Here is a 56,475-nt window from a genome sequence, read left to right on the forward strand (position 1 = left end):
TCTGTGGAACTGCGGTTCCCGCGCGGCTCGGCTGGAGCCTGCTGCGGGCGATCCCGATGGCGCCGGCCCCTCCTTTCCTCGACATCACTTCCGATACTGCGTGTTTCCTGTGTTCTATTGCCCCCGGCGACCCGTTGGCCGCCGGGGGGACCGGCGGCCGGAGCCCCTTCCACTGCATTGGCCCCGACCCGCCCGGTCCGTTCCATCCAGCCCTGCCGGCAGTTCGTCCACTGCCGCTTCTCTTGGACTCGTCTCTCTTCGATGACAGTTACAGTACCCGCCTCGACCAAGAATATCTACCTCGTTCACTACAGAGTTTCCTAGATCACACGCCCCAGGTTTCCCTCGCCGCCCACGTCGGCGGACGGAGATCCAGCACGCGCCCAAGAGCGGCCGCGACCGGCGCGGCATGGCCGGGGATGCGGCGCCGGACCCACGCCACACTCCGCCGATTAGGCGAGACGAGACGGTTCGTTTTGACAAGAGAGCGGGGTGGAGGCATGATCGGGAGGGCGAGACGGGGCGTCTCGCTTCGTGGGGAGAGGAGCGGGTCGTGGCCGATGGTCGGGTTTGGTTCATCACCGGGGCTTCGAGGGGGCTGGGCCGGGGGTTCGCCGAGGCGGCGCTCGAGCGCGGGGAGCGTGTCGTGGCGGCGGCGCGCGATGTGGGCCCGCTCGACGATCTGGCCGCCGCCCACCCGGATCGCCTCGTCCGGCTGACGCTGGACGTGCGCGACCCCGCGGCCGTCCGGACGGTCGTGGACCGTGCGGCGGCGGCGTTCGGGCGGCTCGACGTCGTGGTGAACAACGCCGGGACGGTGCTGCTCGGGATGGTGGAGGAGGCGACCGAGGAGCAGATCCGCGCCCAGTTCGACGTCAACTTCTTCGGCGCCGTCTGGGTGACGCAGGCCGTGGTGCCGCACCTGCGGGCGCAGGGATCGGGGCACATCCTGCAGGTCACCACGATGGGGACGGGCGGCGGGGTCGCGTCGGTCGGCTTCTACGCGGCGAGCAAGAGCGCGCTCGACTCGTTGGGCCAGGCGCTCGCGATGGAGCTGGCGCCGTTCGGCATCAAGGTGACGATCGTGCAGCCCGGCGGGTACGGGACCGACCTGTTCACGCGGGGGAGCACGCAGGCCGCGCCGATGCCGGAGTACGAGGCGCTGCGCGGGCGGCTGGCCGAGATGTGGGCCGATGAGGTCCTCCCGGACCCGCGCACCGCGGCGCCGGTCGTCATGGAACTGGTCGACCTGGACGAGCCGCCGCTGCGGCTGATCGTCGGGTCCGCCTCGTACGACATGGTCCGGCAGATGAACGACGCCCGCACCGAGGAGTACCGGGCCTGGGAGCACCTCAGCCGCCGGGCCCCGGGGTGATCCCGCCCGCCGCCCGATCGGGCGGCGGGCGGGGGCCGGTCAGGAGGCGTCGTACTCGGCGACGACGTCCAGCACCCAGGTGACGCCGAAGCGGTCCTTGAGCATCCCGTAGAGGGGGGCCCACTGCGCCGGGCCGAGCGGCTGCACGACGGTCGCGCCGTCGGCGAGCTTCTTCCAGTACGCGGTGATCTCTCCGGCGTCGTCGCCGCGGACGGAGACGAAGAACGCGTTCTCGCCCCGGTTCCACGGCAGGGCGGACGGCACGTCGTAGGCCATCACCCGGAAGCCGTTTCCGGCGTCCACCTGGCCCCACATGACGTTGTCCGCGTCGGCCTCGTCCTGGACGTTCCCGGCGTCCTTGTACGTGACGGCGGCGAGGTCGCCACCGAACACGGACCGGTAGAAGGCGAGGGCCTCGCGGGCGTCGCCGCGGAAGTTCAGGTGGGTCACTGCCTTGACGGGCATGTTCGGCTCCTTGCTCGTGGGTTCGGGGCCCACGGTGGCAGGAGATGCGGACAGATCGTGACCGCTACTCCGCTGCCCGCGGCCGAATCTCGGTCAGGTGGCGAGGCCGCGGCGGTAGGCGTAGACGACGGCCTGCACCCGGTCGCGGAGGTCGAGCTTGGTGAGGATGCGGGAGACGTACGTCTTGACGGTCTCCTGGCTGATCACGAGCGTCGCGGCGATCTCGCTGTTGGAGCGGCCGTCGGCGATGAGGCGCAGCACCTCGAGTTCGCGGGGGGTCAGCGGGACGTCGTCCGGCGCGCCCTCGGCGGGACGGATGCGGGCGGCGTACCGGCCGACGAGCCGGCGCGTCACCTCGGGCGCGAGTAGGGCCGAGCCCGTCGCGACGGTGCGGATGCCGTGCAGGAGCTGCGCGGGCGGGGCGTCCTTGAGCAGGAAGCCGCTCGCCCCCGCGCGCAGCGCCTCGTAGACGTACTCGTCGAGGTTGAACGTCGTCACGACGAGGACCTTCACGGGGTTCGCGACGCCCGCGCCCGCGAGCAGGCGGGTCGCCTCGATGCCGTCGAGGACGGGCATCCGGACGTCCATGACGACCATGTCCGGGTTCAGTTCGCGGGCGAGGTCGACGGCGGCGCGGCCGTCGCCGCACTCGCCGACGACCTCGAGGTCGGGCTGCGCGTCGATGATCGTGGCGAACCCGGTGCGAATCAGCGCCTGGTCGTCGCAGACCAGGACCCGGACGGGCGCGGTCACGCGGGACTCCCGGCGGGGATGCGGGCGCGGACGTCGAAGCCGCCGTCGGGGCGCGGGCCCGCGCTGAACTCGCCGCCGAGGCCGTCGACCCGTTCGCGGAGCCCCGCGAGGCCCCGTCCGCTGCCGCCGGGGGACGCGGTCGCCGTGCCGGGGCCGTCGGTGCCGACCTCCACGAGGATCTCCTTCTCGCCGTAGCGGACGTTGACCACGGTGGGGTTGCCGTGGGCGTACTTGAGGGCGTTCGTCAGGGATTCCTGGACGACGCGGTAGACGGTGAAGTCGGTGCCTCCGGCGGCCGGTGCGCCCTCCTCGGTGAACTCGACCGGCTGCCCGGCCCGGCGCGTCTGCTCGACGAGCGTGCGGAGTTCGCCGACGGCGGGTTTGGGCGTGCGGGGCTCGTCGTGGTCGGGGTCGAGGAGGTCGAGCAGGTGCCGCAGGTCGGCGATGGCCCGGCGGCCGGTGTCGGTGACGGCGCCGAGCGTCTCGTCGAGGCGGTCGGGGGCGGCGGTGAGGTACCGGGCGGCCTCGGCCTGGACGACCATCGCGGTGACGTGGTGGGTGACGACGTCGTGGAGTTCGCGGGCGATGCGGGTGCGTTCGGCGGCGCGGGTGGCGGCGGCGACGTGCCCGCGGCGCTCGGCCTCGACGGTGCGGGTGTAGCGCAGCCAGGTCCCGATGCCCCAGGCGAGGCACGCCGCGAGGTAGAAGGTCGCGAACCCGGTGGCGCCCTCGGCCGAGCCGAGGCGGTGGAGCGCGATCGCGAGCGGCACGTACGCGGCGGTGAGGAGGAGGGCGGCCGCGCGCCGGTGGCGTTCCAGGTGGGCGCCTGCGCTGAGCAGCGCGATGGCCAGGCCGGTGCCCGCGAACGTGTGGTAGCCGGAGAGCTGGTCGACGGCGAAGCCGATCGCCGTCAGGACGAGGCAGGCGGCCGTCCACCGGCGGCGCACGACGAGCGGGAGGCTCTGGAGGGCGATCGCGACGATCGCGAGGGCGTCGAAGGGCCGGTCCGGCAGCTCGCCGACCTGCGTTCCCTGGCCCTGGAACGGCGGGAGGAGGGACCCGACGGCCAGGAACAGCGCCAGCGGGGCGTCCCGCACCGTGACGTCCAGTCGCCGCCACAGGTCGGGGGCCCCGCGGAGCTCGATCATCACGGGGCGAGCGTAGCGGGAGCGGCGGCCCGGTCGCGGCGGCGTCGCGGAACCACGTGGCCGCGCCGGTGGGCCAGCCACAGGAACGCGACGGTGAGGGCCGTGCCCGCCAGCACCGCGTACCCGCTGGCCTCCGGCCCGAACTCGCCGCCGCTGAGCAGGACCGGCCCGGACGTCGCGCCGTCCAGCAGGCCCTCGGACTCGCCGTTGCCGGACACCTGGGCGCCGAAGACGCCGCCCAGGGCGAAGTTCCACGCGAAGTGCAGGCCGATCGGCACCCACAGGGTGCGGGTGGCGGCGTAGGCGGCGGCGAGCATACCGCCTGCCTCGACGGCGATGGCGAGCGCGCCCCACAGGTTCGCGTCCGGGTTGGCGAGGTGCGCCAGGCCGAACACCAGGCCGGTGAGGGTCAGCGCCAGGTAGGTGCCGATGTGCTCCTCGACGATCCGGAACAGGACGCCGCGGAAGAGCACCTCCTCGGTCACCGCGGCGGCGGCCATGAAGCCGAGGATGCCCAGGGCGCCGGTCACCGAGCCGAAGCCGTCGACCCGGTAGCCGCCGAGGAGGGCGATGTTGACGATGACCGCGGCGAACATCGCGGTGCCGATGAGCATGCCCCGTCCGGTCGCGGCGACGGCGCCGCGCGCGGCCGTCTCGACGGGCGCGCGGTGCTCGGTCCGCCGCACGATCCAGGCGTACGCGGGGACGGTGAGGGCGGCCGTCGCGAGGCCGACGAGCAGGGTGAGGAACCAGTTGTCCTGGACGGCGCCGGCGGCCGTGGTCCCGGCGAACGCGACCGCCGCGACGGTCGCGAACTGCTTCACCAGTCGCATGATGCCCCTTTCGGAGATGCCGCGGCCGGTGCGCCGCGTGCGAGGTCGACGCTATGGATCCGGGGGGTCGCGCATCTTCCCCGCGGGGTGGACATTCGCGGGTAGCTCGCACGGGGGACGGCGGCGCGGGCTCGCGGCGATCTCTCGCGGCGGACGGAAGCGTTCGAGCGGGACGGTTCGGGGCATTCGTCCTGGGTAGGGCGTCGCGCACACGGGACGGCGAGCATCGGGGGGCGCCGTGCGGCAACGGTGGCGGAGGCGGGTGCGGTCGGCGCGCTGGCCCGCCGGGATGGGGATCGCGGCGTGGCGGTGGATGCGGCGGTCGCGGCGGGTGCGGCGCGGCGGGATCCGCACGGACGCGGTCGCGGACGTCGAACGGCTGCCGCACCGGGGCGGCGGCGGGGTGCAGGAGTCGCGGCAGGGGTCCGGGCCCGCGTTCCAGCGGCGGTACACGGTGCGGATCTCCGGCAGCCCGCTGAGCGCGGAGGAGCTGATCGCGCGTCTGGGCGACGACCTCAACGCGGCGTCGCCCGTGGAGGTCGCCGTGTTCGACAAGACGGCGGGGGCGGAGGGGACGGTCGAGGTGGGCGACGAGTACGTCGTCCACATGCCGGGCCCGTGGAACTGCCCGGTGCGCGTGGTGGACCGGACGCCCGAGTCGTTCCGGTTCGTGACGCTGCGCGGGCACCTGGAGGCCGGGGAGATCGAGTTCCGGGCGGCGGAGACGGCGGACGGCCTCGTGTTCACGATCGAGTCGTGGGCGCGCAGCGGCGACCGGCTCGCGAGCGTCCTCTACAGCGGGCTGCGCATCGCGAAGGAGATGCAGCTCCACATGTGGACGCACTTCTGCGAGCGGGTCGCCGAACTGGCCGGCGGTTCGGTCAGGGGCGAGATCGAGGTCAGCACGGAGCGGACGGACGTGCGCGGGACCGGGCGCGTCACCGGCGCGGTCGCCGGGGCGGCCGCGAAGGGCTTCGCGCTGGCGGCGCGGCTGCGCGACGGGCGGCCGCTGCACCCCGAGGGGCTCGTCTTCGACGCCGCGATCGTCCTGCACGGGGGGTCGCGGGAATGGTGCGTCCCGTTCCTGGACGACCGGGCCGTGCTGCACGGGACGGCGCGGCTGTCGCGCGCGGCCGGGCTGCCGGACGCGTTCCCGGACGTCCTCGGGCTGGCGCTGCGCTGGCCGCAGGGGGACGGCGACGCGGACCTGCTGCTGGCGACGACCGGGCACGGCCGGCTGGGCCGCCACCTGCTGCGGCCCGCGATCCGCTGGACCCCCGGGTTCTACGGGTCGCTGCTCGCGTACCGGGCGGGCGACCGGTGCGTGCTGCTGGGCGCGGCCGCGCGGGGTCCCCGGATCCGCCCGGCCGGCCTCGCGGGCCTCGCGCGCGCCGTGGACGCGCGTCCGCTGCTGTTCGACCTGGTGGTGGCGACCGAGTTCGGCCCGTGGGAGCGGTTCGGCGAGCTGCGGCTCACCGGACCGGCGCGGACGGACGGGCGGGCGCCGATCAGGTTCGATCCCGCGCGGCGGCCCGTCCGGGGACTGCCCCCGGCGGGTCTGCTGCAGCGGATGCGCGGCCCCGCGTACGCGGCCGTCCAGGACGTCGCGCGCCGCCGCGCCGGTGGCGCCGCGCGCGCCCCTTCCGAGCCCGGACCGCGCCGCCGACCCGAGAAGGCACGCCGATGACGGACGACGTCCCCCCACGCGAGCGGCAGTACGCCGATCTGCGGCGCCGCGCGCCCAACTTCGACCCGGACGCGCCGCGCACCGGGCGCGGCTGGCATGTGGACGATCTCCGCCGGGCGCTGCCGCTGGAACCGCCCGGCCCGCCGGTCGCCGGGGGGAGCTGGGAGGTCGCCCGGGGGCTCGTCCGCGACTACGCGTACGCCGACCCGGCGATCGTCCGGCTCGTGCAGGGCGCGGGCCCGCCCGAGCCCGGCCGGAACATGCTGCTGGAGGGGCGGTTCTGCGGGTTGCGTTTCCATCTCGCGGTCCGTGTCGGGGACGTCGTCGACCGCGTCGTCGAGGTCGACGGGCGGCGGGCGCGGGTGTGGGGCTGGAACTACCTGACGCTGGAGGGGCACCTGGAGCGCGGCCGGATGGACCAGGAGGTCCGCAAGTGGCTCGACACGGGCGAGGTCGAGTTCCGCATCCACGCCGTGTCGCGGCGGGGGCCGATCCCGAACCCGGTCGTCCGGCTCGGGTTCATGCTGTTCGGCCGCCGCACGCAGCTCAAGTTCTACCGGCGGGCGTGCCGCCGCATGGAGCGGCTGACGGCCGCCGGGCTCGCCGAGCGCCGGCGGGCCCCCGTCCGGCGCGCCGGATGAGGGCCCGCCCAGGCACGGCGGTACCGGGTCAGCAGGTCTTCTGGTACTCCATGCCGTCGTACTTGCCCACGTATTTCTTCCATTCGTCGCGGGTCAACTGGTCGGTCTCCTCGCAGAGGGACTTCTTCAGGTCGCCGGGGTCGACGACGTGGGTGACGAGCGCGGCGTCGTCCTGGCCGACGCTGTAGACGCGCTTGCCGTCCGGGCTGAACGCGAGCGCCTGGATCACCGTGTCGGTGCTCGTCGTGTGCCCGGTGAGGGCGAGGCCGAGGGCGCGCCCGGTCTCCACGTCCCAGATGTTGATGTTGCCCTTCGATGTCGTGGTGGCGGCGAGGCGCCCGTCCGGGGAGATCGCCGTGATCGGGGTCTTGCCTGCGGGGAGCCGGATCGGGTTCCCCTCCGGTTTGAGCGTCCGCACGTCCCAGAAGATCAGGGACCGCTGGTCGCCCACGCCCTCGACGGTGGCGAGGACGCCCTGGGGGCTGAGCGCCTGGGCGGTGCGGCCCGCCGCCGACGCGCCGAGTTCGCCCGGCGGGACGGCCGTCCGCCCGGACGGGAACTCGACGACCCCGAGGTCGGGCGCGGAGACCACACGGCGTCCGTCCTCGCTCCACACGATCCGCGCGTCGGGTTCGCTCGTGCCCGAGTCCGGCTTCCCCGAGCGGGCCTCGCCGAGGGGCCGTCCGCTGGAGTTGTCGTAGAACCTCAGCAGGCTCGGCTTGCTCGACACCAGAACCGCGAGCGCCTTGCCGTCCGGCGCGAACGCGGGCGGGGGGCGCAGGCTCGTGGCGGGGGTCCCGGTGTCGATGCGGGTGCGGACGGTGCCGCGCCGCACGTCCCAGACCTCGATCGCGCTGTCCTCCCCGGCGAGGGCGAGCAGGGCGCCGTCCCGCGACAGCACCATGTTCCGCTCGGCGGGTTTCCGGGTGTCGATCACCGTGCGGCGCTCGCCGGTCGCGGTGTCCCGGATCTGGACGACGCCCGGCCGCACCCGCACGGCCAGCGTCGTCCCGTCGCCGCTGATCGCCGAGTCGACGCTCAGCTCCGAGAACCGGAGCCGGTGGGTGAACCCGGACACGTCGATCGAGCGGATGCGGTCCTGGTGGTCGACGCAGCGCAGGGTCGTCCCCTGGCGGTCGAACCGGGTGCCGTTGCACATCGCGTCGGGGACGTAGTGCAGGTAGGGGCCCTCGTTGGTGCCGGGCTCGGTGCTCCACATCGTCATCCCGGTGGCGATGAAGCGGCCGTCCGGGCTGAAGTCCAGGCTCGTGCCGTCGAAGTCCGTCGGCACGGAGAGGGACGTGCGGATCTCGCGGGTCCTCGCGTCCAGGACGACGATCTGGTCGGGGCCCTCGGGGAGCCCGGCGCGGGTGGCGAGGAGGCGGCCGTCCGGGCTGAACGTCGTGCCCAGGTACTGGTTCGCGTCAACGAACGGGTACTGGTTCGGGGCGTTGTGGCGGCCGCCGACCTCCTTGCCGGTGGTCAGGTCCCACCAGGCGAGGCGCATCTTCTTCTCGCCGGTCTCCAGCGGCATGACGAGGTACCGCCCGTCCGGGGACATCGCGGGCCCGTGGACGGTGTACTTCGCCTCGACCCCGAACAGTTCCCGGCCGGTGGCGGCGTCCAGCACCGAGACGCGGCCGTCGAGCGTCTTGATGAGCTTCTCGCCCGCGGGGCCGAGGAACAGCCCGGCGCCCATGGTGTGCTTGTGCGGCAGGGGGCTGGGCGTTCCCTTGGCGAGATCCCAGAAGGTCATCGTCCCGTCGTTCTGGAGCGTGAACAGGCGGGTGCCGTCCAGGGTGACGTCCATGCCCGTGAGGGGCGCGCCGGCGGCGGTGAGCGTGCGGCTCTTCCTGGTATCCGCGTCGGCGACGACGATCGTGCGGCTGTCCCGCTTCCAGAACACGTTCGGGCCGCCGCCCGCCGGATACACCTGGTTCCAGGAGCCGTCCACGCCGGACGGCCGCCAGATGTCCTTCTCCCACTGCGAGGACACGGCGAGGAGGGCGTCGTGCGTCTCCGGCGTGTCACCGGCGAGGGACGCGCCGGCGACCGCGAGGCGGCGGGCGAGCGCGGGGTCGGCGCGGCGGAGCTGGACGGCCTGCGCCGCGAGCTGCATGCCCACGGCCGTGTCGCGCTGCGCGGACACGGTCTCGTTGGCGGTGCTGAGCCGGTAGCTCTGCGCGCCCGCCGCGCCGCCGCTGATCACGGCGACCAGCAGCAGGGCGCCGAGGGCCGCGGTGACGACCGTCCTGGTGCGGGCGCGGCGGCGGGTCTGCGCGACCGACGCCTCCAGGTAGGCGCGCTCGGCGACGTTGAGGGTGAGCCTGCGGCGGCCGGTGGACGCCCAGTCGCGCGCCTCGTCCAGGCGGGAGCCCTGCAGCAGGTCGGCGGGCCTGCGGCCGCCGGCGTGCCAGCGGCGGGCGGCGTCGGCGAGGGCGTGGTGCCTGTCGAGGCCGTGCCGTTCGGCGTCCACCCAGTCGCGCATACGGGGCCACGCGCGCAGCAGGGCGGGGGTGCCGATGCCGACCGTGCCGTCCTCCGCGCGGCGGAGCAGCCCGGCCTCCCCGAACGCGTTCAGGACGCGGTAGACGGTGTCCTGGTCGGTCTCGCCGTCGGTGAAGTCGCCGATCGGGACGGTGCGCAGGACGTCGTCCGCGTCCGGGCGCGCGGACACCATGCGGAGCAGGATGCGCGGGACGGCGTCCTGCGTGCGGCGGTCGAGCGCCGCGTACGTCCGCTCGGCGAGGTCGGCGAGGGACGGCGGCAGCGTCATCGACGGCTGCGCGCTCTGCGCCGCGGCCCGCTCGCCCGCCTGGAGGGGGTCGCTCGAGTCGCCGTCGATGAGGCCGATGAGCAGCTCTTCCGGGGACGGCCGCGCCTCCGGGTCCCGGTTCAGCGCGGCGTCGACGAGCCCGCGCAGCGGCTCGGCGAGCATCCCGGTGTCGAGGTCGCGGGTGGTGATCTGGTGCATGAGGACGGGCAGCGACCCGCCGTCGAACGGCGGCGCGCCGGTCGCGGCGAACAGGACGATCGCGCCCCACGCCCACACGTCCACCGCCGGGGTGGCGCGCTCCCCCCGGAACAGTTCGGGCGCCATCCAGCGCGGCGTGCCCTTGAGCTGCCCGGTGGCGCTGCGCGACATCTCCTCGGTCTTGGCGATGCCGAAGTCGATGACGCGCGGGCCGTCCGGGCCGAGCAGGACGTTCGCCGGCTTCAGGTCGCGGTGGACCACGCCCGCGCGGTGGATGGACGACACCGCGGTCGCGATGCCGATCGCGAGCCGGTGCAGTTCGTCCGGCCCGTAGGCGCCGTTGCGGTCGACCCAGGCCTGCAGGTCGGGGCCGGGGACGTACTCGCTGACGACGTACGGCGGCAGGTGGTCGAGGTCGGCCGCGATGATCCGGGCGGTGCAGAAGGACGCGACGCGCTGCAGCGTCGCGACCTCCTTGCGCAGCCCGTCGCGGTACGCCTCGGTGACGGCGTCCGGATGCAGCGCCTTGACCGCGACGCGGGCGCCCCGGTCGTCGTAGCCCTCGTAGACGACGCCCTGGCCGCCGGCGCCGAGCCGCGCCGCGAGCCAGTAGCCGCCGAGCCGGCGGGGGTCTCGGTCCAGCAGTGGGACGGTCATGCTTTCCTTCTCCGCCGATCACAGGTCAAAAGAACATCTTTGTCTATCGCCTGGGTACGACGGGAGGGGCACGGGCGAAGTTCGGTGAACTTCTGTGAAACGGAGCGCACGCGGGCGCGGCGGCGGGGTCAGACCTTGCCCACGCCCGCACCCGCCATGACCGTGGCCTTCACGGACGCGGCGGACTCGGGCGTGTAACGGTACGGGATCGCCGCGACGGCCCACGGGTTGCGGTCGACCGGCCTTCCGGAGCCGACGAGGCGGTTGTTCAGGATCCGGAAGTTCCCCTCGCCGGACGACCCCTCCCGGACCGACGTCGGCTCCTCGACGTTCTCGAAGTGGTTGGCCTCGACGAGGACGCCCGCGCCCTCGGTGGACGCGACGCCGTAGCCGCCGATGTCGCGGTAGTAGTTGTTCAGCACGTGCACCGGGTTGGCGAACCGCACGCGGGGATGCCGCTGGTTCGTCCCGTCGAACCAGTTGTGGACGTAGGTGACGCGCAGGCGGCCGCGGTCCTCGGCGCCGTTGTCGTCGCTGTGCCCGAGCAGCGCCGTCTTGTCGTGGTCGTGGTACCGGTTCCACGAGACCGTGACGTAGTCGGAGCCGCGTTTGACGTCGGTGAGGCCGTCCGCGGCGCCCGACAGGTCGTTGTGGTCGATCCACACGTTCGTCGAGCGCTCCACGTTGATCGCGTCGTCGGACGCGCCGCTGAACGTGAGGTTCCGGATGACGACGTTGCGGGCCCCGGACACGTTCAGCCCGCCCCCGGTGATCCGGCCGGACGCGCCGACGCCCACGATCGTCTTGTCCGAGCCGACGCGCTGCATGCCCGGGACCCGGACGGTGCCGGTGATCCGGATGACGTACGGGACGCGCGCGGTCGCGTACGCGGCGAGCTGCGCGGCGGTCGACGCCGTCACGGTGGCGCCCGCCGCGCCGCCGGTCGTCCCGCCGTTCATGCTCGCGAAGCCGACCGGTCCCGCCGAGGCCGAGGCCGGGGCCGGGGCGGCGGCCGTCCGGGTCCGGACGGCCGTACGCGGGTCGTCGGCGGCCGTGGGGGCGACGACCGCTCCGGCGGCGGCCGCCGCCGCGGCGAGCGTCCCGACGAGCAAGGATTTCTTGATCACGGGGGCCTCCTGTTTCCGTGCACGGAAAGGTCGGCCCGAAAGTACGCCGGGCCCCCGACCCGGCCTTTCGCCGCGGCGATGAAATGACGCGCGAATCGTGCGCGGCTCGTGACTACTCGGCCGGAGGCTTCGTGTGGCGTTCCTTGAGCAGCGCCTTGTGGATCTTGCCGACGGGGGTCAGCGGGACCTCGGGGGTGACGACGAACCGGCGGGGCACCTTGTAGTCGGCGAGCCGCTCCCGGCAGTACGCGGCGAGCTCGTCCGCCGTGGGCGGTTCGCCGTCCGGGCGGGGCACCACGTAGCAGCAGCCGACCTCGCCCAGAACCTCGTCGGGGACGCCGAACCCGGCGACCATCGCGACCTTCGGGTGCGCGGCGAGCACGTTCTCGATCTCCACCGGGTACACGTTGAAGCCGCCCTGGATGTACATCTCCTTCTTCCGGCCGCGCAGCACCACGTGCCCGTCCGGTTCCAGCAGCGCCATGTCGCCGGTCGCCAGCCAGCCGCCCGGCAGGAACGCCTCCGCGGTCTCCTCCGGCATGTCCCAGTAGCCGGCGGCGACGCAGCCGCCCCGGATCTGCAGCTCGCCGGTCTCCCCCGCCGGGAGGGCGGCCCCGTCCGCGCCGACCGTCCGGGCCTCGAACCCGCCGATCGGGACGCCGAGGGTGCGCGCGACCGTCCCGGGGTCGTCGTCCGGCCGGGACAGCACGCACGCGCCCGACGACTCCGACAGGCCGTACAGCCCGTACAGCGACGCGCCGGGGAAGGCGCGGCGGATCGCCTCGCCCAGCGCGGGGTCCACGTTGGAGCCGCCCGCGACGCAGGTCCGGACGGACGACACGTCCCGCTCGGGGAGGCTCTCGTGGCCGAGCATCAGCGTGAACATCGTCGGGACCGCGCTCAGCAGCGTCACCCGATGGCGTTCGACGGCGCGCAGCGCGCCGTCCGGGCTGAACGCCGGCAGCAGCGCGACCGCCGCGCCCGCGACCAGCGACGCCATGATCGTGCAGGTGATGCCGCCGACGTGGTTGAACGGCAGGTGGCCGAGCAGGACGTCCCGGTCGTCCATGCCGAGGTGCGCGGCCTGCGCGGACGCGGAGGCGAGCAGGCCGCCGTGCGTGATGACCGCGCCCTTCGGGCGCCCGGTCGTGCCCGACGTGTAGAGGATCAGCAGCGGATCGTCCGGGGCGGCGGCGCCGCGCGCCGCCGCGAGCGCCGCCGGGTCGGGCGGCGCCGCGACCAGGTCGCCGAACGATGAGCTGCCGGGGAAGCCGGTGCCGAAGAAGACGAAGTCGCGGACGCCGGGGATCTTCGGCCGGAACCCGTCGAAGAACCCGGCGAAGTCGAACCCGGCGGCGGCGTCGACGCCGACGACCGTCCGGGCACCGCTCTGCCCGAGCATGTACGCCAGCTCGGCCTCCCGGTAGCGGACGCTGAGCGGGACCACGACCGCGCCGATGCGGGCCGCGCCGAAGAAGACGGCGAGCCACTGCGGGGTGTTGAGCCCGAGCAGCCCGATACGGTCGCCGCGGCCGACGCCGCGGGCCAGCAGCCCGGACGCGGCCCGGTCGGCGAGCTCGTCGAAGGCGGGGTAGGTGATGGTGTCGTCGCCGTCGTACAGGAACGGCCCGCCCCTGGCCGCCGCGTCCCGCAGCGCGTCCCCGACCGTCGTCGCCTGCATACGTCCTCCTCGCTCGGTGGACCCTCTAGGGTTTGCGTCCGACCCCCGCGTAGAACCACGTCTGCCGGGCCTGGTCCGGGTCGACCGGGTGGTCGGGCCGCCACAGCGGCGCCCACACCAGTCCCGGCTCGACGGGTTCGAACTCCCCGAACAGGGCGGTGACCTGCTCGAGGGTGCGGGGCGTTCCGGGAGCGGACGTGCGGTTGTAGACCTCGACGACCTTGGCGACGACGTCGGGGACGCCGTCGGCGGAGGCGTGGGTCATGACGAGGTGGCTGCCGGGGGCGAGCGCCGAGCGGAGCTCGGCCATGATGCCGGGCGGGTCGTCCTCGTCGGGGACGAAGTGCAGGGTCGCCACGAGCAGCAGCGCGACCGGGCGGGAGAGGTCGAGGAGGTCCAGCTCCGGATGCTCGAGGATCTCGCGCGGCCGCCGCACGTCCGCCTCGATCATCCGGGTGACGTGCGACCCGGCGAGCAGCGCGCGGCCGTGCGCGACGACCTGCGGGTCGTAGTCGACGTAGACGACCCGGGCGGCGGGGTTCACCGACTGGGCGATCTCGTGGACGTTCTGCTGGGTGGGCAGGCCGGTGCCGATGTCGAGGAACTGGTCGACGCCAAGCTCGGCGAGATACCGCACCGCTCGTCCCAGAAAGGCGCGGTTCTCCCTGATCAGGACCGGGAGCGTGGGATCGGCCGCGATCGCCTCCTCGGCGCGGACGCGGTCGGCCGTGTAATGGTCCTTGCCGCCCAGGTAGTAGTCATACATCCGCGCAATGTTCGGCACATTCGGGTTGAACCCACCCGTCTGCCGCTGTTCCGGCACCTTTTCTCCTCACCAGCCACCCTCGACCCACAAGCTAGTACGAATCCGCGCCTATGGGTGTTTCGCCGGACCCGGCGTGTTCGTTCGGTGCGGAGAAAATCGGCCCGGCGGGACAACCTCCGGCGGCGTCGCGTGTCTCTGGCTACGTGATCGAGATCCTCTCCGGCGACCGGGCCGGCCCGGTGCCCGCCGCCGACGCCGACGCGTCGTTCGACGAACTGTTCAGCGCCCACTACCGGCCGCTGGTGCGGCTCGCCGGGCTGCTGGGCGCGGACGACCCCGAGGACGTCGCCCAGGACGCGTTCGCCCGCTACTACCGGAAACGGCGGCGGCTGCGCGACGGCGGCGCGGCCCGCGCGTACCTGCGCTCCACGGTGATCAACCTGACCCGCAACCGGCACCGGCACCTGCGGCTCGCCCGGCTGCGGCTGGCCGCGCACCGGCGGGACGCCCCGGCGGTCGACGAGCCCGCCGACGCGGGCGTCCTCGCGCGGGAGCGGCACCGGGAACTGCTGGCGGCGCTGGCCGCACTGCCCGACCGGCAGCGCGAGGTGCTCGTCCTGCGCTACTGGCTGGACCTCTCGGAGCGGGACATCGCCGAGGCCATGCGCATCTCGGTCGGCACCGTCAAGTCGCACGCCCACCGCGGCGTCGCCGCGCTGCAGCGAGCCCTCGAGGAGAAGGCATGAGCACGATCGAAGAGCGGCTCCGCGAGGCGCTGCACGACAAGGCCCGGGATTACGAGGCGCATCCGCAGGCCCGGGCGCGGATCCGGCGGCGGGTGCGGCGGCGGCGGGCCCGGCTCGCCGCGGCGGGCGGCGCACTGGCCGCGATCGCCGTCGCGGGCGCGTCCGTCCCGGCCGTGCTCGACCGGGGCGCGGACGACCGGGAGGCCGCGGCTCGCCCGTCCGGCGACACGGCGTACCAGGGGCCCCGGACGATCCGCGAGCTGTATCCGCCGACCAGCGAGATGGTGCGGAGCGAACCGATCGGCGGGCGCGCGAAGCCGACGGACGTGTGGTTCTCCGACCTGAACGGGACGCCCGCCCTGTGCTGGTCGTGGACGGGGGAGCCGGTCGAAGGCGGCTGCGCGTCCCCCCTGTCCCCGCGCGCCGAGGACGATTTCACCGCCCGGTTCGGTGAGGATCTCGGCGGGCCGCCGATCGGCGGCCAGATGGCGCTCGGCGTCGCGGGCCCGGACGTGGCGTCGGTCACCGCCGTGCTCGGGGACGGGCGGGAGGTGACCGGGCGGCTCTTGCACGGCGAGGGATTCCGCTATCCGGTCTGGCAGGTGGGCGGCACGCACACCGTCGAGTCCGTCACCCTGAAGGACGCGGGCGGCCGCGCGCTCGGGACGGTCGAGCAGCCGGACGCCGACACCGGACGCGGCTGCGCGTTGCCGGAACGTCCGCCGGGGGCGGCGGTGGACCTTCCCGGCTCGGACCTGGCGGCCCACTGGGACGGGTCGTGCCTCGGCTTCTGGGCCGGCGGGAAGGCGGTCAAGGGCTTCGAGCCGGACGGTCCGCTCGCCGAGGCGGCCCGGCGGGACGGCGGGCGGCGGTGGGCCGAGGGCTACGAGAGGTGGGCCGAGGGGCGCCGGTGGTGGGGCATCGCCGGTCCCGAGACGCGGCGCGTCGAGTTCGAACTGCACAGCGGCGTGCGGGTCGAGGCCCGCACGGTCGTCCCGGACTGGAACCAGCGGGTGGCGCTGTTCGGCGGCGCCGTCCCGCCGGAGCACGGGCCCGAGGGCACCCTGACCGGGTACGGCGCGGACGGTACCGCGCTCTGGCACCGCAACTACTTCTGAACCGGCCGTGCCCCGGGCGCCGTCAGGCGTCCGGGGCGGGCCGCCACAGCGACCGCACCCAGCGGGCGGGGCGGCGGCGCTCCAGCGCCTCGACATGCCACGGAGCGACGTCCGAGATCACCCGATTTAATGGCGGGCATGCGGGACGACGAGGTGGCGACGTGCCTGCGCGTCCTCGCCGAACTGGCGGACGCGCCCGACGGCGACCCGGATCTCGAACGGGTGCGGGCGGCGGTGTCCGCGTTCGTCCGGCGGACGCGGGGGCGGGAGCGCGCGGCGCAGCGGCGGCGGCGCGCGGCGGCGGACGCCGAGATCCTGGCCGGAACGGCGACCGGGGCACCGGACCGGGTACCGGGCGCCCCCGTCGAGCCGCCGGGCAGGGCGGCGGAACGGCGCCCGGGCGAGGCGACGGGCGGGGCGGGCGAGGGCGCTGCGTCCCCGGCCCGGTTGGGCGGGTTGCAGACGTGCTACGTCTGCAAGGCGCACTACCGGGAGCCGGACGGCTTCTACCACCGGTTGTGTCCGCTGTGCGCCGGGGAGCACCGGGCGCGGCGGGACGCGCGGGCGGACCTGGCCGGGCGGCGCGCGATCGTCACCGGAGGGCGGGTCAAGGCCGGGTTCGAGCTCGTGCTGAAGCTCCTGCGGGACGGCGCGGCGGTGACGGCCCTCACCCGGTTCCCGGCGGACGCCCGGCGACGGTTCGCGGCCGTGCCCGATCGGGACGCGTGGTGGGACCGGCTCACGGTCGTCGGGATGGACCTGCGGGACGTCCCGGCGCTCGTCCGCTGGTGCGACGGGCTGGTCGCGGCGGGCGAACCGCTGGACGTCCTGGTGAACCTGGCGGCGCAGACGCTGCGGCACCCGCCGGAGTCGTACGCGGAGCTGCTCGCGGTCGAGGAGCGGGCGGCGCTGCCGCCGGGGCCGGCCGGGCCTCCGGCGGCACCGGCTTCGGGGACCGTGGACGTCGCGGGGCTGCTGCCGGACCCGTCGCCGGTGAACTCGTGGACGCGGCTGGTGCACGAGATCGACCCCGTGGAGCTCATCGAGGTGCAGCTCGTCAACGTGACGGCGCCGTTCTTGCTGCTCGGGCGGCTGCGTCCGCTGCTGGAGGCGTCGCCGCGCCCGCGCCGGTACGTGGTGAACGTGTCGGCGGCGGAGGGGCGGTTCGGCCGGTACTACAGGGGCGCGGAGCATCCGCACACGAACATGGCCAAGGCGGCGCTGAACATGCTGACGCTGACGACGGCGCCCGAGCTGGCGGAGCGCGGCGTGTACGTGACGAGCGTCGATCCGGGATGGTTCACCGACCAGCGGCCGGAGCCGGACCGGGCGCGGCGGGCCGCCGCCGGGTTCCGCCCGCCGCTGGACGTCGTGGACGCGGCGGCCCGCGTGTACGACCCGATCGTGCGGGGCGAGCGCGACGGGGAGCCGCCGCACGGCGTCCTGCTGAAGGACTACCGGGTCGTCAGCTGGTGACGTCCCCGGCGGCCGCCAGCAGTTCGGGGAGGGTGCCGACGAAGCCGTCCTCCAGCAGCCGGAGCGCGGCGGGCCACGCTTCCGGACGGCCGCCGAGGTGCACGTCGACGTGTTCGGCGAGGCGGCGCAGGACGCGCGGGTCGGGGGCGGCGCCGGCGGCGGGGGCGAGGAGCGCGTCGACGTTCGCGGCGGCGATGACCTCGTCGGCGGTCGTGCCGCCGGGCCGCGCGAACAGCCGGGCGGCGGCGGAACCGTAGATCAGTGCGGGGTCCCAGTGCGCGGCCGGGCCGGGACGGCGGAGGCGGCGGGTCCGGCCGTGCCCGGTCTCGTCGACGAACGCCGGGACGAGCGGGACGTCCCCGGCGAGACCGAGGAGCGCGCGGATCCGGGCGGTGCCCCGCATTCCGGGCAGCCACAGCGACTCGGCGACGACCCGCAGCACGTCCTCCGGGACGGTCTCGACGACGAACTCGGGCGTGAGCGTGCCGGCGGCCAGGCCGTTCCCGACGACCTTGAGGATCACGTCCGCGCCCGGCACGGGCCCGCGCCCGCACAGGTCGGCGAGCACCTCGGGCGCCGGGTCGGCCAGGAAGACGGCGAGGTCCGGGTGGTCGGCGACCAGCAGCCGCTCCAGTTCGAGCGGCATGTCGGTGCGTTTCGCCATGAACCGGGCCGCGCGGAGCGGGAACGGCCCCTCGGCGGCGCGCCGGCGCGGCTCGTCCGCGAGGACGTCGGCCCAGCCGACGCGGGGGATGCCCGGGTGGCGGCGGTCCACGACCGTCCGGACGGCCGGACGGCCCGCGCAGGCGGGCGCGTCGGCGATCTCGGCGACCGTCCGGAGGAACTCGGCGCGGCGCACCCGCCCGGACAGCTCGCGCAGCGCCCGCTCGCCCTCCTCGCCGCGCAGCGCGGCCTGCGCGTAGGCGAGGACGCTCGGTTCCGTCCCGTGCGGCCCCCACCGGTACGCGGGGAGCCGGTCCTGCTCGACGAGTTCGCGGATCTCGTGGTGGCGGCGGGCGTCCAGCAGGGTCCGGCAGGCCTGGACGGCGCCGTGCGGGTCGGCGCCCGCGCCGAGGAAGCGCAGCGCGGCCCCGGCCAGGCCGGGTTCGGCCGTGTAGAGCAGGGCGTGGTCGAACGCCTCCGGGACCTTCGCGGACGGCAGTGCCTCCCGCAGCCCGATGGGCAGCGGGCGCGGCGTGACCCCGTCGTGGCGGGACGTCTGGTGCGCGAGCTGGCGGCGCAGGTTGCGCGGCAGCGGGGTGAGCGCGACGTCGGCGCTCACGAACGCCTCGGCGACCTCGGGGCTGTCGAGGTCGAGGAGCCGGCCGAGCAGCGACGGCGGGTCGCCGACCGTGAGGGCGTGCGTGACGAGCGCGTCGATGTCGCCCGGACGTCCGCGCCGCAGCAGGGCTTCGAGGACGGCGCGGTTGGGCGTCCCGTGGCTCCGCACCGCGCGCTCGGCGCGGCCCTCGGGAAGGCGGTCGAGGAGTTCGTCCAGCTCGCCCGGCGTCGCGAACCGCAGCAGGCCGGCCGTGCAGCGGACGATGTCGCGGGCGCGTGTCCTCTTACCGTGCGGGCTCATAGCGCGTCACGGTAGCCAATTTCGTGATCAAACGGCGCGCGCGCCGTCCTCGTCCGTCGAGGGCGCGGTGCCGGTGCCGCCCAGGGCGGCGGAGACGTCGCCCGCCTTCCGGACGGCGAGGACCGTGAGACCCGCCGTCGCCGCGGCCATCACCGGCCACAGCCCGGGGATGAGCCACACGGACCATCCCCCGGCCGCCACCAGGATCCCGAGGGCGAGCGAGCCCGCCGCCTGGGCGCCGGTGAACCAGAGGAGGCCGGTCAGCGCCCGGGGCGGCTCCTCATCGGCGCGGCGCCGCAGCCGCCACCCGCTCGCCGCGATCACCAGCAGGCCGGTGGGGCCGAGGACGACCACGGTCCCCATGGCCGCCTCCGCGAACCCGCCGGGGTTCGCCTCCGTCTCCTGCACGCCGCCCGGCGCGGCGATCTCCACGACCTCGCCGCGCCAGATCGTGCCGACGACCGTGTCGCCGTCGTCCAGGTCGTCCAGCAGGGGCTCGTTGCTCTTGAACTCGGTCGGCCGCTCGCGGCCCGAGCGGTCGGTGAGCGTCGCCGTGATCTCGCTGTGCCTGCCCGCGTACAGCCGGATCGCGGAGATCGTGAACTCCTGCTTCCAGCGGCAGTCGGCGGGTTCCCGCGGCGCGGCCGGGCAGGCCGCCGCGGAGTCGAACGCGCGCTGCTCGGCGAGCCGCCCCGGCAGGCCGGCCAGCGCCGCCAAGGCGGCGCCGAGCACGCACACGACCCCGAAGACGAGCCAGCCCACCGCGACGGTGACGGTCGTCCGGGAGTTTCGGGCATTCATAACCGGAATAGTGCCATGTCACCCGCCCTCGTCGGCCGCCAACGCCGATGCGGCGATCCCCACCCGGTTCCACGCGTTGATCGCGGCGATCGTCCACATCAGGTGCGCCAGCCGCGCGTCGTCGAAGTGGTCGCGCGCGGCGTCGAGCACCCGCTGCGGGACGCCCTCGCCGATCGCCGTCATCGCCTCCGTGAGGGCGAGCGCCGCGCGCTCCGCGTGGCTGAACAGCGGGCTGCCGCGCCAGGACGCGAGCGCCCGCAGGCGGCGCTCGTCCTCGCCGAACCGGCGCGCGGCGTCGGTGTGCATCGCCAGGCACATCCCGCAGCCGTTGAGCTGGGACGCGCGGATCCGGACGAGCTCGGCGAGCGACGGGTCGAGCCCGGCGCCCGCGGCGGCGTCGAACGCGGCCATCGCGGCGTGCGCGTCGGGTGCGGCGGCGCGGACGTCGAACCGCCGCCCGTCCCGCGCGTCCCCGGGGTGCGCGTTCCCGTACTGCGTGTCCCCGTACTGCGCGTCCCCGTACTGCGTGTGCGTCGTCATCGGTCCTCCCGTGGGCGTCGGCCCTGGACGGAGTACATGGTGTAGGAGCGGGCCCGGAAGCCCGGGTCGCCGAGCAGCTCCCGGACGTCGTCGAGCTGCCCGGGCGTCATGCCCTCGCGGACCAGCCCGTCGTGCAGGTGCCGCGCGTGGTGCGCGAGGAGCCGCAGGCCCGGCGACCCCGCGTCCCACGGCTCGGCGCGGGAGCGGGCGACGACCCCGGTGAGCCCCGCCGCGACCATCGCGCGCACCACCTGCCGTCCCCACGCGACGTCGATCCCGGCCCGGGCCATCAGCCGGTTCTTCGCCGCGGTGAACGTCTCGTACAGTTCCCGCGCGGCCGGGCTCGGGACGCGCAGCGCGGGCGCGGCCGACGCGTCGAACTCGTCGAGCTGCAGGACGCCGCCCGGCTTGAGCGCGCGGACGAGCCGGGCGAGCACCCGGTCGCGGTCGGGCAGCAGCCGCAGGACGAGCCGGGCGTGCACGAGGTCGTACTCGCCGTCCGGCAGCGGGTCGCGGGCGATGTCGTGCCGCGTCACCCGCGGACCCGCGGCCCGCGGGTCGGGCCGGACGTCCGTCGCGACCACGCGCCCGCCCGGCGCGACCCGCCGGTCCAGCCACGCGGCGACGCTCCCGTCGCCCGCGCCGACCTCCAGGCACCGCCAGCCCGGCCCGACGCCCGTCCGGGCGAGGTTCTCCACGGTCATCGGGTCGTACGCCTCGCCCAGCAGGCGGTGCCGCTCGCGGGCGTCCTCGTCCCGGTCGCCGAAGGTGGCCGTGCTCACCGGCCGCTCCCCGCGTCGGCGGGCACGGCGCGCTCGGCGGCGAGCCGCGCGAGCGTCGCGGCGCACACCTTCCCGGTGGGCCCGAGCGGCAGTTCGTCCAGCACGAGGAACCGTTCCGGGAGCCGCCGCTTGTCGAGGCCGCGTTCACGCAGGTGGTCCAGCATCGCGGCGGGCGTCGGCGGCGGCGTCCCGCGCGGCGGCGCGACGCACGCGCACATGCGCTCGCCGAGGTCGCGGTCCCGGACGGGCACGCAGTGCACGTCCGCGACGCCCGGGTGGGTGCTCAGTTCCCGCTCCACGTCCGCCGGGGACAGGCCGACGCCGCCGCGGATCACGACGCGTTTCAGCCGGTCGAGCACCCAGAGCGTCCCGTCCGGGTCGAGGCGGCCGAGGTCGCCGCTGCGCACCCACCCGCCGGGGGCGCGGTGCCGCGCGTCCAGCTCGGGGGCGGCGACGTAGCACAGCGGCGTCATCGGGCCGAGCGCCCAGATCTCGCCCGCCTCGCCCGGCGGCAGCGGCCGCCCCCGCGGGTCGCGGACGCTGATCTCCGCGACGTCCGGGTCGGGGACGCCCGCGAGGCCCGGCCGCCACCCGCCCGGGTCGCGGCCGGTGTGGCAGTTGACGCCGTCGCTCGACCCGTAGATGTTGACGGGCGCGGTCCCGAACCGGCGCGCGCACGCCTCCACGACGTGCCCGTGCACCGGGCCCGCGCTGGACACGACCGCGCGCAGCGACGACACGTCCGCCTCGACGTCCGCCTCGGTCATCCGCCACAGCATCGTCGGGACGCCGAACAGGTGCGTCGGCCGGTGCCGTTCGACGGCGCGCAGCGCCGCCGCCGCGTCGAACCGGGGCAGCAGGACGAGCGTGCCGCCGAGCCGCGCGAGGATCACCGACGTCCCGAGCGACCCGTACGCGGACGCCAGCGACACCAGCAGCAGCGCCCGCATCGGCGCGCCGCCGCCGAGCGCCGCGACGTAGTTGCCGCGCCCGCCCGCCATCGCGTTGTGCGAGTACGCGACCATCTTCGGCGCCGACTCCGACCCCGACGACACGAGCAGCCGCGCGGGTGCCTCGGGGTCCGGCCGCGCGGGCCGCCAGGCCCGGACGTCCGCCGCGCCCGCGTCGTCGAGCAACCGCGCGCCGTCGCCGGACCCGTCGATCCGGCGGTGCGGCGTCCACACCCGGGTGCCGGACGGGACGTCGACCGCGTCGATCATTCCGGGCACGGTGACGAGCGCGGCCGCGCGCGACAGCTCGAGCAGCCGCGCGACGTCGCGCGGCCCCCGCGTGTGCGGGATCGCCAGCGCGACCGCCCCGATCGCCGCGACCGCCAGCTCGGCGACGACCGCGTCCCGCCCGTTCGGCAGCAGCACGGCGATGATGTCGGCGGCCCCGTGCCCGCCCGCGGCGAGCGCCGCGGCGGCCCGCCGCACGCGCCCGTCCAGCTCGGCGTAGCTCAGCGCGCCCGCGTCGTCGACGACCGCGTCCCGCCCGGGCGCGTCCCGCACCCTTTCGCGGAACAGCTCGTACAGATCCCGCCCGGGACACGCGCCCCGCGCGACCCATTCCGCCCGCAACCCGGCGGGCACGAGGTCGGCGATCACGATGCCGTTCCCCGACCTCCACACACCGGACGCGGAAGCCGCCGCACCCGCATGTCCCCCGCCGGCCGCCCGGGACGCGGGAGGCGAGCCGAGCGCGGTGGCTCCAGGCGCCGCGGCCGTCTGGTGGGCGGCGACCGACCCGGGAGCGCCGGCCGCCCCGGGTCCGGTGGCCGCATCCGGAGGAGCGGACGAGCCGGGAGCCGGGGGCGAGGGTGGGCCGGTTTCCGGCGCGGGTTCGTCGGGTGCTTCCGGCGCGGCGGGTTCGGGGGTGGCGGGGAGTCGGGCGGGGGTCATGGGCGGAGCTCCCTGGTGTGGTCGAAGGTCCATGGGGCGCGGCTGTAGGAGGCGGTGCCGTCGCTCTCGAAGAGAGCCGCGTAGGCCGGGTCGGCGGCCATCGCGGCGAGGTCGGAGACGACGGGAGCGCGCGGGGCGTCGTCCACAGGGCTGTGGACGACGACGCGGAGCAGGCGCGCGGCGTCGATCAGCGCCGTCCCGGCGCGGACGCCCGCGCCGGTGCGGGCGCGGGCGAGCAGGGCGGCGACGGCGCCTTCGGCGGCGATGAGGCCGCCGAGGACGTCCGTGATCGTCAGCAGCGTCGGGCCGGACACGAGGGACGCGACGCCCGAGTGGGCCTGCACGAGGTAGTCGGTGCCCATCGGCTGCGGCGCGGGGAGGGCGTCGGCCCAGCCGCCGGCGTGCGCGTACACGAGGGACGGGCGGACGGCCGCGAGGTCGGCGGCGTCGAGGCGGAAGCGGGCGGCGCGGCCGGGCGGCCAGTTCTGCAGGAACACGTCGGCGGACGCGGCGAGCCGCAGGGCCGTGTCCCGCCCGGCCTCCGTCTTGAGGTCGGCCTCGACGGCGGACTTGCCGCGGTTGAGGGCGCGGAAGCGGGCCGAGCAGCCGCCGGACATGGGCGGGACGCCGCGCAGCGGGTCGCCGCCGGGCGGTTCGAGCCGGACGACGCCGGCGCCGAGGAGGCCGAGGGCGTGCCCGGCGAGGGGGCCCTGCACCCGGTTCGTCGACTCGACGACGCGCAGACCCGCGAGGGGGCCGCGCCCGGGCGGCGGGGGTTCGGGCGGCAAGGGTTCGGGCGGTGCGGCGGGCGGCGTGAGGGCGCGCAGCCGCCACGGGGAGGCCGGGGCGGGCGGCGGCGGCACGGTCGCCGCGCGGACCGGCAGGACGCTGACGCCCGCGGCGTCGGCGGCGTCGCGGACGGCGCGGAAGTCGTGCTCGCCCGCGGCCTTCCCCAGATCCGGGGGGAGCGTGCAGGTCGCGGTGGCGAAGCGCTGCTGGAACGGGGGCCAGCCGTGGACGATCGCGGCCCGGCCGGCGCCGAGCGCCGACCAGAACCACAGCCAGCGTTCGGCGTCGAAGGTCTCGACTTCGAACAGGACGCCGTCGGACGAGCGGAACGGCGGCGTCCGTTCGGCGTCGCCGGACGGCTCGGCGGGACGGTCCGCGCCGGGTTCGGCGGTCGCGACCGCGACGTACTGGGTGAGGGCGAACGCCGCGGCCTGCGCGACGGACGTGGCCGCGGCGACGTCCGTCCGGCCGTGCAGGGCGGCGAGCGCGGCGGCGGTGAACGCCTGCGCGGCGAGGACGCCCGCGCAGACGGACGCGAAGTCGACGGGCAGGACGCGGGGGCCGCCGGTGGCGCGCCCGTGGACCTGCATGACGCCGCAGGCGGCCTGCACGTCGCGCTCGCCGCGCATCGGCACGGCGACGGGACCGGACCAGCCGATCCGGCATTCGGGGAGCGCGCCGCCGAACGGGGTGCGGACGGCGGTGAGGCGTCCGGCGGGGGCGTCCGGCGGGGCGGCCGGGCCGCGCTCGACCGTGCAGCCGAGCGCGCGCAGCCGGGCCGCCGCGACGCGCAGCGGGAGCGTGTCGCCGGACGCGCGGACGGTCGTCCCGGCGAGGGGGCGCGTCACGTCCATCGGCCCGTCCCGTAGGTCTCGGGGGCGAGGCCGAGCCGTTCGCGCAGCGCCGCGCGCCGCACCTTGCCGGTGCCGGTGCGCGGTATCTCGTCCCAGGTGAGGACGACCGGTTCGGCGAGTTCCGGCAGGTCGGCGGTCGCGTCGCGCCAGGCCTCCGGGTCGAGTGCGCCGTGCTCGGTGACGGCGACGGGCAGCGACGGGCGGCCGGGGACGCTGAGGACGACGCACTCGACGACGCCGGGCAGCCGGTCCTCGATGACGTCCTCGAGTTCGGCGGCGCCGTTGCCCTCGGGGACGGCGTCGGCCTCCCGGTCGAGCAGGAGCAGCCGCCCGTCGCGGGTGCGGACCCCGATGTCGCCGGTCATGAACCAGCGGCCCGCGCGCTTGCGCTCGAACCGGGACCGTTCGGCGACGTACCCGTCGGCGAGCGCCCGGGTGGCGCAGACGACGAGGCCGGGGGTGCCGCGCGGGACGGGCCGCAGGGTGGCGCGGTCGAGGACGCGCAGCCGGGTGCGGCCGGGGACGGGACGGCCGAGGTCGCGGGTGGTCGGGTGCCGTTCGCGTTCGGCGGCGAGGGCGCGGCGGGTGAGGAACCGGAAGGTGAGCGGGCCGGTCTCGCTCTGCCCCCAGCCCTGCAGCCACACGGGGCGCGGGTGCCGGGTGGCGGCGAGGAACGTCCGGACGGTCGGGGGGTGCACGGCGTCGAACGTGCTGATGAAGAGCCGAACGCGGTCGAACGGGTGGTCGTCGCCGGCCCGGGCCCGGGACCGCCAGCGGACGAACGTGGCGGGCTGGGCCTCGACGACGGTGGGCCGGTGCCGGTCCAGCAGGGGCCCGGCCTCGTCCCAGCGGGAGCCGGGGATCGCGAGCAGCGCGCGGGGGCCGTGGGTGAGCGCGACGGCCGTCCAGGCGAGGGCGCGGCCGTGCACGAACGAGAACGATCCGGCGACGACGTCGTCGGGGCGGGCGGACAGCAGCGGCCAGCGGTGCGCCTCGAACCCGGCGAGGCGGCGCAGCAGCGTGCGGGTGGTGTGCGCGACGAGCTTCGGGACGCCGGTGGTGCCGGACGTGTGCACGATCGCCAGCGGGCGGTCGACCGGCGGGCGGTACGGGGCCGGGGCGGTCGCGCCGCGCACGTCGTCGAGGGTGAGCGCGCCGGGGGCCCGCCCGTCGAGGACGAGCGTCCGGGCGGCGCGGGACTCGGGGGCGCGGCCCGCCGTCCAGCTCGCGGCGAGCCGCGCCGCGTCGGTGACGAGCAGCGCCGGGTCGAGCCGTCCGAGCAGGGTGTCGAGGACGTCGGCGTCCAGGTGGGCGGACAGCGGCGCGGGGACGGCGCCGATGCGGGCGGCGGCGCAGCACAGCAGCACCGTGTCCCAGTGGTCGCGCTTGGCGATCGCGATCCGGTCGCCGCGCCCGGCGCCGGCGGCGGCGAGCCACCCGGCGGCGTCCCGGACGAGCCCGGCGAGGGCGGGCAGCGCGTGGACGGTGCCGAGGCCGGGCGCGATGTCGAGCGGGCGGCTGAGGTGCACGGTCGTCGGGCGGCCCCGGTCGGCGACGTCGTCGAACAGGGTGCCCAGCTCGATGCGGCGGGCGAACGGGGTCATCGGCTCACCTCCGGGAGACGGTCGGGTGCCGGGGCGCCGCGGCCGCCGTCGAGGTGCGCGGCGACACGCGCGGCGGCCGTCCCGCCGGACGCGACGGCGCCCTCGCTGCACGGCCGCAGCACCGTCCAGTCGCCCGCGTACTCGACGGCCGCGACGGGGCGGCGCGCGAACGCGGCGCGCAGCCCCAGCGCGCGCGGCGTCGCCTCCGGCAGCCCGTACCGGAACCGCGACACCCGGACGTGCTCGACGTGCCGGGACACGCCGGGCACGAGCCGTTCGGCGCGGGCCAGCAGCCGGTTCGCCACCGCGTCGTCGGGCGCGCCGACGAGTTCGGCGGTGCCGCGCGGCGAGGTGATGAGCGACAGCAGCCCGCGCCCGCCGGGCGCCCGCCCGGGATGCTTGTGGTGGTCGGCGGTGACGGCGCCGAGCAGCGGGTCCTCGGCGTCGGGGACGAGCGTGGCGAACCGGGGGCGGGTGCCGCGCGGCGCGAGCGGACGGTCCAGGACGAGGCTGACGCGGAGCATCGGCGCGTACCCGCAGGCCAGCAGGTAGTCGCGGGCCGCGGGCGGGGCGTCGGGGTGCAGCCGGGCCGCGACGGGCGCGGGCACGGCCAGCACCGCCGCGCGGGCCGTCACGGTCCCGCGCGGCGACTCGACGCGGACCGCGCCGGGCCCGCCGGTCACGCGCGTGACCGGATGGTCGGCGACGACGTCGAGGCGGGCCGCGAGCGCCCGGGCGAGGGCGTCCATCCCGTCGCGGTAGGTGCGCCAGCCGCCGGAGCCGCCGGACGACGCCAGGTGCGCGGCGAACGGGGCGGCGGCGGAGCGTTCGGGGTCCCAGCCGAAGAACCCGGCGACCAGCGGATGCACGAGGTATTCGCGCAGGTCGGGGTGGTACGGCCGGACGAGTTCGGCGATCGTCGCGGCGCCGAGCGAGGTGTGCTCGGGGCGCTGCGGGTCGAGGTCGCCGAGCCGGGCGAGCCGCGCCTGGAGCCGCACCAGGTCGAGGCGCGCCCGCAGCGGCAGGCCCGCGCCGGTCAGCAGCCCGAGGGGGCGGCCGACGTGCGGGCGGGCGCGGCCGCCGCGCCACACGGCGAGCGCGTCGGGGACCCGCGGGACGGCGCCCGGGTCGGCGTCGAGGCCGAGCGCGGAGATCAGCCGCCACGTCGCCGGGTACGCGGGGTGTTCGGGGAACATCTCGGCGCCGATGTCGATCAGGCAGCCGTGCTCGCGGACCGTCCGCATGCGTCCCCCGACGGCGCCGGCGGCCTCGAACACCCGGACCGTCCGGCCCGCCTCGGCGAGCGCGTGCGCGGCGGCCAGCCCGGCGGGGCCCGCGCCGACGACGGCGACGTCGAGGTCGGTCGTGCCGCGGTCGGTCGTGCCGCGGTCGGTCATGACGCGACCCCGGTGGCCACCAGGTTCGCCGCCACCAGCAGGACCACGGTGACGCGGTGGGCGTGGATCGCGATGCGGCGGGCCCGCAGGATGTCGCCGCGGAACCCGATCACGAGGTGCGCGAGGCGCATCGCGACGACGGGCAGGAGCACGGCCGGGAACCACCACGGCGCCGCCCCGGCCGCCGCCGAACCCGCGATCAGCAGCACCTGCGCGGCGGTCATCGCGGCGACGAACACGCGGTGCGTCCGCGCGGACACGAGCGTCGCGACGGTGATGCGGCCCGCGTCCCGGTCGCCGTCCGCGTCGTTCGTGTTCGAGTAGAGCCCGAACAGCATCGGCCCCGCGCCGAACACGATCGCCTGCACGATCACGAACCCGGACGCCGCGCCCGTCAGCAGCGCGTACGGGACGAGCGTCCAGCCGATCCCGAGCCCGATCAGGAAGATCTCCTGGAAGCCGCGGTAGCTGAGCTTCAACCCCCACGAGTACTGCACGGACGCGGCGACGCACACCGCCGCCAGCACGATCGCCCACAGCGGCCGGTGCGGGGCCGCCGCGACGCTCGCCGCCCACAGCACCGCGCCGGCGACCGTCGCCGACCACGCGAACCGCAGCGCCTGCACCTCGGTGAGCGTCCCCGCCACCAGCGGCTTGCGGTGCAGGCGGCGCCGCGCGGCGTCCGAGCCGTAGTTCGCGGCGTCGCTGCCGTCGCGGAACCCGGTGATGTCGTCGAAGCCGACCATGGCGGCCACGACGACGATCTCCGCGATCAGCACGAGGCCGAGCAGCCCGAACGTCCCGCCGTCCCAGCGGACGGCCGGGGCGAGCAGCGCCCACACCAGCAGCAGGCCGAGGTAGTAGTCGTAGATGTCGAGCTTGGCCAGGCGCGCGTAGGCGGCGAGGCCGCCGGCCCGGGACGCGCCCGGCCCGGCGAGGGTCGTCGTCTGGTGCGTCATCACCGCTCCCGGTTCGGGTGGGGGTCGGGGTGGGCGTCCGCGAACGCGCAGACGGCGTCCGCGATGTGCTCCACCTGGGCGTCGGTCAGGTGCGGGTACAGCGGCAGGGAGATGTTGCGGCGGGCGGCGGACTCGGCGTTCGGCCACGCCGCCCCGGGCGCGGCGTGCGGCGCGAACGCGGGCTGGGCGGGGAGCGGGCGCGGGTAGTAGACGTGCGCGGCGATGCCGCGCGCGGCCAGGTGGGCGCGCAGCTCGTCGCGCCGCCCGGTGAGGACCGTGTACACGTAGGGGAAGCGGCCGTCGCCGCCGGCCGGCGGCGCGACCAGGCCCCGGTCGGCGAGCGGCGCGAACCGGCGGGAGTAGTACGCGGAGATCTCCGCGCGCCGCGCCAGCCGCGCGTCCAGCCCCGGCAGGCGGTGGAGCTGGAACAGCGCCATCACCTCGTCGAACCGGCTGTTGTGCCCGACGCGGTGGTGGACGAACCGGTGGACGCCGTCCTGCCCGTGGTTGCGCAGCATCCGCACGGCGCGGCCCAGGCCGGCGTCGCGGGTGAGGACGACGCCGCCCTCCCCCGGCATCCCGAACGTCTTCACCTGCACGAACGAGTACACCCCGGCGTCGCCCCAGCAGCCCGCCGGGCGGCCCGCGAGGGTGCCGCCCTGCGCGAGCGCCGAGTCCTCGACGAGGCGCAGGCCGTGCCGGTCGGCGAGGGCGCGGAACGCGGGCATGTCCGCCATGACCGAGAACATGTGGGCGGGCATGAGCGCCTTCGTGCGCGGCCCGATCAGCGCCTCGGCGGCGGCCGGGTCGATCGTCAGCCGGACCGGGTCGATGTCGGCGAACACCGGGCGGGCGTCGGCGTCCAGGACGGTCGCGGCGAGCGGCGCGCAGCCGAACGCGGGCACCACGACCTCGTCGCCGGGGCCGACGTCCATCGCCGCCAGCAGCAGCGACAGCCCGGACGTGCCGCTCGAACACGCCACGACGTCCGCGGTGCCGGGGCCGAGTCGGTCGCCGAGCGCGCGTTCCAGGCGGGCGGTGTGCTCCCCGAGGATGAACCGCTGCCCGGGGCCGGTGCCGACGGCGCGGACGGCGTCCAGCAGCGCCTCCCGGTCGCCGTCGAACAGGTCGGGCGGGAAGAACGGGACGGTCACCGGGACGGGCGGGGTGATGGGCGGGGCGGTCACCTGACCCGCCTCCTTCCGGCGTAGAAGCGTTCGATCTCGTCGCACACCCGGTCGGCGTGCTCGTCGGGCAGGTCGGGGTACAGCGGCAGCGCGAGGGCGGCGGCGCACGCCGCCTCCGCGCGGGGGAAGTCGCCGGCCCGGTGCCCGAGGTACGCGAAGCACGGCTGGAGATGCAGCGGGCGCGGGTAGTAGACCTCGGTGCCGATGCCGCGGGCGGCGAGGTGCGCGGCGAGCGCGTCACGGTCGTCCACCTCGACCAGGTGCACGTACACGACCCGTCCCGTGCCGGGGCGGGGCGGCGCGTCCCCCGGCGTGCGCCGCACGCCCGGCACGTCCCGCAGCCGCGCGTCGTAGCGGGCGGACAGTTCGGCCCGCCGCGCGATGTCGGCGTCGAGTCGGCCGAGCTTGCCGAGCAGGACGGCCGCCTGCACGTCGTCCATCTTGCTGTTGCGGCCCGGCACGACCGTGGCGTTCGCGATGCCGGCGAAGTCGCCGAGCGTCCGCCCGCCGCGCCCGTGGTGCCGCAGCATCCGGACCGTCTCGGCGACGGCGTCGTCGTCGGTGAGGACGGCGCCCGCGTCGCCGATCGCGCCGAGCGTCTTCGCGGGGAAGAACGACAGCGCGCCGCCCGCGCCGCGCAGCCCCGCGTGGGCGCCGTCGACCCGCATGCCGATCGCCTCGGCGCTGTCCTCCACGAGCGTCAGGCCGTGCCGCCGCGCGACCTCGGCGAGGCCGCGCAGGTCGGCGGGCCGGTCGAACAGGTGGACGGGCATGACCATCCGGGTGCGGGGGGTGACGCGGGCGTCCGCCGCCGCCGGATCGAGCCCGTACCCGCCGCTCTCCTCGATGTCGGCGAACACCGGGACGCCCCCGGCGAGCACCACGGACGTCGCCGTCGCGATGAACGAGTACGCGGGGACGATCACCTCGTCGCCCGGCCGGAGCCCCGCGGCCCGCAGCAGCAGCACCAGCGCGTCCGTCCCCGAGTTGACGGCCGCGACGTGCCGGGCACCGGTCCATAGTTCGAGTGCCCGCTCGAGTTCGGCGACCTTCGCGCCGTGCGAGAACTTTCCATTGTCGATAACGTCGTTCAGATGTCGTCGGATGCCGTCCCATTCGGCGTCGAACGTCGCCGCCTGGGTGAAGAACGGAATCGTCTGGCCGGTCATTGTTCGCACGTTTCCCCGCACGTTCGAGAGTCGGCGGCGGAACCGTCCGGGAGAGCGCCGGCACCGGATGCCGTGACGAGGGTTCCGGTACCGGCGCCTCCCGGACGGCCCGTCATTTCCGGGACGGCCCGGTCAGCGGCCGGGGCGCCCGGTCAGCGGCCGAGCAGCGGGATGTCGTTGCGGCCGAGGTGGTAGTCGCGCACCGCGTCCACCAGCTCGTCCACCGAGAGCTTGCCGCTGTTGTCGGCGTCGAGCTGGCGGAACGCGCTGTCGGCCACCTCGGGGCTCAGCCCGATCGCGGCGAACCAGCCGTGCATCTCCGCCGGGGAGATCTCGCCGTCGCCGCTCTTGTCGAGGACCTTGACGATCGCCTGGATCGTGGGCCGCACGACCTCGGCGAAACCCTCGTCGCCCTTGCCGATGATCTCCTTCTCGGCGGCCTCCAGGAACTGGGGCCGGCTCATCTTGTCGGACCCGGCCGCCGCCGAGAGCCGGTCGAACATGCCGAGGTAGGCGTCCTTGAGCTCGTCCGCCGCCGGGGTGCCCTGCGCACCGAGCCGGGAGATGATCTCGTCCGCCTCGCGCTCGAAGTCGGCCCGCTCGATGGTGCCGTTGCCGTTGTTGTCCCAGAGCCGGAACCGCTCCTCGAGGCGGTTCTCCTGCTTCGTCGCCATGACCATTGGACGTTCCTTTCTGCATCCGCGGTGCGGGATGCGGAGGGTCGAATCGGGTGTTTTCAGGGGGCGAATCGAACTCCCGACCCCACACCACTGAGATTGCCTAATCCAGCTCGCCCGAACCATGCGGCGGAGGTAAGACCCGCATATCCGTCCATCGAATTCCACATCACCGGAGGCGTCTATTTAATTTGGGCATGCGGCGGCCGACACAATGGCGAATTCGGTCATTTCCCGGCGTTGTCGGCGGCGTCAGCCGGACGGGCGGCCCTGGCGGAACACCAGCCGTTCCTCCGGCGCCAGCCCCAGCTCCCCGCCGGGGGCCGGCGGCCCCGGATCGGCCCGCACCAGCACGTTGTAGTGGTTCGGCAGATGGCAGCCGTCGAAGCCGAGCAGCACCCCGACCCGGCGGTGGCCGATCCACAGGACGTCCCCGCGGTCCAGCACCCCGGCGGCGCCGATCTCCGCGAAGCCGAGGAACGCGACCCGGTCGATCCGGGCCCCCGGCGCCGTCTCCGCGTGGTCGGTCGCCACCAGCTCGTGCACCTCGCCCGCCCGCACGCACCGGCTCGCGAACGGCTCCAGCCGCATCCCCCGGTCCCGCCGGCGATGCGTCAGCACCTTCACGAGCGTCCCGTGCACCTCGCGCTTCGCGCCGTCCTCGTCCGGATTCACGCCTTCTCCAGCCGGTACACGTCCTCGACGAGCCGCAGCGCCGCGAGGCCGCCGTCGTACGCGACCCGTCCCCGCACGCACCGCGCGAACGCCCGCAACACCCCGACGTACTCGTGCCACAGCGACCCCTTAAACCCCGGATGCCCGTCGAGCATGTCGGCGCGCAGCGCCCGGCCGTCCGCCAGCCGGACCTCCACGTCCTTGCGCTCGCCGGGATACGACCAGTCGAGCAGCACCCGCGCCCGCGCCGGCCCCGCCCGCAACCCGATGCCGGCCCGCCGGTCGATGCCCGCCGCGTCCCGCTCGATCCGCGCCGACACCGCCTCCGCCGGGCCCAGCAGCAGCCGGACGAGGTCGAACGCGTTCGGCCCGTTGTCGGCGACGCACCCGCCGCCGCACCGCCGCGGGTCCAGGTACCAGCCGTCGTCGCCCGCGTGCTCCTCGATGCGCTCCAGGTACCGGACCGTCATCTCCGCAACCGGCGCGCCCGCGCACTCCCGCGCCAGCCGCTCCACCGCCGCGTTGTGCCGCCGGTGGAACGCGGTGAACAGCGGGACGTCCCGCTGCTCGGCGAGCCGCTCCAGTTCGGCGCCCTCCCCGGCTGTCAACGCCAGCGGCTTCTCCACGCAGACCGCGACGTCCCGCTCCAGGGCGTCCTTGCAGATCCGGTGGTGCACGTCGTTCGGCACCGTCACCACCACCGCGTCCGGGTGCTCCTCCTCCAGCAGCCGCACATGGTCGGTGTGGCCCGGCACCCCGTGCGCGAACGCCTTCCGCGGGTCCTCGTCGCACACCGCGACGAGCCGCAGGTCCGGCGCGTCGCGCAGCGCCGCGAGGTAGAACCGCGAGATCACGCCGAGCCCCACGACGGCGACCCGCAACGGCGGCCTCACCGCCGCACGTCCGGAACCGCGACGCCCGCCCGCACCGCCACCTCGTACAGCTCCCGGTACAGGGCGCCGCCGAGCGGGACGCCGTCCCGCATCCGCTCGCGTGCCCGCTCGTGCTCGTGCCACCCCGGATACCGGACGGGCTCGCCCGGCTCGGCCGCCGGGCAGTCCAGCAGGGCGCCGAACAGCGCGCCCGCGTCCGCCGCGAACCCGTCCCGCCCCGGCGCGACCGCCATCGCGACGAACCCGATGTCGTCGTCGCGTCCACCGCCCAGCGGGCCCAGCCCCGCCCCGGCCACCAGCGCCGCCAGCACCTCCACCGCGACGCCCAGCCCGAACCCCTTGTGCTGCCCCGCCTTCCCGCCGAGCCACAGCAGGTGCGCGCGTCCCGCGTCGAACTTCGCCGGGTCGGTGACCGGGCGGCCCGCGTCGTCCGCGAGCAGCCCCTCGGGGACCGTCCGCCCGTCCCGCGCCGCCTGCCGGATCCGGCCGGTCGGCGCGGCGGTCGTGCTCATGTCGAGGACGAACGGCGGGTGCGGCCCCGCGGGCGCCGCCACGCTCAGCGGGTTCGTCCCTAGCATCGGCGCCGCGCCGCCCGGCGGCCGCGCGATCCGCTGCCCGCCGCAGTTCGCCGCGACCAGCCCCACCATCCCCCGCTCCACGGCCCGCAGCGCGTGCGGCCCTGCGCAGCCGAAGTGCGTCGCGCCCCGCACCGACACCATCCCGACGCCGTGCGACTCGGCGCGGTCGGCGGCGAGGTCCATCGCGGCACCCGCCGACCACAGGCCCAGCGCCCGGCCCGCGTCCACCAGCACCAGCGCGCCCCGGTCGTCCACCACGCGGTGCTCCGCGCGGGGGTCCACCCGCCCCTCGGCGAACAGCGGCAGGTACAGGCGCGTCAGGTTCGCGACCCCGTGCGACTCCATGCCCGCGACGTCGCCGTGGCACAGGGCCCGCGCGGCCGCGCGGGCCCGCTCGCGCGGCACCCCGTGCGCCGCGAACACCGCGGTGGTGAAGTCGACGAGCTCCCCGTAGTCCACCCGGACGCCGGGCTCCGCGGAAGCGGCCGGTGCAGAAGCGGCCGGCGCAGAAGCGGTGGGTTCGGAAGAAGGCAGTACAGAAGAAGGCAGTCGAGAAGACGGCAGTAAGGTCACGATGCTCCGTTCAGATCGTCGGTGAAGGCGATGAGAATCCGGGCGACGTCGTCCGCGAACGCCGCCAGCTCGGCGGCGTCGGCGAACTCGTCCTCGGCGTGCGCGTTGTTGGCCGCGAGGTCGCCGGGCCCGAGCACGACCGTGCACACCCCCGGTACCTGCGACATCCAGATCGCGTCGCACGTGAACCCCGGCTCGTCCGGCGGCCACGGCGGTATCCCCGCGCTCTCCAGCAGCGCGTGCCCCCACGCTGCGCGATCGTCCAGGACGGGCAGGCCGCGCTTCCGCCACTCCAGCCGCGTGATCGCGTGCGCGTCCGCCGCCGTCCGCGCGAACAGCATCGAGTCGCCGAACCGGGCCGCGAACGCGTCGAGGCCCTCCCGCACCGCGGCCTCCACTTCCCGCTCCATGCGGCGGCCCGCGTCCATCGACGCGTACGCGAGGTTCAGCAGCAGCGAACCCGAGCCGTACACCTTGTTGTGCCGCGTCCCCGTGTGCAACCCCGCCACGCACACCGCCGCCTGCGCCGCGTACGGGTCCAGCGCGCGCCCCAGCCACTGCGCCAGGTGCCCCAGGAGGACGCTCGCGTTGTGCCCCTCGCCCGGACGGTCGTCGATCGCGTCCGCGCCCTCCACCACCACCCGCGCGGTCATCGACGCCGTGCACCGGGCGAGGAACCTCCCGCGCGTGGGCTCGCAGAACACGTTCAGCCGTCCCGTGTGCCCCGCCTGCACCAGGGGCCGGGTGCCGAACACGCCCATCGCGCCGCCCTCCTCGCCCCCGACCGCCTGCACCACCACGCCCACGTCCCGCCCGATCGCCGGACGCCGCTCGCGCGCCGCACGGATCCCCGCGAGCAGCGCCACCGCGGGCCCCTTCGCGTCGATCGCCCCGCGCCCCCGGAACCGGACCCCGTCGAACCCGACCGGCTGCACCCCCGCGACCGTGTCCAGGTGCACGTTGAACATCACCGTGCGCCCCGCCGGGACGCCGTCCCGTCCGAGCTTCAACACGAGGTTCGGCTGCGCCGCCAGGAACCCCGGACGCCCCATCGCCTCCCGGACCGCCGCGGGCACGGGCCCCCGCTCCACGTCGTCGAACCCGGCCGCCGCGTGATGCAGCACCCGCATACCGAGCCGCGCCGCGTGCCCCGCGTACGCGTCCTGCGCCGCCCGCAGCCCGTCCCCCGAGCCCCCTTCGAGCGGCCCCGCCGTCGGGATCCGCAGCAGCCGCAGCAGCAGGTCCCGGTCGTCCCCGGTGAGCGGCGAGGGCACCCCGAGCCCGGGCGACCCGCCCGCGACGGACGGCCCACCGGCCGGGGAGCATCCGGCGGGCGCCGTACAGGCGGCGGCGGTGTCATCGGCGGGCGCGGAACCTTCGACCGGCGCGCGTCGCCCACCGACGCACGCACCGGACGAGCACCCGCCGGGCGCGGGCGTCCCGGCGGCCGCCGGACACCCGTCGCCCTCGGGGCGCCGGGCGGGGTCGGGCGGGGCGGGGGGTGTGGAGGCGGACGACGTCATCGGGGGACCTTCGGGGTGAGGGTGGTGGCGACGAGGCGTTCGAGGGCCCGGGCGCAGTCGGCGAAGGCGGCGGGTTCGGGGCGGCCGGGGATCGGGGCGTGGGGGCGCAGGCCCACGTGGGGTTCGAGCGACAGGGCGCCGGTGTAGCCGTGGTCGAACAGGATGCGGAGGCACTCGGCGACGCCGGCGGCGCCCTCGCCGGGCGGGACGTAGGTGACGTCGCCGTCCGGGGCGCGGATCGCGTCCTTCACGTGGACGTGCGCGACGTACGGGACGATCGCGCGCAGCATCGGCGGCGCCGGGTAGCCGTACGGGACGCCGTTGCCGATGTCGAACAGGAGGCGGAAGGCGGGGCTGTCGATGCCGGTGACGAGGTCGAGCATGCGGTCCGCGCGGGCGCCCGCCCAGCCGGCGCAGTTCTCGTGGGCGAGCACGAGGCCGTGGTCCTCCGCGCGGCGGGCCAGTTCGCCGAGGCGCGTGCGGACGCGGCGGCCCCACTCGGGCTCGTCCAGTCCGCCCGACGGGTACGACATGACGCGGACGAGGCGGGTGCCCAGCAGGTCGCAGCGGGCCGCGAGGCGGTCGAGTTCGCGGGTGTCGAGGGAGAAGTCGCCCGTGACGGGGCGCGACCAGTCGCCGATCTTGGACGCGACGCCGATCACCGCGACACCGGCGGCGCGCAGCCGGCCGGCGGCGCGGCGGACGTCGTCCTCGGGGATCCGCGCCAGGGGGACGCCGTCGACGGTGCGCAGTTCCAGGTGGTGCCAGCCGAGTTCGGTGACGGCGGCGAGCTGGCCCGCGAGGTCGGGGGCGGCCTCGTCGCCGATCCCGGCGAACCGGACGTCAGCCGACACCGCGCACCTCCGGCACGGCGGTGCAGCGGCGCTTCGCCTCGGTGAGGAGCCGGACGGCGTCGACCTGCAGCGGCAGCGTCCCGTGCGGGGCCGAGGTGGCGTAGCGCTCGTACGCGTTGCGCAGGAAGGCGGGGAAGGCGTCGTCGTCGAAGGCGGTCCAGGACGTGTCGCCGCCGGGGCGCCCGGTGCGGAGCTGGGCCGTGTGGTCGGCGTCGCTGCACGGGTAGTGGCCGACGAGGACGCCGCCGTCGAACTCGAGGGTGATGCGCCGTTCGCGGACGGGCGAGGTGAGGTCGGAGTCGATCTCGGTGCGGACGCCCGAGCGGTGCGCCAGGCGGAGCCGGGCGCGGCCGAGGCGCGGGACGCGGCGGTCGCCGATGACGAGGTCGTCCAGTGCGGCTTCGGTGATCCGGGCGTCGCCCGCGAGGTGGAGCGCCACGGCGAGCGCGTGCGGCACCTCGACGTCGAACGCGGTCGGGTGGGTGCGGGCGCCGGCGCCGAGCGCGAAGCGCGGCTTGTTCTGCACGACGCGGACGCGGTGCAGGTTCCCGAACCGTCCGCCGGTCACGGCCGCCCGGAGCCGGCGGGTGAGGGCGCTGTCGAGCCAGTGGGTGGCGACGGTGATGTCGAGGTCGTGGCGGCGCCGGATCCGGGCGATGGCGGCGAGGCCCACGAGGTCGACGGCGAGGGGCTTCTCCACGATGACCTTGCGGTAGCCGAGCCCGGCGAGGCGGTCGAGCATCGCCGCCCGCACGTGCGGGGGCGTGCACAGGTGCACGACGGTCCGCGCCGGGGGATGGCAGCGGGCGGCCTCTTCCAGAGCGCCGACGGTGACCACGTGGTCGGCGCCGGCGGGCGGGCGGAACGGGTCGAACGCGACGATCGGCGCCGGGGCCAGCAGTGCGGGCGCGGCGGCGCGGACCTTCGCCAGCGACGGCAGGTGCAGCCGGTGCCCCGCCCTGCCCATTCCGACGATGAGGGTGTGCAACATTGCAGGTCAGTGCCCTTTCCGGTGCGTTCGGGGGTCGCCTGAAGGGCGGTGGAAGGACGCGCGTCCCGGCACCGGGGCACAAGCTAATTCACGGATAGTGAACAGTCAACGACTCTTTGTTAAAGCCTGTAGGCGATCAACGTTTCGCCCTCTGACCAGCGATTGTTACGGCAAGTGACAAGTCAATTGCCGACGGCTATGAATCGGGCCGGACGCGGGCATCACTCTCGCCGTTCCCTCCGACCACCGCAAAGGAGCACCATGCCCAGAACCGCACGGGCCGCCGCCGCCATCGCCCTGGCGGCCGGTCTGCTCACCGCCGCGCCCCCCGCGAGCGCCGCCCCCGCGCAACCCGAAGGCAAGATCGTCGTCTTCGTCACCGAGGGCGCGGAAATCTCGTGGGCGGGCACTGAACTGCGGGAATACCCCGCGTCGTCGTCCTGCCAGTCGTTCCCGCCGGGCGCGCACGTCGTCGCCAATACCAGCAACGGGCGGCTGCTGTTCTTCACCGATCCGTGGTGCACGATGCCCGTCCCGCCGCCGTTCAATTTCATTCGGCCAGGTCACGGGGCACACGTGTCCCCGACCGGCAGTTTCCGGGTCGGCTGACCCCGCCCGCGAACAGGCCCCGCCCCTCGCCGGGCGGGGCCGCCGCCTTCCCGGCCGGGGCGCGCTGTGCTATTCAACGAGTCGGGCGGTTCCGCGTACTCGGGGCGGTGAGGCGCTGCGATGGGGACGAGCGGCGACATGCTGGCCGGCGCATTCCGGGCCGCCGACGGAGCACGCCCGGGGAGCGCGCCGGTCCGGCTGGTCGTGGTGGTGTTCGATGGCGCCCTGCTCGGGAGCATGTCGTTCGCCTGCGGGGTGTTCGACATCGCCGCGCACTACGGCGCCCTGCCCGGCACGGATCTGCGGATCGTCGCGGGCGAGCCCGGCGCCGCCATCGTCGGCGGCGGCCTGTCGTGCGCCGTCCCGTACGACCTGGACGCGATCCGCGGCGCGGACCTCATCGTCGTCCCGAACCTGCCGCAGCCGACCGCCGAGCGCCCGCCCGAGCCGGTGCTGGACGCGCTGCGCGCCGCGCACGCGCTGGGCGGGCGGGTGGCCGGCCTGTGCAGCGGAACGTTCGTCCTCGCGGCCGCCGGGCTGCTGGACGGGCGCCCGGCGACGACGCACTGGTCGCTGGCGGGCCGGCTGGCGGAGCTGTACCCGGCGGTCCGGGTCGACGCGGCCGTCCTGTACGTCGACGACGGGGACGTGCTGACGGCGGGCGGCGGTGCCGCGGGGATGGACCTGGGGCTGCACCTGATCCGCTCCATGCTGGGCGCGTCGGACGCCGGCCGGCTGGCGCGGGCCCTGGTGGTGCCGCCGCACCGGTCCGGCGGCCAGGCGCAGTACATCGAGTCGCCGCTGCCGGAGCTGGACGCCTCGGACCCGGTGGCCGAGACGATCGGCTGGGCCCTCGGCCGGCTGGAATCGGCGCTGCCGGTGTCCGCCCTGGCGCGGCGGGCGCACATGAGCAGGCGCAACTACGACCGGCGGTTCCGGGAGATCACCGGGTGCGCGCCGGCGCAGTGGCTGGCCCACCAGCGCGTCATCCGCGCGCAGCAGCTCCTGGAGTCGAGCGACCTGACGGTCGACGAGGTCGCCCGGCGCTCCGGTTTCCCGTCGGCCGCCGCGCTGCGCGCGCGCTTCCGGCAGGCGGTCGGCGTCACCCCGACCGCCTACCGCGCGACGTTCGGCCATCGGCCGGGGCCCTCCGGGACGTCCTGAAACCGTCGATCGGTGCGGCGCGGCGCGGCGTCACGGTCCGGCTCCTGGTCGATGGCGGGGCACCCGCAGGAGTGAGGTCTCGTCCGCGCGGCCCGGGCGGGGGCGGGACGCGCGGCCCGGGCGGGCGCGCGACGGCCCCGTCCCTGCGGGGGCGGGACGGGGCCGCGTGCCGCGCGCGCCGGGCGACGGATGGCCGCGCGCGGGGTCCTCAGTGCTTCGTCGCCTGCTCGGCGCCCGCGCCGGTGAGGGAGCGGACCTCGATCTCGGCGTACTTCTCCGCGTTGTGCTCCTTGCTGAGGATCGTGCCGAGCCACCCGCAGAAGAAGCCGAACGGGATGGAGATGAGGCCCGGGTTGCTCAGCGGGAACCAGTGGAAGTCGGCGCCGGTGAACAGGGCCTTGTCGGAGCCCGACACGACCGGTGAGAAGAACACCAGGAACAGGGCCGCGCCGAGGCCGCCGTAGATCGCGGAGACGGCGCCGGTGGTGTTGAACCGCTTCCAGAACAGGCTGTACAGGATCGCGGGGAGGTTGCCGGACGCGGCGACCGCGAACGCGAGCGCGACGAGGAACGCGACGTTGAGGCGCTGGGCGAAGATCCCGAGGACGATCGCGACGGCGCCGATGACGAACGCGGAGATGCGGGCGACGCGGACCTCGTCCCGCTCGGTGGCCTTGCCCCGCTTGAACACGTGGGCGTACAGGTCGTGGGCGTAGGACGAGGACGACGCCAGCGTGAGGCCCGCGACGACGGCGAGGATCGTCGCGAACGCGACGGCCGCGATCACCGCGAGCAGGATGGTGCCGCCGACGTCCCCGAAGACGAGTTCGCCGACGCGCTGGGCGAGCTGCGGTGCGGCGGTGTTGCCCGCCTCGTTGGTGGCGCGGATCTCCTCGCTGCCGACGAGCGCGGCGGCGCCGAAGCCGAGCACGAGGGTGATCAGGTAGAACGCGCCGATGATGCCGATGCCCCACAGGACGGACTTGCGGGCGTCGCGGGAGGTCGGGACGGTGTAGAACCGGATCAGGATGTGCGGCAGCCCGGCGGTGCCGAGGACGAGCGCGAGGCCGAGGCTGACGAGGTCGAGCTTGCCGGCGATGCCCTGCTCCTCGGTGCCGTACCGCAGGCCGGGCTCGAGGAACGCCTCGCCCTTGCCGCTCTGGTCGGCGGCGTCCTGCATGAGGCTGAGCACGTTGAAGCCGAACTCGCCGAGGACGAGCAGCGTGACGAGGGTGGCGCCGGTCATCAGCAGGACGGCCTTGACGATCTGCACCCAGGTGGTGCCCTTCATCCCGCCGAACACGACGTAGACGATCATCAGGATGCCGACCAGCGCGATCGTGGCGCCCTTGGCGAACTCGCCGGTGAAGCCGAACAGCAGCGCGACGAGCGCGCCCGCGCCGACCATCTGCGCGAGCAGGTAGAAGATCGACACGACGATGGTGGAGACGCCGGCGGCGGTGCGGACGGGCCGGGGGCTCATCCGGAACGCGAGGACGTCGGCCATCGTGAAGCGGCCCGAGTTGCGCAGCAGCTCGGCGACGAGCAGCAGGGCGACGAGCCAGGCGACGAGGAACCCGATCGAGTAGAGGAAGCCGTCGTAGCCGTAGAGGGCGATGAGGCCGGCGATGCCGAGGAACGACGCGGCGGACATGTAGTCGCCGCCGATGGCGAGGCCGTTCTGGACGCCGGAGAAGGAGCGGCCGCCGGCGTAGTAGTCGGTGGCGTCCTTGGTGTTCCGGCTGGCCCAGACGGTGATCGCGAGGGTCGCGGCGACGAACGCCAGGAACAGCAGGATGGACAGGGTCTCGTGGCTCATCGGGGGTCCTCCGCCTTCCCGAGGTCGTCGCGGCGTTCGGCGGCGGCTTCGGTCTCGACGCCGCCGCGCACCTTGTCGGCGAGCGGGTCGAGCTTGCGTTCGGCGTGCCGCGCGTAGAGCCACGCGATGGCGAACGTCGACACGAACTGCAGCAGCCCGAAGACGAGGGCGATGTTGGCGGAGCTGAACAGCTTGACGCCCATGAAGTCGCGCGCCCAGCCGGACAGCACGACGTACAACAGGTACCAGGCGAGGAACGCGGCGGTCATGGGGAACGCGAAGCGGCGGAATCTGCGCTTCAGTTCCTGGAACTCGTCGCTGGCCTGGAACCGTTCATAGACGGTGCCGGTGGCGCGTTTGTCGTCGGACACGACCACCCCTCCTGTGTTGTGACGCCGGTCACGCGCAGCGTAGGGAGGGTCCCGGGCGGGTGCGAGGGGATGCGGGCCGGGGTGCGCCGGGCTGCCGCCCGTCCGCGACGATCTACACGTGCCGTCGATGAACGGCCGATTTCACACGACGAACGGTCGGTGCGTCGCGGCGACCGGAGGACCGTGGACGGTCGGGCCGGGATGTCGATGCGCCGCCGTTCGGTCGGCGGGCCCGGCCGCCCGGCGGCGGGCGCGAGGGCGGCCGGGCTCGTCCGGCCGCGGTCACACGCGCTTCGGGCGCCACGTGCCGCGGTCGACGTTCAGCGACTCGGGCGTGTGCAGGCGCACCATCATCCGCGCGGTGCCGGGCGGCACCCGCCGGGGCGTGCACCAGGACACGACGATCATGACGGTGAAGGCGATCGGGACGGTCCAGGCGGCGGGCTCGGCGAGCAGCGCGCCCGCGAGGCCCGCGGGCGGGGCCGTGATCGTCCAGGCGACGGCCGCGCCGGCGAGCGTCCCGCCGGTGACGAGCCCCGCGAGGGCGCCGGGGACGGTGAGGCGCCGCCACCAGACGCCGAGGACGAGCAGCGGGCAGAACGTGGACGCGGCGACGGCGAACGCGAGCCCGACGACGTCGGCGACCGACAGCGAGCGCGCCGCGAAGGCCAGGCCGAGCGGGACGGCGAGCGCGAGCAGCGTCCCGGCGCGGAACGAGCGGACGCCGCCCCGCAGGATGTCCTGCGCGAGGACCCCGGCGACCGACACGGTGATGCCCGACGACGTGGACAGGAACGCGGCGACGGCGCCGCCGGTGACGAGGGCGCCGAGGAGGTCGCCGCCGAGCCCGCCGACGAGCCGCCCGGGGAGGGTGAGGACGACCGCGTCGGTGCGGCCGGTCATGAGCAGTTCTGGCGTGTAGAGGCGGCCGAGCGCCCCGTACAGGGCGGGGAACAGGTAGAACGCGCCGAGGAGCGACAGCACCATGACCGTCGTGCGGCGCGCGGCGCGCCCGTCCGGGTTGGTGTAGAAGCGGACGAGGACGTGCGGGAGCCCCATCGTCCCGAGGAACGTCGCCAAGATGAGCGAGTACGTGGCGTAAAGGGAATGGTCGCCGCCCAGGGGGATCGACCATTCGCGGTCGGTCTTCACCGGATCGCCCTGCACGTGCGGGACGCTCGCGCCGCCGGGGAACGTCACGGTCGTGCCCTGGTCGATGTGGTGCGGCCCCGGGGCGAGGTCGAGGGGCGCGCCGTCGAGCGCGCGGCCGTCGACGCGCCCGTCCGCGGTGACCCGGACGGGCTCGGTGACGTCCACGGTGACCGCCATGCCGACGGACACGGTGGTGCGTTCGGGGAACCGCGGCGGGAGCTCCGAGGACAGGCCGGGCGCGCCGTCGTGCCGCCACGCGAGCAGCAGGAAGATGATCGGCACGGCCAGCGCGGTCAGCTTCAGCCAGTACTGGAACGCCTGGACGAGCGTGATGCTGCGCATGCCGCCGACCAGCACGTTCACCGCGACGACGACGGCGATGAGGACGCCGCCCGTCCACACCGGCGCGCCCGCGACCGTGCGCAGCACCAGCCCGGCGCTCTGGAACTGCGGCAGCAGGTACAGCCAGCTGATCAGCACGACGAGGACGGACGCGACGCGCCGCACGGCCATCGACTCCAGCCGCGCCTCGGCGAAGTCGGGCAGCGTGTAGGCACCGGAACGGCGCAGCGGCGCCGATACCAGGACGAGCAGGACGAGATAGCCGCCCGTCCAGCCGACGGGTAGCCACAGCATGTCGGCGCCGTGCGCGAGGATCAGCCCGGCGATGCCGAGGAACGACGCGGCCGACAGGTACTCGCCGCCGATCGCGGACGCGTTCCGCAGCGGCGTCACCGTCCGGGACGCGACGTAGAAGTCGGACGTCGTGCGGGAGATCCGCACCCCGAGCGTGCCGATCAGGACGGTCGCGAGCACCACCACGACGACGCCCGCGAGCCCGTACGCGGTGCTCATGCGGGCCGGTCGGACGGGCGCGGCCGGGGCACGCCGGCCGGGTCGGTCGCGAGCGGATCGCGGGCGGCCGGGTCGCGGGCGGCCGGGTCGCGGGCGGCCGGGTCGCGGTCGACGAGTTCGGCGAAGTCGTCCTCGTTGCGCTCCGCGAGCCGGACGTACATCCGGCCGAGCACGACGAAGCACGGGTAGATCGCCCCGGCCAGCACCGCCCACGGCAGCGGCAGCCCGAACACCTGCTGCTCGCGCGCCGCCGGGACCAGCGCGAAAAGTCCGGGCAGGCCGAACACGACGAGCGCGAGGACGCCGCAGAGCCGGGCCGCGAGGCGGAACTGGGCGCGCACCAGCGACCGCATGTACGCCTCGCCGAGCCCGGTCTGCTCGTCGATCTCCAGCGTCACGGGGTAGCGGGGACGGCGCGCGGCGCGGGCCCGCGTCCCGGTGACGAGCACCCGGCCGGGCGCCGGGGCCGCCCCGCCCGGACCGTCCCGGCGCGGCGTCCCGCCCGCCGCGCCGTCCGGACGTCCGCCGGCGGGGGTCACGGGGTCCGCCTCGCCCGGCGGACGAGCAGGTCGCGCAGTTCGCGGACGTGGCGGCGGCTCACCGGCAGTTCGACGTCGCCGACCATGACGGTGCAGCGGCCGGAGTCGAGCCGGAGTTCCTTGATGGCGGACAGGGCGACGAGGTGGCTGCGGTGCACGCGGACGAACCCGGCGCCGCGCCACCGCTCCTTCAGCGCGGCGAGCGGGATGCGGACGAGGTGGCTGCCGCCCTGGGTGTGCAGGCGCGCGTAGTCGCCCTGGGCCTCGACGTACAGGACCTCGCCCGGGGTGACGAACCGGGTCACGCCGCCCAGCTCGACGGGCATCGGCTCGGGTTCGCCGGGGTCCGCCTCGACGTCCTCTCCGCCGTCCGCGCCCTCGCTGCCCTCGATGACCCGCCGGATCGCCTCGCGCAGCCGCTCGGGCCGGACCGGCTTGAGGATGTAGTCGGTCGCCTTGATCTCGAACGCGTCCACGGCGTGGTCGTCGTAGGCGGTGACGTAGACGATGTGCGGCGCCCGCGCGAACTGGGCGAGGACGCGGCCGAGCACGGTGCCGTCCAGGCCGGGCATGCGGATGTCGAGGAACACGGCCGCGATGGGACGGTTCTCGGCGAGCGACCGGTCGAGCCGCCGCAGCGCGGCGGCGCCGTCCCGAGCGGTGTGGATCTCGCCGATCCGCGGGTCGGCGCTCAGCAGGTGCACGAGGTCGTCCAGTGCCGGCCCCTCGTCGTCCACCGCCAGGACTCGCAGGCCCACAACACCGTCCCTTCCCGCGCCGTGCGGCACATTCCATTCAACGGGCGTCCGCAAGTCAAGCGCCGGGCGGCACCGGGCGCGCGGCACGCCGCCCCCGCGTCACCACATGTCAGGACGTGGACGCCGTCACGCCCGGCTTGTACTTGGGCACCCGGACGGTCACCTTCGTCCCGGCGCCCGGGCCGGTCTCGACGGCGAGGCCGTACTCGTCCCCGTACACCTGGCGGAGCCGGTCGTCGACGTTGGCGAGCCCGATCCCGGCGGTCTCGTCGGCGACGGGACGGTCGCCGCCGGACAGCAGCCGCCGCACGTCCTCGGGGTCCATGCCGATGCCGTCGTCCTCGACGCTGATGACGCAGTCGGCGCCCGCGTCCTCGGCGACGATCGTGATGAGGCCGGGCTCGGACCGGTCCTGGAGGCCGTGCCGGACGGCGTTCTCGACGAGCGGCTGGAGGCACAGGAACGGGACGGCGACGGGCAGCACCTCCGGCGCGACCCGGAGCCGCACCCGCAGGTGCTCCCCGAACCGGGCGCGTTGCAGCAGGAGGTACTGGTCGATGGAGTGCAGTTCCTCCGCGAGGGTCGTGAAGTCGCCGTGCCGCCGGAACGAGTACCTGGTGAAGTCGGCGAACTCCAGGAGCAGTTCCCGCGCGCGCTCCGGGTCGCTGCGGACGAACGACGCGATCGTCGTCAGCGAGTTGTAGATGAAGTGCGGGGAGATCTGGGCCCGCAGCGCCCGCATCTCCGCCTCCATCAGCCGCGTGCGCGAGCGGTCGAGTTCGGCGAGTTCGAGCTGGGCGTCCACCCACTGCGCGACCTCCTCGGCGGCCCGGATGAGCCCAGCCGGGACGTCCTCCCCGTACGCGGCGAGCGTCCCGATCACCCGGTCGTCGGTGGCCAGCGGCACGACGACGACGCGGCGGATCGGGCAGTCGAGCCGCTCGCAGGCCACGTCGTGCACCTGGGTGCGGCCGTTCCCGAGCGTCACCTCGGCGTGCCCGGTCACCTCGTCCGCGTGGTGGTCGGCCTCGCCGTCCCACGCGAGCAGCCGCTCCCCGTCGGTGATCGCGAGGCCGGGGCAGCCGAGCAGCGCCCGCAGGTGCCGCGCGGCCTTCTGCGCGCCCTGCTCGGTGAGGCCCGCCCGGAACGCGGGCGCGGCCCGCGACGCGGTGTGCAGCGTCTCGAACGTCGCGCGCCGCGCGGGCCCGCCGAGGTCGCCGCCCGTCCCGCGGCGGCGCCGCCACAGCAACGCCGGCACCCACGTCAGCAGCAGGGTCGCGACTACCGCGATGACCACGCTCATCCCGCAAACCTACGCCGGGTACCGCACCGGCGACGGTGCGAACGCCGAGACCGGCGCGGTCGCCGGACGGCCCGCGCGAGGCCTCGGGCGTCGTCGCCGCGGGGTCCCGCCGCCCGCGCCGGTACGCACGGCCGCCGCCTGTGAGTCGGCACCCGTCAGCCGGCGTCCGTGAGTCGGCACCCGGCGTCCGCCACCCGTCGTCCGTCAGCCGACGTCCGCGGCCGGGTCGCGCATCGCGGATTCGGGTTCGGGTTCGGGTGCCGGTTCGCGCGCGGGCAGCAGGTCCTCGTACACCGCCATGACGCGGTGGACGAGCCGGTCCCACGTGCAGTCGTTCACGCGGCGGCGCGCCGCCACGGTGACGGCCCGGGCGAGCGCCCGCGACTCGAGGAGTTCGCGCAGCGCGGCGGCCAGCTCGTGCGGGTTCTCCGGGGCGACGAGCAGGCCGCTGCGGCGGTGCTCGACGAGTTCGGGGACGCCGCCCGTCCGGCTCGCCACGATCGGGACGCGCGAGTGCATCGCCTCCAGCAGCACCGACCCGACCTCCTCGTGCCGGGACGGCAGCGCCAGGACGTTCAGCTCGCGCAGCACGCGGGGAACGTAGTCGTGCGGGACGAACCCGAGGAAGTGGGTGCGGTCGTCGACGCGGAGCCGGGCCGCGAGACGCTGCAGTTTGGACCGTTCCGGGCCGTCGCCGACGACGACGAGGTGCGCGTCCGTCGCGTCCCGCAGCAGCGCGAACGCCCGCAGCAGGACGTCCACGCCCTTGCGCGGGGTCAGCCGCCCGACGTACCCGATGCGCGGGGCGGGGATCCGCTCCGGCATGACGGGTTCGCCCAGTTCCGGGGTGCCGAGTTCGGCGAGGAACTCGGTGCCGATGCCGGACGGCACGAGGTGCAGCCGCTCGTCCGGGAGCCCGTCGCCCGCGAGGGCGTCCCGCGTCCCCTCGGTCAGCGCGATCACCGCGTCCGCGTGCGCGAGCCCGTGCCGTTCGATCCGGGCGCCGAGCGTCCGGAACGGCCCGCCGCGCAGCCTGCTGTGGACGGTCACGACCAGCGGCGCCCGCGCGTGCGCGGCGACGTGCCGCGCGACCGGCAGGACCGCGAGGTCCTCGCCGAGGTGCGCGTGCACGAGGTCCGCGCCGTCGGCCAGGCCCGGCGCCCGCAGCCACGCCGCCGCGGCGTACCCCTGCCGCATCGCCGCGACGGGGAGCCCGAGCCGGACGACGCGTCCGTGCCGGCCGAGCCGGGCGAGCGCGGGCGCGTCCGGCGGCCGGGTGGTGACGACCGTCTGCCGCACGCCGAGGCCGTCCAGGGCCCGGCTCAGCTGCGCCGCGTGGTTCTGCATGCCTCCGATGGGGTCGAACCGGACGCCGCGCCCCAGCAGGGCCGAGGGCGGGGGTTCGAACACCGAGCACAGCCGCAGGACGTGCATGGCCACCTTCCCCTTCCGGTCTTCGCAGGTCAGCCGCTCGTGACCTTCCACTGTCGGCGGCGCTGAAACCGGGGGCCGCTCAGCACGCGCCGGGCGCGGGCCCCGCCGCGGACGGCGGCGCGGACGGCGGCGCGGACGGCGGCGCGGTGGCGGGCCGCTCGCACGGCGGGCGGACCGACAGCATCACCAGGGCCAGCAGGAGCACCGCCACGGCCAGCGCGACGGACAGGACGACGACCGCCGCACCGGCGGGCCGGCACGACGCCGCGGGCACCGCACCGTCCGCGGCGCCCCCGGGGTCCGCGGCGTCTTCGGCGTCCTCGGCGTCCTCCAGGTCGAACGACGCGAGCCGGCGCGCGAGGACCGGGTCGTCGCGTTCCAGGTCCGCGTCGATGCGCCGCAGCAGCAGTTCTTCCCGCCGGGACAGTTCCATGACCGCACACCCGCTCCCGCTCAGCGCTCGGACGGCGGCGGGGGCGGCGTCGCGAGCTCGGCCTCCTGCGGCGGTTCCTTCGGCGGATAATGCAGGTCGAAGGCGGGGCGCATGGAGCGGATGCGGGGCATCGCCTTGAAGTTGTGGCGCGGCGGCGGGCACGACGTCGCCCACTCCAGCGAGTTGCCGTACCCCCACGGGTCGTCCACGCCGACCTTGGGCTCGCGCCGCCACGTCCGCCAGATGTTCCACAGGAACGCGAACGTGGACGCGCCGAGGACGAACGAGCCGATGGACGACACCATGTTCAGCGTCGTGAACTCGTCGGCGTACGTCGCGTACCGGCGCGGGAGCCCTTCGGCGCCGAGCCAGTGGTGGGCGAGGAACGTCGTGTGGAAACCGGCGAACAGCGTCCAGAAGTGGATTTTGCCCCAGGTCTCGTTCAGCTTCCGCCCGGTCATCTTCGGCCACCAGAAGTAGAACCCGCCGAACATCGCGAAGACGACCGTGCCGAACAGCACGTAGTGCAGGTGGCCGACGACGAAGTAGGAGTCGGTGAGGTGGAAGTCCAGGGGCGGCGACGCGACGATCACCCCGGTCAGGCCGCCGAACAGGAACGTCACGAGGAAGCCGAGCGCCCACAGCATCGGCGTCTCGAACGTCAGCTCCCCCTTCCAGATCGTCCCGATCCAGTTGAAGAACTTGATCCCGGTCGGCACGGCGATCATGAAGGAGGTGATGGAGAAGAACGGCAGCAGGATGCCGCCGGTGGCGAACATGTGGTGCGCCCACACCGTCATGGACAGCCCGGTGATCGCGATCGTCGCCGCCACCATCCCCAGGTACGCGAAGAGCGGCTTGCGGCTGAACACCGGCAGGATCTCGGTGATGATGCCGAAGAACGGCAGGGCCACGATGTAGACCTCGGGATGCCCGAAGAACCAGAACAGGTGCTGCCACAGCAGCGCGCCGCCGTGCGACGGGTCGTAGATGTGCGTGCCGAGCTTGCGGTCGGCGAGCATCGCGAACAGCGCGGCCGTCAGCACCGGGAACGCGACCAGCACCATGACGCTGGTGAGCAGGACGTTCCAGGTGAAGATCGGCATCCGGAACATCACCATGCCGGGCGCGCGCATCGCGACGATCGTGGTGATCAGGTTGACCGACGTCAGGACCGTCCCGGCCCCGGACAGGATGAGCCCCGCGACCCACAGGTCGCCGCCCATGCCGGGCGAGTAGGTGTTGTCGGCGAGCGGCTGGTAGGAGAACCATCCGAACGGCGCGGCGCCGTTCGGCACGATGAACCCGCCGAGGACGATCAGCGCGCCGAACAGGAACATGTAGTACGTGAGCGCGTTCAGCCTCGGGAACGCGACGTCCGGCGCGCCGATCTGCAGCGGCACGAACACGTTCGCGAACCCGGCGAACAGCGGCGTCGCGAACAGCAGCATCATGATGGTGCCGTGCATCGTGAACAGCTGGTTGTAGCCCTGGCTGCTCACGACCTGCATGCCCGGCTGGAGCAGCTCGGCGCGCATCACCATCGCGAGGACGCCGGCGATGAGGAACATCGCGAACGACGTCCCGAGGTAGAGGTACCCGACCATCTTGTGGTCGGTCGTCGCGAGGATGTGGCCGATCTTCGTGCCCATCCGGTGCGACGCCAGCGCCTCCTCGGTGCTCGCGTCCGCCCGGCCCTCCACGGCCGTCATCCGCTCTCCCTCCTCGCGGCCCCGACCCGACGCTCCCGAGTGGGCACTAACCCGGGGATCACCCTTCAAACGCGGGGCGGCCGAAGGATGGGACGTCCATGATCGAAGCCGGGAGGAGGGCGGGCGGTCACCCGTTCGTGTAGACGAGCGGGGCGCTCTCCGTCTTCCCGACCGCCCACAGGGACGCGGCGCCCGGGACGGACGTCGCGCCGGTCACCTCGCCGCCGCCCGTGACCGGGACGTCCACCCTCGTCCAGGTGGCGCCGTCGAGCCGGTACAGCGCGCCCCCGGACGCCTGCACGGCCCAGGTCGTCCCGTCCCCGGTGCGGACCAGCTCCACGTTGTACGTCGGCGCGGGGCCCTCGCTCCACGACTCGCCGTCCCACCGGTAGAGGACGGGCCTACGGTGGCCGTTGTCGGCCCGCGCGGTTCCGGTCGCCCACACCTCGTTCTCGGAGACGGCGAGGACGTCGTTCCAGAAGCCGTCCTCGGGGAGCCCCGCGACCTCGCTCCACCGCTGCCCGTCCCAGCGCACCACGCCCCAGGTGGCGGCGGCCCACGCCGCGCCGCCCGGGAGCGCGGAGATGTCGTTGACGGCGATGCAGCAGTTGTCGTGCGCGCCCGCGTCGTACCGGGTCCACCGGCCGCCCTCCCACCGCAGGATGGTGGTGCCGCAGGTGAACCAGGCGCCGGCCGCGTCGGCCTCGGGGTTCTGGGGCGCGCACCCGTCCGGCGGCGCGACGTTGTGCCAGCGGGTGCCGTCCCAGCGTGCGACGAACGGCTTGTGCTTCGCGACGTCCTGGAACGCGTGCAGCGCACCCGTGACCCACACGTTCGTGGGCGAGCCGGCGTCGATCTCGCGCACGGCGGCGTCCCCGCCCGTGCCGGGGATGTCGTGCGTCTGCCAGGACGTCCCGTTCCACCGGGTCACGACGGCCTTCGGCGGCAGGATGTCGATCGTGCCCGCGCCGAACCCGGGGATCGACCAGTCGATGCCCTGGTAGCCCTGGTACCCGCCCGCCCACACGTCGTCGGGGCCGGTCGCCGACACCGTCTCCAGCCCGCTGCGCGGCCACAGCAGCGGGGTCGGATCCGCGTGCAGCGGCGGCGGCCCGGCCGCCGCCGCGGGCGCGGCGACCGGCCCCGCGGAGGCGAGGACGGCGGCGAGCGCGGCCGTGAGGGTGCGTGCGGGACGGACACGGGACGAGCGCATCGGCCGGTTCCCTTCGCTTGCGACGGGGACGTCCCCGCGATTCAACCAAGCCAGTGATCACTGGCACAATACTTCGTCCACTTCGGGCCGCCCGGACCCTCGCCGGCCACATCCCTTTCCTCCCGGGCCTTGCATCGGTTCTAGAACTGTTTTCTAATTCTTTGCGAGTCATCGGGGGCCGCAGCATCCTTCGGAAGGAGCCCGATGAGGGTCACAGGCACCGCACCGCCCGCATCCGCCCTGCTCGCCTCTGCGCTCGTCACGGCCGGGCTGCTCGTCGCCGCCCCGGCCGCGAGCGCCGCCCCGGCCCGCCCGTCCGGCCCGGCGGACGTCGTCCGGACCGACAAGGGGACGGTGCGGGGGGAGGTCCACGACGGCCACCGGACGTTCGAAGGGATCCCGTTCGCGCAGCCGCCCACCGGCGACCTGCGCTGGCGGGCGCCGCGGCCCGCGAAGCCGTGGACGGGCGTGTACGACGCGACGTTCCCGCGCGGCGCGTGCGCCCAGCCCGCCCCCGAGTACGGCGGCGACCCGTCGTACAACGAGGACTGCCTCTACCTGAACGTCACGACGCCGGCCCGGGACCGCGGCCGCTCGCGGGGGAAGCTGCCCGTGATGGTGTGGGTGCACGGCGGCGGGAACACCACCGGGACGGGCTCGGTCTACGACGCGTCGAAGCTCGCCGTCCGGGGCGACGTCGTGGTGGTGACGCTCAACTACCGGCTCGGCCCCCTGGGCTGGCTCGCCCACCCGGGCCTGGACGAGCGGCGGCTCCAGTCGGGCAACTTCGGGCTGCTCGACCAGCAGGCGGCCCTCCGCTGGGTGCAGCGCAACATCCGCGCCTTCGGCGGCGACCCGCGCAACGTGACGCTGTTCGGCGAGTCCGCCGGATCGATGGACACGTGCGCGAACGTGGTCTCCCCCACCGCCGCCGGCCTGTTCGACAAGGCGATCCCGCAGAGCGGGAGCTGCGCGTCGGACTTCCACACCGAGGAGAGCGCCGAGGCCGAGGGACGGGCCGTCGCCGCGGCGCTCGGCTGCGCGGGCGCCGCCGAGGCGGTCGCCCGCTGCCTGCGGGAGATTCCCGCGCGGAAGCTGCTGGAGGCGTCGGCCGGGCGGCAGAATCCGGCACCCGTCACCGGCGCCGACCGCGTCATGCCGTTGCAGCCCCGCGAGGCCGTCGAGCGGGGCCGCTTCAACCGCGTCCCGATCATGCACGGCAACACCCTGGACGAGCTGCGGGTGTACATCGGGCCCGCGTTCCCGGAGCCGATCAGCACGGCGCGGTACGAGGCGATCGTGCGCGCCCGGTTCGGCGCGGACGCGGACGCGGTCCTCGCCCGCTACCCGGCCGACGCCCACGACGACCCGCGCATCACGCTCGCCCGGATGCAGACGGACCACGGCAGTGGCCTGTCGACCTGCCTGCACCAGGACGCGTTCGCGATGCTGCGCGATGCGCGCGTCCCGGTGTACGCCTACCAGTTCGCCGACCGGACGGCGCCGCCGCTGGTCGACACGCCCGGCTTCGACGAGGGCGCGGCGCACGCGTCCGAGCTGCCCTACCTGTTCCCGGGCCTGTTCGGCGACCCGCTGGACGCGGCGCAGCGGGAGCTGTCGGACGCGATGGTCGGGTACTGGACGTCGTTCGCGCACCACGGGCGTCCGCGGGCGCACGGGGCGCCGCACTGGCCGCGGTTCCGCGACGCCGGGGACGTCCTGTCGCTGGCGCCCGGCCCGGGCGGGATCCGTCCGGTCGACACGGCCGCGGCGAGCAACTGCGCGTTCTGGAGGTCGCTCTGAACTACCAAATCCGGACGATAGGGGAGACCTCTATGCGATCTTGACCTAGTCTGTCGAAATGCTCCCCACTGTGGGTGAACCCCCCGCAATGTCCCGGTTGGGATGGCTGGACGCGCTGCGCGGGATGGCGGCGCTCGCGGTGGCGCTGCACCACGCGGGCTACGTCTACTTCCCGGGCGTGCACGCGCGGATGGCCGGCTGGTTCGATCCCGGCACCTTCGGCGTCCTGGTGTTCTTCCTCGTCAGCGGGTACATCGTGCCCGCGTCGCTGGAGCGCCGGGGCAGCGTGCGCGGGTTCTGGATCGGCCGGTTCTTCCGCATCTACCCCCTGCTGGCCGTCGCGGGGCTGCTGGCGGTCACCCCTTTCCTGCTCGGGGGCCGGGGCCTGCGCGCGGGACTGGAGCAGTACGACCCGGTGACGGCCGTCGTGGCGCACGCGACGATGCTGCAGGACGTCCTGGGCGTCCCCAACGCGATCAACGTGCTGTGGACGCTGACCTACGAGATGGTGTTCTACCTGCTGATCGTCGCGCTGTTCGTGACGGGCGGGCACCGGCGGTCGGCGCCGGTCGCGGCGGGTCTCGCGGCCGCCGCGCTGCTGGCGGGCGGGCTGCTGCCGACGGCGCTGCTGTCGCGGTCGGCCGGGACGGGCCCGGTCGCGGCGGCGGCCGCGCTCGCGCTGCTCGCGGCGATCGCGGCGGCCATGTCGGGACGGCGCCCGCTGCGGATCGCGGGCGGCGTCCTCGGCGGGGCCGTGGCCGCGCTGTTGGTCGTCCTGAACGGACGGATCGGGCCGTGGGCGGCGCTCGCGATGCTCGCGATCATGTTCACCGGGACGGTCGTGTACCGGGCGGAGCACGGGCAGATCCGGCGCGGGACGGCCGCGGCCGTGGCGGCCGTCGTGTGCCTCGGCGCCATCGCCGCGGGCGTCCTGCACGCCGGGCCGGGCGCGGGCCGCGGCCCGCTGCTGTGGTCGGGGTCGGTGCTGCTCGCGGCGCTGGCGTTCGCGGCGGCGTGGCTGCTGCGGGACCGGACGTTCCCGCGCTGGGCGACCGGCCTCGGCACCGTCAGCTACTCGCTGTACCTGCTGCACCCGGTCCTGCTGATGGTCGCCGTCCAGTTCCTCGGGTTCGGGGGCCGCGGCGACCTGCCCGGCCTGCTGCTGTTCCTGGCGGTGCTGCTGGCCGCGAGCTGGGCGTCGCAGCGGTGGATCGAGGCGCCCGCGCAGCGGCTCGGCCGCCGCCTGACGCGCCGGGTCGTCCCGCCCGTCAGCGGAGCAGCGCGGCCAGGACCGCGGCCTGACTGCGCTTCGCGTCCTTCGTCGCGGTCAGCAGCGTGACGGTGCCGCGCCCGGCGAGGTCGCGGAGCTCGCCGAGCGCCGCGGCCCGTTCCGGCTCGTCCAGTTCGGCCCGGTACCGCCGCTCGAACTCGGGGAACCGCTCCGCCTCGTGGCCGTACCACTTGCGCAGCTCCGTGGACGGCGCGACGTCCTTCGCCCACGCGTCGAGCCGCGCCTCGTCCTTCGACAGGCCCCGCGGCCACACCCGGTCCACCAGGACCCGCTTGCCGTCCTCCTCGGCGGCCGGTTCGTAGACCCGGCGCACCCGCACCTCGCGTCCCATGCCCCCTGCTTAACACGGACGGCCGGGCCGCCGCCGGGCCGGGGTCACAGGTTCGGGCGCGCCCCGTGCCGGGGGCGTTCGCCGGTGCGGTGGTATTCGGCGGCGGTCCGGCGGGCGAACTCGCCGGCGAGGGCACGGCCCAGAACCTCGTCGTCCGGACGATTCCTTTCCAGATATTCGAGCGCCTCCGCCAGTTCTCTCGTGGTGAGCTGACGCAACGGCTTCTCGGCCCATCTCGGTTGTTCGGACCGCGGCCGATCGGCACGCGGTTCCGCGTCCGGCTGGACGGGCGGCCGGATGGTCATGTCAGCAGCCTTTCATTTACGTTTCGCCCGCGCGGCGGGATGTACTCGGGTAAGCGCCGGTCAATATGGTGAGTGCGTGCATTGGTGGAGCCAGCAGGCGTGCGACGCCGCCGCGGAGGCGCAGGCGGCGGACCCGTCCCCGACGAATCTCATGGCGGCCGCCCAGGTGCAGGCGCTCGTGTCGATGGCCGAGGCGCTGCACCGCATCGCGTCCGCCCTCGAGGAGCGCGACGGGGCCGAGAGCACCCTGCCGCCGGCCGTCCGCCCGAAGTAGCGTCCGTCCGCGGCGCCCCGGGGAGAGCGATGCCGGTGCACCCGTCCGCGGGGGCACCGGCATCGTCGCGGCGGTTCAGACGTCGCTGAACGACTTGCGCTCCGTCCGCCCGCCCGTGCTCGAGGCGAGCCGGGACGGCTTGGCCGGCGCGGGCTTCGACGGCGGGCGGATCTGCCCGGCGCCCGCGGGCTCGGCCGCGTAGTCGTGCTCGGGCGCGGGGGCCGCCGGACGCTCCGGCTCGGCGGGGGCCGGGCGCGGCTCGTCGCGGGGCCGGTCCCGCAGCCGCCGGGCGGCCTGGCGGAGGGCGCGCTCGCCGACCAGCCGGGTCAGCTCCAGTCCCCAGCAGTCGAGCTTGTCGGCGTCGGTGAGGTCGTCGCGGTTGCTCAGCTCGGCGGCGAGCCCGCCGAGCCGCTGCGCCTCGGCCAGGTCGAACTCGCGCATCAGGTGGCAGCACAGCTCGGCGAGGGCGGCGTGGTCGCGCTCGAACGACAGGCCCGACAGGTCGTTGTGCGACAGCCGGCTGAGCGCGCGCTTGCGCTCCAGCTCGCCGTCGGCGAGCCGCAGGATGCCGTTCAGGACGGCGATCGGGCCGGTGCCGCCGGCCCTGCTCTGGGCCGGGGAGATCGACATGCGCAGGACCGCGGCGGAGCCGATCCCCGCCACCATCACCCGAACGACGATGAGCGCGGACCCGGGCATCGTGGCGGGCAGCCCGAACGTCCATCCCGCCGCCGTGATCATGATGAGCGCGACGACGGACGCGCTGACGTTGACGAAGACGAACAGCAGTCCGCCGGGGGACAGGAGGGCCGCGACGGGCTTGTCGCGGTACCGCGCGACCAGTTCGGCGATTCCGATGGCGCCGCCGATCAGCGCGGCGAGGAGCATCTCGATGATCATTTCTTTCCGCTCTATGCGCTGCGTGCGGTGAGCCGCCCGAAGGCGGGCTCTTCGGCCTTGCCCCGGCGGGAGAGCAGGGTCGCGGGCCGCTGCTGCTGCCGGCCGGCCAGTTCGGCGCTCTCCACCTCCAGGAAGACCATCAGCCATTCCGCCGGGCCCGCCGCCATGCCGGTGTGGGTGCGCAGTCCCCGCTCACGCGCGTTGAGGAAGGTGAGCAGCCATCCGGTGGGACCGGACGCCCTGCTGCCGCGAATTCTGGAATCCATGGGGGAGACCATTTCGCAGCGCGCCGGTGAAGTCGACTTCCGCAGGGTCAAGTTTTCCGTAGGCGCCGGCGGCCGCACTGAACAGAAGGGTCATCACCGCTACTTGGGGCACACGGCGGAAAACACCCCAAGCGCGCTACAGATCTCCACGAGGTTGGTCGATTACC

51 protein-coding genes are annotated in these 56,475 nt (G+C 75.1%); 11 read left to right on the forward strand and 40 right to left on the reverse strand.

The features are described 5' to 3' along the window. Positions 1–553 precede the first annotated feature (553 nt). Positions 554–1,375, forward strand: a complete 822-nt coding sequence (locus ACFQ11_RS00520; protein WP_378295669.1) for an SDR family NAD(P)-dependent oxidoreductase — start codon at positions 554–556, stop codon at positions 1,373–1,375. Between the two features lie 39 nt (positions 1,376–1,414). On the opposite strand, the gene ACFQ11_RS00525 is transcribed toward ACFQ11_RS00520, so the two are convergent. The 4 genes from ACFQ11_RS00525 to ACFQ11_RS00540 all read right to left on the reverse strand — a co-directional run bounded on the left by ACFQ11_RS00525 (position 1,415) and on the right by ACFQ11_RS00540 (position 4,574). Next, positions 1,415–1,840 carry a VOC family protein gene (locus tag ACFQ11_RS00525; protein WP_378295670.1) on the reverse strand — a complete coding sequence of 142 codons (426 nt, stop codon included), beginning with the start codon at positions 1,838–1,840 and terminating at the stop codon, positions 1,415–1,417. Positions 1,841–1,933: 93 nt separating this feature from the next. Next, on the reverse strand, positions 1,934–2,593 hold the full coding sequence (locus ACFQ11_RS00530; RefSeq protein WP_378295671.1) for a response regulator: 660 nt from the start codon (positions 2,591–2,593) through the stop codon (positions 1,934–1,936). Beyond that, positions 2,590–3,741 (reverse strand): sensor histidine kinase, encoded by a 1,152-nt coding sequence (locus ACFQ11_RS00535; protein ID WP_378295901.1) that lies wholly within the window; start codon positions 3,739–3,741, stop codon positions 2,590–2,592. Before ACFQ11_RS00535 ends, ACFQ11_RS00530 begins: the two co-directional genes overlap by 4 nt. Next, positions 3,741–4,574, reverse strand: a complete 834-nt coding sequence (locus ACFQ11_RS00540; protein ID WP_378295672.1) for a CPBP family intramembrane glutamic endopeptidase — start codon at positions 4,572–4,574, stop codon at positions 3,741–3,743. Before ACFQ11_RS00540 ends, ACFQ11_RS00535 begins: the two co-directional genes overlap by 1 nt. 262 nt (positions 4,575–4,836) lie before the next feature. On the opposite strand from ACFQ11_RS00540, the gene ACFQ11_RS00545 reads away from it, so the two are divergent. After that, positions 4,837–6,261: a DUF1990 family protein gene (locus ACFQ11_RS00545; protein WP_378295673.1), complete on the forward strand. Its 1,425-nt coding sequence runs from the start codon at positions 4,837–4,839 to the stop codon at positions 6,259–6,261. After that, positions 6,258–6,902, forward strand: a complete 645-nt coding sequence (locus ACFQ11_RS00550; protein WP_378295674.1) for a DUF1990 family protein — start codon at positions 6,258–6,260, stop codon at positions 6,900–6,902. Before ACFQ11_RS00545 ends, ACFQ11_RS00550 begins: the two co-directional genes overlap by 4 nt. A gap of 28 nt (positions 6,903–6,930) precedes the next feature. On the opposite strand, the gene ACFQ11_RS00555 is transcribed toward ACFQ11_RS00550, so the two are convergent. The 4 genes from ACFQ11_RS00555 to ACFQ11_RS00570 form a co-directional block, all read right to left on the reverse strand. After that, positions 6,931–10,533 (reverse strand): protein kinase domain-containing protein, encoded by a 3,603-nt coding sequence (locus ACFQ11_RS00555; protein ID WP_378295675.1) that lies wholly within the window; start codon positions 10,531–10,533, stop codon positions 6,931–6,933. A gap of 128 nt (positions 10,534–10,661) precedes the next feature. Further along, positions 10,662–11,660, reverse strand: coding sequence for a pectate lyase family protein (locus tag ACFQ11_RS00560; protein WP_378295676.1), 999 nt, complete (start codon positions 11,658–11,660; stop codon positions 10,662–10,664). Positions 11,661–11,772: 112 nt separating this feature from the next. Continuing rightward, positions 11,773–13,341: a class I adenylate-forming enzyme family protein gene (locus ACFQ11_RS00565; protein WP_378295677.1), complete on the reverse strand. Its 1,569-nt coding sequence runs from the start codon at positions 13,339–13,341 to the stop codon at positions 11,773–11,775. Between the two features lie 25 nt (positions 13,342–13,366). Then, positions 13,367–14,164: an SAM-dependent methyltransferase gene (locus tag ACFQ11_RS00570; protein ID WP_378295679.1), complete on the reverse strand. Its 798-nt coding sequence runs from the start codon at positions 14,162–14,164 to the stop codon at positions 13,367–13,369. 146 nt (positions 14,165–14,310) lie between these two features. On the opposite strand from ACFQ11_RS00570, the gene ACFQ11_RS00575 reads away from it, so the two are divergent. From ACFQ11_RS00575 to ACFQ11_RS00585, 3 genes are all read left to right on the forward strand, one after another. Then, positions 14,311–14,853 (forward strand): RNA polymerase sigma factor, encoded by a 543-nt coding sequence (locus ACFQ11_RS00575; protein WP_378295680.1) that lies wholly within the window; start codon positions 14,311–14,313, stop codon positions 14,851–14,853. After that, positions 14,850–15,971 carry a hypothetical protein gene (locus ACFQ11_RS00580; protein ID WP_378295681.1) on the forward strand — a complete coding sequence of 374 codons (1,122 nt, stop codon included), beginning with the start codon at positions 14,850–14,852 and terminating at the stop codon, positions 15,969–15,971. The genes ACFQ11_RS00575 and ACFQ11_RS00580 overlap by 4 nt, the downstream gene beginning before the upstream one ends. A gap of 138 nt (positions 15,972–16,109) precedes the next feature. After that, positions 16,110–17,447 (forward strand): SDR family NAD(P)-dependent oxidoreductase, encoded by a 1,338-nt coding sequence (locus ACFQ11_RS00585; RefSeq protein WP_378295682.1) that lies wholly within the window; start codon positions 16,110–16,112, stop codon positions 17,445–17,447. On the opposite strand, the gene ACFQ11_RS00590 is transcribed toward ACFQ11_RS00585, so the two are convergent. The 18 genes from ACFQ11_RS00590 to ACFQ11_RS00675 all read right to left on the reverse strand — a co-directional run bounded on the left by ACFQ11_RS00590 (position 17,437) and on the right by ACFQ11_RS00675 (position 37,776). Continuing rightward, complete coding sequence (locus ACFQ11_RS00590) at positions 17,437–19,029, reverse strand: hypothetical protein (protein ID WP_378295684.1); 1,593 nt, start codon at positions 19,027–19,029, stop codon at positions 17,437–17,439. The two genes, ACFQ11_RS00585 and ACFQ11_RS00590, sit on opposite strands and share 11 nt — an antisense overlap. Positions 19,030–19,056: 27 nt before the next feature. Then, complete coding sequence (locus ACFQ11_RS00595) at positions 19,057–19,830, reverse strand: MDR/zinc-dependent alcohol dehydrogenase-like family protein (RefSeq protein ID WP_378295685.1); 774 nt, start codon at positions 19,828–19,830, stop codon at positions 19,057–19,059. 18 nt (positions 19,831–19,848) lie between these two features. Beyond that, positions 19,849–20,370: a carboxymuconolactone decarboxylase family protein gene (locus ACFQ11_RS00600; protein WP_378295686.1), complete on the reverse strand. Its 522-nt coding sequence runs from the start codon at positions 20,368–20,370 to the stop codon at positions 19,849–19,851. Beyond that, complete coding sequence (locus ACFQ11_RS00605) at positions 20,367–21,152, reverse strand: class I SAM-dependent methyltransferase (RefSeq protein WP_378295687.1); 786 nt, start codon at positions 21,150–21,152, stop codon at positions 20,367–20,369. Before ACFQ11_RS00605 ends, ACFQ11_RS00600 begins: the two co-directional genes overlap by 4 nt. Then, entirely contained in the window at positions 21,149–22,759 is a 1,611-nt protein-coding gene (locus ACFQ11_RS00610; protein WP_378295688.1) for a class I adenylate-forming enzyme family protein, read from the reverse strand. Before ACFQ11_RS00610 ends, ACFQ11_RS00605 begins: the two co-directional genes overlap by 4 nt. 290 nt (positions 22,760–23,049) lie before the next feature. Next, positions 23,050–24,696, reverse strand: a complete 1,647-nt coding sequence (locus ACFQ11_RS00615) for a CoA transferase (RefSeq protein WP_378295689.1) — start codon at positions 24,694–24,696, stop codon at positions 23,050–23,052. Further along, positions 24,687–26,300: a class I adenylate-forming enzyme family protein gene (locus ACFQ11_RS00620; protein WP_378295690.1), complete on the reverse strand. Its 1,614-nt coding sequence runs from the start codon at positions 26,298–26,300 to the stop codon at positions 24,687–24,689. Before ACFQ11_RS00620 ends, ACFQ11_RS00615 begins: the two co-directional genes overlap by 10 nt. Continuing rightward, positions 26,297–27,697: a protoporphyrinogen/coproporphyrinogen oxidase gene (locus tag ACFQ11_RS00625; RefSeq protein WP_378295691.1), complete on the reverse strand. Its 1,401-nt coding sequence runs from the start codon at positions 27,695–27,697 to the stop codon at positions 26,297–26,299. The genes ACFQ11_RS00620 and ACFQ11_RS00625 overlap by 4 nt, the downstream gene beginning before the upstream one ends. Continuing rightward, positions 27,694–28,656 (reverse strand): UbiA family prenyltransferase, encoded by a 963-nt coding sequence (locus tag ACFQ11_RS00630; protein ID WP_378295692.1) that lies wholly within the window; start codon positions 28,654–28,656, stop codon positions 27,694–27,696. The genes ACFQ11_RS00625 and ACFQ11_RS00630 overlap by 4 nt, the downstream gene beginning before the upstream one ends. Further along, positions 28,656–29,843: a DegT/DnrJ/EryC1/StrS family aminotransferase gene (locus ACFQ11_RS00635; protein WP_378295693.1), complete on the reverse strand. Its 1,188-nt coding sequence runs from the start codon at positions 29,841–29,843 to the stop codon at positions 28,656–28,658. Before ACFQ11_RS00635 ends, ACFQ11_RS00630 begins: the two co-directional genes overlap by 1 nt. Next, complete coding sequence (locus ACFQ11_RS00640; protein ID WP_378295694.1) at positions 29,840–31,012, reverse strand: DegT/DnrJ/EryC1/StrS family aminotransferase; 1,173 nt, start codon at positions 31,010–31,012, stop codon at positions 29,840–29,842. Before ACFQ11_RS00640 ends, ACFQ11_RS00635 begins: the two co-directional genes overlap by 4 nt. A gap of 152 nt (positions 31,013–31,164) precedes the next feature. Next, a complete protein-coding gene (locus tag ACFQ11_RS00645; RefSeq protein ID WP_378295695.1) occupies positions 31,165–31,692 on the reverse strand; it encodes an EF-hand domain-containing protein in 528 nt (175 codons plus the stop codon). Positions 31,693–31,941: 249 nt separating this feature from the next. Then, positions 31,942–32,364 carry a DUF6917 domain-containing protein gene (locus tag ACFQ11_RS00650; protein ID WP_378295696.1) on the reverse strand — a complete coding sequence of 141 codons (423 nt, stop codon included), beginning with the start codon at positions 32,362–32,364 and terminating at the stop codon, positions 31,942–31,944. Further along, a complete protein-coding gene (locus tag ACFQ11_RS00655) occupies positions 32,361–33,257 on the reverse strand; it encodes a Gfo/Idh/MocA family protein (protein WP_378295697.1) in 897 nt (298 codons plus the stop codon). The genes ACFQ11_RS00650 and ACFQ11_RS00655 overlap by 4 nt, the downstream gene beginning before the upstream one ends. After that, a complete protein-coding gene (locus ACFQ11_RS00660; RefSeq protein ID WP_378295698.1) occupies positions 33,254–34,294 on the reverse strand; it encodes an Ldh family oxidoreductase in 1,041 nt (346 codons plus the stop codon). The genes ACFQ11_RS00655 and ACFQ11_RS00660 overlap by 4 nt, the downstream gene beginning before the upstream one ends. A 110-nt stretch (positions 34,295–34,404) precedes the next feature. Further along, positions 34,405–35,931 carry a M20/M25/M40 family metallo-hydrolase gene (locus ACFQ11_RS00665; protein ID WP_378295699.1) on the reverse strand — a complete coding sequence of 509 codons (1,527 nt, stop codon included), beginning with the start codon at positions 35,929–35,931 and terminating at the stop codon, positions 34,405–34,407. After that, on the reverse strand, positions 35,928–36,785 hold the full coding sequence (locus ACFQ11_RS00670) for a sugar phosphate isomerase/epimerase family protein (RefSeq protein WP_378295700.1): 858 nt from the start codon (positions 36,783–36,785) through the stop codon (positions 35,928–35,930). The genes ACFQ11_RS00665 and ACFQ11_RS00670 overlap by 4 nt, the downstream gene beginning before the upstream one ends. Continuing rightward, on the reverse strand, positions 36,775–37,776 hold the full coding sequence (locus tag ACFQ11_RS00675) for a Gfo/Idh/MocA family oxidoreductase (protein WP_378295701.1): 1,002 nt from the start codon (positions 37,774–37,776) through the stop codon (positions 36,775–36,777). Before ACFQ11_RS00675 ends, ACFQ11_RS00670 begins: the two co-directional genes overlap by 11 nt. A 261-nt stretch (positions 37,777–38,037) precedes the next feature. On the opposite strand from ACFQ11_RS00675, the gene ACFQ11_RS00680 reads away from it, so the two are divergent. Both ACFQ11_RS00680 and ACFQ11_RS00685 read left to right on the forward strand, forming a co-directional pair. After that, complete coding sequence (locus ACFQ11_RS00680) at positions 38,038–38,385, forward strand: hypothetical protein (protein WP_378295702.1); 348 nt, start codon at positions 38,038–38,040, stop codon at positions 38,383–38,385. A 138-nt stretch (positions 38,386–38,523) separates the two neighbouring features. Next, the gene (locus tag ACFQ11_RS00685) at positions 38,524–39,549 is read left to right on the forward strand and encodes a GlxA family transcriptional regulator (RefSeq protein ID WP_378295703.1); all 1,026 of its coding nucleotides are present in this window, start codon (positions 38,524–38,526) and stop codon (positions 39,547–39,549) included. Positions 39,550–39,757: 208 nt separating this feature from the next. Here the strand turns inward: ACFQ11_RS00685 and ACFQ11_RS00690 are convergent, their stop codons facing one another. From ACFQ11_RS00690 to ACFQ11_RS00735, 10 genes are all read right to left on the reverse strand, one after another. Next, positions 39,758–41,368 carry a solute symporter family protein gene (locus tag ACFQ11_RS00690; protein ID WP_378295704.1) on the reverse strand — a complete coding sequence of 537 codons (1,611 nt, stop codon included), beginning with the start codon at positions 41,366–41,368 and terminating at the stop codon, positions 39,758–39,760. Continuing rightward, positions 41,365–41,739 carry a DUF485 domain-containing protein gene (locus ACFQ11_RS00695; protein WP_378295705.1) on the reverse strand — a complete coding sequence of 125 codons (375 nt, stop codon included), beginning with the start codon at positions 41,737–41,739 and terminating at the stop codon, positions 41,365–41,367. Before ACFQ11_RS00695 ends, ACFQ11_RS00690 begins: the two co-directional genes overlap by 4 nt. Before the next feature lie 282 nt (positions 41,740–42,021). After that, complete coding sequence (locus ACFQ11_RS00700) at positions 42,022–43,746, reverse strand: sodium/solute symporter (protein WP_378295706.1); 1,725 nt, start codon at positions 43,744–43,746, stop codon at positions 42,022–42,024. Further along, complete coding sequence (locus tag ACFQ11_RS00705; protein WP_378295707.1) at positions 43,743–44,285, reverse strand: DUF485 domain-containing protein; 543 nt, start codon at positions 44,283–44,285, stop codon at positions 43,743–43,745. Before ACFQ11_RS00705 ends, ACFQ11_RS00700 begins: the two co-directional genes overlap by 4 nt. After that, entirely contained in the window at positions 44,282–45,043 is a 762-nt protein-coding gene (locus ACFQ11_RS00710) for a LytR/AlgR family response regulator transcription factor (RefSeq protein ID WP_378295708.1), read from the reverse strand. Before ACFQ11_RS00710 ends, ACFQ11_RS00705 begins: the two co-directional genes overlap by 4 nt. Before the next feature lie 109 nt (positions 45,044–45,152). Next, entirely contained in the window at positions 45,153–46,346 is a 1,194-nt protein-coding gene (locus tag ACFQ11_RS00715) for a sensor histidine kinase (RefSeq protein ID WP_378295709.1), read from the reverse strand. A 204-nt stretch (positions 46,347–46,550) separates the two neighbouring features. After that, on the reverse strand, positions 46,551–47,780 hold the full coding sequence (locus ACFQ11_RS00720) for a glycosyltransferase (protein ID WP_378295902.1): 1,230 nt from the start codon (positions 47,778–47,780) through the stop codon (positions 46,551–46,553). Positions 47,781–47,859: 79 nt separating this feature from the next. Continuing rightward, positions 47,860–48,213: a hypothetical protein gene (locus ACFQ11_RS00725; RefSeq protein ID WP_378295710.1), complete on the reverse strand. Its 354-nt coding sequence runs from the start codon at positions 48,211–48,213 to the stop codon at positions 47,860–47,862. Positions 48,214–48,233: 20 nt separating this feature from the next. Continuing rightward, entirely contained in the window at positions 48,234–49,865 is a 1,632-nt protein-coding gene (gene ctaD / locus ACFQ11_RS00730) for an aa3-type cytochrome oxidase subunit I (protein WP_378295903.1), read from the reverse strand. A gap of 187 nt (positions 49,866–50,052) precedes the next feature. Beyond that, positions 50,053–51,138 carry a hypothetical protein gene (locus ACFQ11_RS00735; RefSeq protein ID WP_378295712.1) on the reverse strand — a complete coding sequence of 362 codons (1,086 nt, stop codon included), beginning with the start codon at positions 51,136–51,138 and terminating at the stop codon, positions 50,053–50,055. 204 nt (positions 51,139–51,342) lie between these two features. On the opposite strand from ACFQ11_RS00735, the gene ACFQ11_RS00740 reads away from it, so the two are divergent. Then, positions 51,343–52,941, forward strand: coding sequence for a carboxylesterase/lipase family protein (locus tag ACFQ11_RS00740; protein ID WP_378295713.1), 1,599 nt, complete (start codon positions 51,343–51,345; stop codon positions 52,939–52,941). Positions 52,942–52,999: 58 nt separating this feature from the next. Next, the gene (locus tag ACFQ11_RS00745; RefSeq protein ID WP_378295714.1) at positions 53,000–54,280 is read left to right on the forward strand and encodes an acyltransferase family protein; all 1,281 of its coding nucleotides are present in this window, start codon (positions 53,000–53,002) and stop codon (positions 54,278–54,280) included. Here the strand turns inward: ACFQ11_RS00745 and ACFQ11_RS00750 are convergent. After that, positions 54,210–54,563 carry a DUF488 domain-containing protein gene (locus tag ACFQ11_RS00750; RefSeq protein ID WP_378295715.1) on the reverse strand — a complete coding sequence of 118 codons (354 nt, stop codon included), beginning with the start codon at positions 54,561–54,563 and terminating at the stop codon, positions 54,210–54,212. The two genes, ACFQ11_RS00745 and ACFQ11_RS00750, sit on opposite strands and share 71 nt — an antisense overlap. A gap of 44 nt (positions 54,564–54,607) precedes the next feature. Continuing rightward, entirely contained in the window at positions 54,608–54,781 is a 174-nt protein-coding gene (locus ACFQ11_RS00755) for a hypothetical protein (RefSeq protein ID WP_378295716.1), read from the reverse strand. A gap of 163 nt (positions 54,782–54,944) precedes the next feature. Between ACFQ11_RS00755 and ACFQ11_RS00760 the strand changes: the two genes are divergently transcribed. Further along, positions 54,945–55,142, forward strand: a complete 198-nt coding sequence (locus ACFQ11_RS00760; protein ID WP_378295717.1) for a hypothetical protein — start codon at positions 54,945–54,947, stop codon at positions 55,140–55,142. A 75-nt stretch (positions 55,143–55,217) separates the two neighbouring features. Here ACFQ11_RS00760 and ACFQ11_RS00765 read toward each other — a convergent pair whose 3' ends face one another. Next, positions 55,218–56,042 (reverse strand): hypothetical protein, encoded by an 825-nt coding sequence (locus tag ACFQ11_RS00765; RefSeq protein ID WP_378295718.1) that lies wholly within the window; start codon positions 56,040–56,042, stop codon positions 55,218–55,220. Between the two features lie 11 nt (positions 56,043–56,053). Beyond that, entirely contained in the window at positions 56,054–56,308 is a 255-nt protein-coding gene (locus tag ACFQ11_RS00770) for a hypothetical protein (RefSeq protein ID WP_378295719.1), read from the reverse strand. Between the last annotated feature and the right edge of the window lie 167 nt (positions 56,309–56,475).

Origin of the sequence: Actinomadura sediminis, from assembly GCF_042675525.1 — a bacterium.
GTDB lineage: Bacteria > Actinomycetota > Actinomycetes > Streptosporangiales > Streptosporangiaceae > Spirillospora > Spirillospora sediminis.

What these genes read in the sequence shown, in the direction of transcription:
- ACFQ11_RS00600 (WP_378295686.1), bottom strand. Translation starts at nt 20,370, where the DNA reads ATGACGACGCACACGCAGTACGGGGACGCGCAGTACGGGGACACGCAG.
- ACFQ11_RS00680 (WP_378295702.1), top strand. Translation starts at nt 38,038, where the DNA reads ATGCCCAGAACCGCACGGGCCGCCGCCGCCATCGCCCTGGCGGCCGGT.
- ACFQ11_RS00540 (WP_378295672.1), bottom strand. Translation starts at nt 4,574, where the DNA reads ATGCGACTGGTGAAGCAGTTCGCGACCGTCGCGGCGGTCGCGTTCGCC.
- ACFQ11_RS00630 (WP_378295692.1), bottom strand. Translation starts at nt 28,656, where the DNA reads ATGACGCACCAGACGACGACCCTCGCCGGGCCGGGCGCGTCCCGGGCC.
- ACFQ11_RS00590 (WP_378295684.1), bottom strand. Translation starts at nt 19,029, where the DNA reads ATGAGCCCGCACGGTAAGAGGACACGCGCCCGCGACATCGTCCGCTGC.
- ACFQ11_RS00555 (WP_378295675.1), bottom strand. Translation starts at nt 10,533, where the DNA reads ATGACCGTCCCACTGCTGGACCGAGACCCCCGCCGGCTCGGCGGCTAC.
- ACFQ11_RS00585 (WP_378295682.1), top strand. Translation starts at nt 16,110, where the DNA reads ATGCGGGACGACGAGGTGGCGACGTGCCTGCGCGTCCTCGCCGAACTG.
- ACFQ11_RS00750 (WP_378295715.1), bottom strand. Translation starts at nt 54,563, where the DNA reads ATGGGACGCGAGGTGCGGGTGCGCCGGGTCTACGAACCGGCCGCCGAG.
- ACFQ11_RS00690 (WP_378295704.1), bottom strand. Translation starts at nt 41,368, where the DNA reads ATGAGCCACGAGACCCTGTCCATCCTGCTGTTCCTGGCGTTCGTCGCC.
- ACFQ11_RS00685 (WP_378295703.1), top strand. Translation starts at nt 38,524, where the DNA reads ATGCTGGCCGGCGCATTCCGGGCCGCCGACGGAGCACGCCCGGGGAGC.
- ACFQ11_RS00715 (WP_378295709.1), bottom strand. Translation starts at nt 46,346, where the DNA reads ATGAGCGTGGTCATCGCGGTAGTCGCGACCCTGCTGCTGACGTGGGTG.
- ctaD (WP_378295903.1), bottom strand. Translation starts at nt 49,865, where the DNA reads ATGGGCACGAAGATCGGCCACATCCTCGCGACGACCGACCACAAGATG.
- ACFQ11_RS00525 (WP_378295670.1), bottom strand. Translation starts at nt 1,840, where the DNA reads ATGCCCGTCAAGGCAGTGACCCACCTGAACTTCCGCGGCGACGCCCGC.
- ACFQ11_RS00720 (WP_378295902.1), bottom strand. Translation starts at nt 47,780, where the DNA reads ATGCACGTCCTGCGGCTGTGCTCGGTGTTCGAACCCCCGCCCTCGGCC.
- ACFQ11_RS00640 (WP_378295694.1), bottom strand. Translation starts at nt 31,012, where the DNA reads ATGACCGGCCAGACGATTCCGTTCTTCACCCAGGCGGCGACGTTCGAC.
- ACFQ11_RS00740 (WP_378295713.1), top strand. Translation starts at nt 51,343, where the DNA reads ATGAGGGTCACAGGCACCGCACCGCCCGCATCCGCCCTGCTCGCCTCT.
- ACFQ11_RS00620 (WP_378295690.1), bottom strand. Translation starts at nt 26,300, where the DNA reads ATGACCCCGTTCGCCCGCCGCATCGAGCTGGGCACCCTGTTCGACGAC.
- ACFQ11_RS00595 (WP_378295685.1), bottom strand. Translation starts at nt 19,830, where the DNA reads ATGAATGCCCGAAACTCCCGGACGACCGTCACCGTCGCGGTGGGCTGG.
- ACFQ11_RS00665 (WP_378295699.1), bottom strand. Translation starts at nt 35,931, where the DNA reads ATGACGTCGTCCGCCTCCACACCCCCCGCCCCGCCCGACCCCGCCCGG.
- ACFQ11_RS00765 (WP_378295718.1), bottom strand. Translation starts at nt 56,042, where the DNA reads ATGATCATCGAGATGCTCCTCGCCGCGCTGATCGGCGGCGCCATCGGA.
- ACFQ11_RS00735 (WP_378295712.1), bottom strand. Translation starts at nt 51,138, where the DNA reads ATGCGCTCGTCCCGTGTCCGTCCCGCACGCACCCTCACGGCCGCGCTC.
- ACFQ11_RS00770 (WP_378295719.1), bottom strand. Translation starts at nt 56,308, where the DNA reads ATGGATTCCAGAATTCGCGGCAGCAGGGCGTCCGGTCCCACCGGATGG.
- ACFQ11_RS00565 (WP_378295677.1), bottom strand. Translation starts at nt 13,341, where the DNA reads ATGCAGGCGACGACGGTCGGGGACGCGCTGCGGGACGCGGCGGCCAGG.
- ACFQ11_RS00700 (WP_378295706.1), bottom strand. Translation starts at nt 43,746, where the DNA reads ATGAGCACCGCGTACGGGCTCGCGGGCGTCGTCGTGGTGGTGCTCGCG.
- ACFQ11_RS00625 (WP_378295691.1), bottom strand. Translation starts at nt 27,697, where the DNA reads ATGACCGACCGCGGCACGACCGACCGCGGCACGACCGACCTCGACGTC.
- ACFQ11_RS00745 (WP_378295714.1), top strand. Translation starts at nt 53,000, where the DNA reads ATGCTCCCCACTGTGGGTGAACCCCCCGCAATGTCCCGGTTGGGATGG.
- ACFQ11_RS00535 (WP_378295901.1), bottom strand. Translation starts at nt 3,741, where the DNA reads ATGATCGAGCTCCGCGGGGCCCCCGACCTGTGGCGGCGACTGGACGTC.
- ACFQ11_RS00580 (WP_378295681.1), top strand. Translation starts at nt 14,850, where the DNA reads ATGAGCACGATCGAAGAGCGGCTCCGCGAGGCGCTGCACGACAAGGCC.
- ACFQ11_RS00550 (WP_378295674.1), top strand. Translation starts at nt 6,258, where the DNA reads ATGACGGACGACGTCCCCCCACGCGAGCGGCAGTACGCCGATCTGCGG.
- ACFQ11_RS00725 (WP_378295710.1), bottom strand. Translation starts at nt 48,213, where the DNA reads ATGGAACTGTCCCGGCGGGAAGAACTGCTGCTGCGGCGCATCGACGCG.
- ACFQ11_RS00675 (WP_378295701.1), bottom strand. Translation starts at nt 37,776, where the DNA reads ATGTTGCACACCCTCATCGTCGGAATGGGCAGGGCGGGGCACCGGCTG.
- ACFQ11_RS00645 (WP_378295695.1), bottom strand. Translation starts at nt 31,692, where the DNA reads ATGGTCATGGCGACGAAGCAGGAGAACCGCCTCGAGGAGCGGTTCCGG.
- ACFQ11_RS00615 (WP_378295689.1), bottom strand. Translation starts at nt 24,696, where the DNA reads ATGGACGTGACGCGCCCCCTCGCCGGGACGACCGTCCGCGCGTCCGGC.